Source organism: Bremerella cremea, from assembly GCF_003335505.1.
In the GTDB taxonomy this organism is placed as follows: domain Bacteria; phylum Planctomycetota; class Planctomycetia; order Pirellulales; family Pirellulaceae; genus Bremerella; species Bremerella cremea_A.
The window spans coordinates 115,343-163,513 of the sequence record NZ_QPEX01000033.1; the positions used below are offsets into that span (position 1 = coordinate 115,343).

A 48,171-nucleotide genomic window follows, 5' to 3' on the forward strand; every position below is an offset into this window, starting at 1 on the left:
AGGCATCATAAATGTAACTAGCGGCATTGTTTATGCGAACGAAATCCGCCACTCCATAAAAGTTCAATGGATTGACGGTACACCTGGCTTGCTATCCCTAAATTCATTCTGGCTTTTTGGTCAGAGGGAGAATGAAACGCTTGTCACCCTTTATCGCGACCACCGATTTTAGCGAACTTTGGGCGTTCTTCCCCAATCTCTTCCCAACGAATGAATCTCCACCACTGTAGCATGAGGATAACGAATTTCGCGACGGCTCGTTTATCATTCGGTTCGACTTCCTTCACTCCCTTTATCCGCACAACCAAACAAACGGAGCCTACGTTTATCCCGGCCACATCCCACGATGACCGAAACTGCGGGAAAGCCTGCTGAAGGTATCTCAGGCTTTGTCACCCCAATCCTAAGCAGGTCGCGCTTGCCGAGACCTCGCCGGGATGCTCGATCATGATTCACACATTGTTGAATTTCCCCGACTCGGTTGAAAGTAATTTCCAATGCCTGAAAACACCATGTCACAACCAATTCTGCTTGTTGACGACGACTCGGTTTTCCGTCTCATGGTTAAACGATTTCTAGGCTCAGAATTTGATGTGCTGGAAGCAGACTGCCTAGAGGAGGCACGGCACTTATTGGCTCGGCAATCCTTCAGCTGCGTCCTGCTCGACTACCGCCTGCCTGATGGAAATGGTCTGCAAATACTTCCCGAATTGGTCTTGATGGACCTACCGGTTGTGATGCTAACAGGCATGGGCAATGAAAAACTAGCACTTCAGGCGATTCAACATGGCTGCCAAGCCTACTTGATAAAAGACGACCTCACACGAGACACCCTCATTGATAGCTTTTCCCGCGTTCCTCAAGAAGCTTCGGAGAAACGCCAAGCCCTTCGGGAACAGATCGTCTTTCCTCAGATCGTCCAAACCGCCTCTCGCCAATGCCGTGAGACAACTGCCGCACTTCGTCAGTTACTTCGAATTGAAAACCTTGTCGCGAATGAAAACGTCCAGCACCTCAACCGACTCAGCCACCTCATGCAAGGAGTTTTGACCTACGCCCGGATTCTTTCAACGGGTTGGCTGCCGGAACCGATGTCACTGACAAGCACGATCGATCAAGCGCTTGAGGGAATCGACCGAAGCACTATTCCTGTCGAGCTTAAACGAATATCGCAGCCGTTACCCGCTCTACAATCTGACGCCGATGCCGTGAAAGCGATTGTCCAGAATCTCCTAGAATTCGCAGTCCAACAGCCGCCCGTCAAGCAAGGCGCATCCATCACGATGCAAATCATGGCCCTGAACTTGGAAGCTTGTGTGCAAATCACAATCTCAGGGCTAACGACCGAATCTTCAGCAGAAAGCCCCAAGTCCTCGCCCGATTTAATTCATCCAGAATTTGAAGTAAGTCGACTTCTGGTCGAAAAACTTCGCGGACGGCTGTGGCTCGATAAAACAGCAGAGCTTTTCCGAATTTGCTTTGCCCTGCCCTATCAAGAAGACTTCGCATTGCTTGCGATTGAAGAAAACTAAGCCTTCTCTATCGAGGAAGCCTTCTCTTGGCTTATCACCAAGAGAAAACGAGAAGCAACCCAACTACTCGTCTTTTGTCTTCTCGAAAAACATCATGTGCTGCCACGGCAAGCCGTCAAACTCTTTTGCCAATTGAAAACCGTTGGCCTTGTATTCTTTGAGCATCTGTTCTTTGCTCATTTTATGGAGTGTTTTGATCGGGACATTGGGGTCTTCCATACGAAACTCCAACAGCACGATCATTCCCTCTGGCTTAAGCGCCTTACGCATTCCGGCTAGCATCTCTGTGGGATGCGAGAACTCGTGATAGACGTCGACACACATAATCAGGTCGACCTCTCCCTCAGGTAATTTCGGGTCGTCGATATCCCCCAGAATGAGTTCGATATTTTCAATCTTCTTTCGTGCCGCTCTTGCTTTAAGCAGACGCAGCATTTGCGGTTGAATATCAACGGCTAGAATCTTTCCGTCCTTACCTACCATTTCTGCCAGTTTAAGGCTGTAAAATCCGTTGCCACAGCCCATATCACAGATGGTCATTCCTGGCGTTGCTCCCAGGTTTTCGAGCATCTTCTCGCAATCTTCCTCCCGCTGTCGGCTTTCGCGGATCAGCCAAGGCGCACCCTTGTAGTGCATCGTCTGGGCAATCTCGCGGCCCTGATAGAAGGGCAAACCATTTTGAAGAACGACACCTTCCTGTGCCCTAGCAGAGCCAGACAGGCAGACAATCAACAGCAAAGTGGAGAAGCAAATGCGGTACATAAGATCCTGGCAGAGCGGCCAGGCGTACATTGGCCTATGCCGCTTCCGTAGAGGTAGCTAAGTCGGCGAGACAATCTTCTTTCATCGCGAGGATCGTCAAACGATGCCTCTTAGCAAATTCTAACACGGCTGGCTCGTCTAAGAGAATGGTTTTTTCCGCTTCGATGACAAGTGTACTTGCCCCAGCATCCACCATGGTTTGCAAAGTTCCGACACCAATGGTCGGGACATCAAACCGCATGTCCTGCTGCGGTTTAGCCACTTTTACAATGGTAAATCCTCCGGCTTTGCAAAGCTTCCCGGCCCGCTCGATACATGCGTCGGTACCTTCAATGGCTTCCAAGGCCAGCACGGCTTGGTTTTTGACCGCAACGCTTTGGCCGATATCAAGCCGCCCAAGTTCCTTGGCCATTTTCCAGCCGAACTCGATATCGCGTAATAACTTTCCTCGTGGCTCGGCGCCAGCGATCATTCCAAATTTCACGAGCAACTCCGGTGCAAAGTCGGTTGCAGGCAAGAAGGTAATGCCTTGACGGGCGAATCCTCGGACGATCGCCATTAACAACGTGTCGTCCTTGCGGTCACCACTTCCCCAAATCATTTGCGGGGCGAATGTTCGGATACAAAACCAATCAGGGCGATGCTTCCACATTGCCCCTCGATCGAACAGCCGGACCTTATGAATCTTGCCTGCCATGGTCGCCTGACTGGCACGATGCTTCAGAAAGTGATGCTTTACCCTGCCAAGTTGCCCCAAGCCAACCCAGATGGTTTCATTGCATATTTCTTCCAGCACCGGATCGGCATGATCTTTGACCGCCGCGCATACCACCGGACGGCCACTACGTTTAATCGCATTGGCCACCACAATCGGTAGATTGCCCCAGCCAGCCAAGAGGGCAACCGGATTCGACTCAGCATGGTCCATCGTAAGATCTCTACGATGCCTTACGGATCGCCGGTTGGCTTACCGCTTCGGCTTCTCTCTCTAATTGTTCAATTCGTTTGGCGAGCGATTTGATGGTCTTACGCATGTCCGGCAAACGCTTGATCGCCATATGTTCGGCCATGATTTCTTTAATGGGGCCTGCCGGAATACCGAGCGATTGCTGCCCTTCCGGTATATCGGAACCAACACCTGCCTTCGCCCCGACGGCTGCCCCGGTGCCGATATGCACGTGATCGCGAACGCCGACCTGGCCTGCCATAACCACATAATCACCGGTCGAAACACTGCCGGCGATGCCAACTTGCGAACAAATCAGGTTGTGCTTACCCAGACGACAGTTGTGGCCAATCATCACCATATTGTCGATTTTGGTTCCTTCGCCGATCAACGTGGTCCCGTAGGTGCCTCGATCGATGGTTGTGCCAGCGCCAATTTCGACGTCGGCTTCCAGCACCACGTTGCCCAGTTGAGCGGAGAGAATATGCTTGCCGGTCGACGAATCATAGCCAAAGCCATAAGCACCGAGCACTGCCGAGGCATGAATGATGCAGCGATCTCCCACTTCGGTTCGGTCGTACAGAACGACCCCGGGGAAAATCGTTACGTCATTACCGATTCGGCACCCTGCTTGGATATGAACACCACTATGGACGGTCGTATTCTTACCGACGACCACGCCATCGCTAATGATCGCTCCGGCACCAATCGTGGCCGTGGGATCCACCACAGCGGCTAACGAAACAATCGCCGAGCGATGAATACCACTGGCCGGCTTTTGTTCCCATGGCAGAAAGAAACGGATTACCTTGCCGAAGGCTTCGTGAACGTTGGCCACCACGATGCCATCAATGGTTAGCTTTTCCGAGGCCTGCGAAACGAGAACCGCCGAGGCCTGACATTTCTCCATCAGAAGTTGAACCTGGTCTGGCTTGTCCATCAGGGTGATCTCGCCGGCCACCGCATCGCGGATAATGTTGGCCCCGGTAATAACGAGATCGGGGTTTCCGAACACCGTTCCATCGACGAGTTCGGCCAGTTGTGCCAGCGTGGTTCCCATGGAGGAATCCTTTCCAAAGTGGGATATTTCGATACGGATCGCCTTAATGTACCTCGTACCCCCGTAGCCGACCAACATCAATTACCCAGTATTCCGATCAGGCAATAGCGTGCGAACCACATCTAGTAATTCAGGAAAAACAGGGGAATTAGTATCCCCTCTCGGCTTTCCATCTCGGCACAAATAGGCGGTCTGCCAACCAAACGTTTGTGGGGCTGAGACGTCATTTTCCCAGTCGTCTCCGATCAGAAATATTTGATCAATCGGAACCTCGAGCCGCCGCGTTACTTCGGCATAGAACGCTTCAGCCGGCTTAACCCATCCGATCTCGGAAGAGATGAAAAGCTCAAGAGGAAAATCACCAAGATATTTCTGAATGATCGGGCGTAACCGCTGATCGAAGTTCGAGGCCAGCCCAAGTCGATAGCCGCTTCCTCCAAGCTGCTCAAGCGTGGGAATCACATCGTCAAACAGCCGCCAATTCTCTGGCCGGGAAAAGTGATCCCACAGCTTCCGAAATACGGCCTGCTTTTGCGTGGGACTTGGCTGCAATACATGCTCAACAATAGCTTGCCAGCGTAAAGATTCGCACGGTTCGTCGGTACGTAACGGATCGACAGCACCACGCATTTGCTGAAAAGAAGAAACGCTGTAGCGACCAAGCGCCTCGCGAAATCGAGCTCTAATCGTCGATTCGTCGAGTTCAATACCATAAAGCCTACCAGCATCCTGATAGGCAACCGCCACAGAAGGATTCGGCTGAATTACCGTCCCCACCGCGTCCAGAAGTATTACCTGCGGACGCGGTTCAATTTTTTTACCCTTGGCCAGAGGACTACCCCCAAGGGAAGAAGCGATGAATATCGAGACCAATCACGGTCACCATCATCGTAAGCACCATTGCCAAGCCCACGTAGGTAAGCCGCAGCATCCACTTCTCGTTAATTGGTTTACCACGAATGCCTTCGTAAAGCAGGAACATCATGTGGCCACCATCGAGGACAGGAATCGGCAGGAAGTTCACCACTGCTAGGTTCGCGCTAATTAACGTTAGGAAGGTCAGCAGACGGGCCAAGCCATGCGACGATTCTGCTGTCGCGGCGTAAAGAATTGTGCCTGGTCCACCCAAGCCACTGATTTGCATCTCACCGGTGGCGATCTTTCGGAGAACCATCACCACCTGCGTCATCCCTTCACCAACTTCTCGGACGCCTAATGCCAACGAATCGGCGAAACTGTCCGCGTACTGAACCGCTTGCAAAGGCGCGAAGCGGAGATAGCGAGTTTGCAACATTTCCGTTTCAGAAGCGGTTGCCGTCACTGCCACGTTCTTGGAGATTTCCGCTCCCTTCTTTTGCACCGTTAATATCAGCGAAGTGTCAGGGGCAGCGATTTGCAAAGCCATCTGCACGGCTTGCCAGGCGATTCCTTCGGACTGAATCTTGAAATCCTTCGTGCCAATGGCCATCGAATCGTTGTACTCTTTCGCCTTTTCCGAATTCGACTGGAAACCTACCACCAAGATCTCGTCGCCAGCTTTGATGCCTTCCTTTTCGGCAGAACTACCTGGCAGCACTTCGGCAACGGTCGTCCCCAAGTTGTAGCTCACACCTAACGTTTGCAGGCCCATTTGGTAGCCGGGGTAATACTGCTCAGCAAACCCCTCTGGCACGGCAGTTTCGACGGAAAACGTCTTTTCCTCTTCTCCCCGTTTGACCACCACATCGACCGTTTTGCCAGCCCATTTGGTTTCTCGGCTAGGCAGGGTAAATCCGTCACCAACCGGTTCACCATCGATTGAGACGATCTTATCGTCAACTTGAATTCCCACCTTATCAGCAGGGCCACCCTTGCGGATCGCGATGACAGGAGACATTTCCATCACCAGACCCGTACTGCGATAAGGGATTGTCGGCAAATCGATTTCAACCTGCTCAGTTTTCTCCTTATCACCTTCCGACTCGACCTTGCGGTCGAACTTCATTTTCAGCACATCGTAGGGGTGATTCGCTACATACTTTTGGTATTCGAGATAGCTCTCGATCGGCGTGTCATTAATGGCGATCAACTGGTCGCCAGGTTTCATCTCGTCTGCGATTTTTTTCCCGTAGATGCCTTCCATCAATTTCGGAGCAACCATCATTTTGGTTGTGCTCATCGACAGCACACCAATGGTCGGCGGAAACGAATCGCCAAAGCCTGGGCGAGGCTGGATCATCAAGACTTCTTGCGTCCCGTCGGGGCGTTTCACCACGAACGGCATCGGCTTCTTCGATCCGTTAAACGCGATCTGCAGCGACATATCTTTACGGTAGCGAAGATCCTTGCGATCTTTCCCTTCCGCATTGAGACCCACGATCTGGTCACCTGGCCGCATACCGGCTTGCCAAGCAGGTGAGCCAGGCTGAACCCAACTGATTTTTGCTGGCGTGTAAGAAACACCCAGGTTGTAAGCAATCGCGGCGAAAATCACCCCGAAGATCAAGTTAAAAACCACCCCAGCGGAAATGATCGCCATCCGCTGCGGAACGCTCTTGGCGGTGTAGCTGCGTGGATTGACGACCGTTTGTTTGTTTCCTTGATCGTCAACCGTTTCGATCATCGTGCTGACCGATTCTTCTTCCGAGTTGCCAGGGTTGTCGTCCTGGCCAAGCATCTTCACGTATCCCCCCAGCGGGATCGTACCGATACCGTATTCGGTCTCGCCCCATTGCTTTTTCCATAAAGACGAGATCGTCCATGGACCAATGGTAATGGGCACATCAAAACCGACATAGAACTTATCGCAACGCACGCCACAAGCTTTGGCCACTAAAAAGTGCCCCAGCTCGTGAACAAAAATCACGAGTCCAAGTCCCATAACTCCCAGCAAAATCGACCCAGCGGTTCCTAAGTATTGGAACAGGCTTGATCCTTCGCTTGCTGCAAACAACAAGTGATCCACTTGTCTGACTCCTCTCGGGCCCAAGCATCAAGCTCGAGCAAACGGTTTAAATCGGGGGATAGTTCAAACGGGTGTTCGTCGAGAATAGCTCGACATACCCGGTAAATGTCAACAAATCGAATTTTACCTTCTAAAAACCGTTGTACGGCCACTTCATTGGCAGCATTCAAAACGGCTCCCGTGGTCCCACCACGTTGCACCACCTCTTTCCCTAGCTTAAGGGCGGGAAATCTCTCGTAATCTGGTGGCTCGAACTCTAAGGAAAAGGCCTGGGTCATGTCCAAGGCCTTCGCCGGACACTCGGTTCGTTGGGGATAAGTCATCGCCAACTGGATTGGCATTCGCATGTCTGGCGGGCTCATCTGAGCCACCACCGAGCCATCGACAAACTCAACCAAAGAATGAACGATCGACTGCGGATGGACAACCACCTCGATCTGTTCGACGGAAAGATCAAAAAGCCACTTGGCCTCGATGATCTCTAAGGCCTTGTTCATCATCGTGGCCGAATCCACGGTAATCTTCGGCCCCATCTTCCAGGTCGGGTGGTCCAATGCCTCTTCGGCAGTCACTTTTAAGAGCTGCTCTGGCGAGAATTTACGAAACGGCCCCCCTGAGGCTGTTAGGATAACGCGTTTCACATCCGAGTTTCGGCCTGACTTTAAGGCCTGGAAAATCGCGCTATGTTCGCTGTCGACCGGCAGAATCTCGGCTCCCGACTCTGCGGCCATTTGAGTGGCTAAATGCCCGGCCACGACCAGGGTCTCTTTGTTCGCCAGGGCCACTCTTTTGCCAGCAGCAATGGCCGCAAACGTACCTTCCAGCCCAGCTCGACCGACAATCGCAGAAACCACAATATCAGCCTCTTGATGCGAAGAGACCTCTTGTAGTCCGCTTGTCCCGGTAAGCAATTTCGTCTCCGCCGGAAGCTGCGACCAGTCGAACTTCGCAGCGAGCGCCTCATCGCTGGCAACAATGTAGCGGGGACGATACTGGATCGCGGCTGCTAATAACTCCTCAAGTCGCCCATGCGCCGAGAGTGCAAAGGGAACAAATGCCCCATCGCTTGCACGAATAACATCAAGCGTGCTACGTCCGATGCTGCCAGTGGCACCCAAGACGACGACACTCTGGCGGGATGTAGGGGAGGACGAGCTTGGCATAGACCGGTTCTAAACGAGGATGGCGACTTAAGTAGCGATTGTTCCAGAATTTGCCGTTTCGCGAAAGATTACTGTGGAAAAGCGTTCAATTAGGAAGCTTAGGTAATTCAGAACCGAGTTGGGTGACCTGTCGAAGCCCCGTGAGCTACCTGATATAAACGGTATTACAAAAACCGCGCATTACTTTGCCCTAGCACCATATAACGTTTTTCGCATGATCGTCACCATCGACGGCCCGGCTGGGGCCGGTAAGAGCAGCATCTCCCGTCAACTGGCGGAAGCCTTGGGATTTGCCTTCCTTGATACTGGCGCCATGTATCGCGCGGTTGCCCTGCTGGGACTGCGGGCCGAGATTGACTGGGCCGATACCGACCGCTTGGTCGAGCTGACGCAAACAGCCACAATCAACCTAACTGGTTCTGCGGTGTTTTTGAATGGCGAAGATGTGACGCAAGATATTCGCACCCAGCGAGTTACCCAGGCAACACGTTATGCCGCCAACAACGTCGGAGTGCGGGAGCAACTGGTCAAAATGCAGCGAGCGATTGCCGCAGGGCAAGATATCGTCACCGAAGGACGCGACCAAGGAACGCTCGTATTTCCGAAGGCGGAGTGCAAGATCTACCTGACAGCCTCCCCAGAAGAACGTGCCAGGCGACGCGTAAGCGACTTGGCCGCCCGTGGCGAATCGGTTGAATTTCAGCAAATCCTCGAGCAACAATCGACCCGCGACGAAGAAGACCAACGGCGAGAAGTAGGCCCCCTACGCAAAGCAGCAAACGCAATTGAAGTTCTGACCGATGGCATGACCCCTGAGGAAGTGCTGCAGAAACTTATCAAGATTGTTGGACGGTGCCAGCATGCGTAAAGAGAAACCAGCCTACACGCGATCTTGGCCGCAACAAGTTTTTTACAGTTTCCTAAGAATCACGGCACGTTTAGTCGCGGTTTCGCTGTATCGGATTCGGGTTTTTGGTCGCGAAAACTGGCCCACTGACGGCGGTGCTTTGGTATGCGCGAACCATCAAGGCCTCTTCGACCCGGTCTTGGTGGGGCTGTGTTGCGAACGCCAATTAAGCTTCCTGGCCAAACAATCTCTCTTTAAATTCCCACTTAAGCCGCTTATTGAAACGCTAAATGCCATCCCCGTGAATCGGGCCGGATCTGGGCTCGATGGGCTTAAAGAAACGCTTAAACGCTTACGTGCTGGTGACTTTGTGCTGATCTTCCCAGAAGGGACGCGAAGCGAAAACGGCCATATTGGCAATTTGAAACCAGGCTTCATTGCTGTGGCCCGGAAAGGCAAAGCCCCCATTGTGCCGGTTGTCTTTGATGGCTCTTTCCAAGCTTGGCCCAAGTGGCAATTACTGCCGTCGATGGGGATTGTGCATGTAAAAATCGGCCAGCCCATCACCCCAGAAGAAATGGCCGAGCTATCCGATGAGCAGTTGCTTGCCAAATTACAGGATCGGATGCACGCGATGTTCGAGGAAGTGCAGTATTCACGGGCCAGATCGCTGAACCCGCGACTGCATACCGCAGATAAGACGCAATTTGCCTAACCCAACCTTTTCCAGGCAATAAATCCCTGTTCTCCCCCCTTCCACCCCACTATCTGTGGTTGAAGCCTAATAGGGGATTTGATACTTTTACGGGTTCTCCCTGAACCGACCGTCATGAAGGGTATAGTGGTTTACCCTGCGCAGGTTCAATATTCCTGGCATTTTTGCACTCGACAAGCCGTTCCTCCGAGCATTCCCAGTCGCCCAAGTCAAACGCTTGCTCATGACCGGGCCTAACTTGCGAACGATGTCGAGCCCCCTTGGTTCTAAATCTAAAAGCATGGTCAACCGTAATCTCATTCGCAATCTCGAAAATGACGACACTCTCTTAGCGCAAATCGACGAGCTGGCAGCCGGTACCGATGAAAACTGGCTTGAAGGCACGATCGAGATGGAAGAATCCATCGAAATCAACAAAATCGTCGAAGGGCGAATTCTTCGGATGGACGAAGAATTCGTGCTTATCGACATCGGCGGCAAGAGCGAAGGCAGCGTTCCCCTTGACGAATGGGATGAGGATGAAGACCCGCCGGAAGTTGGCCAGACGGTCCGCGTGCTTGTCGAGGACGTTGAAGACGAATTCGGCCGCACCGACGATCCGCACGGCATGGTTGCCCTCTCGAAGCGCAAGGCCCGCAAGATCGACGATTGGGAACGGACGATGGAATCCATCGCCGAAGGCCAGGTCGTCAAGGGCGAAGTCACCCGCAAAATCAAGGGTGGTCTGCTTGTCGATATCGGCGTCAACGTGTTCCTGCCGGCCAGCCAGGTCGATATCCGTCGGCCGCACGACATTGCCGACTACATTGGCCGCGAAGTTGAGTGCGAAGTGCTCAAGATCGACGCCGAACGTCGCAATATCGTTGTCAGCCGCCGTTCGCTCATCGAACGCAAACGCAAGTCCGACCGCGAAACACTGCTCAAAGAACTGCAAGTCGGTCAAGTCCGCAAGGGCGTGGTCAAGAACATCGCCGACTTCGGTGCGTTCGTCGACCTGGGTGGCATCGATGGTCTGTTGCACATCACCGACATGAGCTGGGGCCGTATCGGTCACCCAACCGAAATGGTGAACATCGACGACGAAATCGAAGTTCAAATCCTGAACATCGACCACGAACGCGAAAAGATCGCGTTGGGTCTGAAGCAGCTGACCCCAAGCCCATGGGATGGCGTCGAAGAGAAGTACCCGGTTGGCTCGAAGGTCAAGGGCTCGGTCGTCAACGTCATGAGCTACGGTGCATTCGTCAAGCTCGAAGAAGGCATCGAAGGTCTGGTTCACATCTCCGAAATGTCGTGGACCAAGCGTATCAGCCACCCCAGCGAAATCGTCAACATCAACGACGAAATCGAAGTGGTTATCCTGGGCATCAACAAGGAGAAGCAAGAGATCTCCTTGGGCATGAAGCAAACCCAGGCCAACCCATGGGAAAACATCAAAGACCGTTACCCGGTCGAATCGGTGGTCAATGGTCGCGTCCGCAACCTCACCAACTACGGTGCGTTTGTTGAACTAGAAGAAGGCATCGACGGCCTGCTTCACGTTTCCGATATGTCGTGGACTCGCAAGATCGGTCACCCGAGCGAAATGCTCGAAAAGGGCCAAGAGGTCCAGTGCAAGGTGCTCAGCATCGACGAAGAACGTCGTCGTATCGCTTTGGGCCTGAAGCAATTGGAATCGGATCCGTGGGCGACCACCATTCCAGAAAAGTACCAGCCCAACCAATTGGTCAAAGGCAAAGTCACCAAGATCACCAACTTCGGTGTCTTCGTTGGCCTGGAAGATGGCCTGGAAGGTCTGCTGCACATCAGCGAACTTTCGGACGACAAAGTCGAGAATCCCGAGAACGTCGTCAAAGTTGGCGAAGAAATCGAAGTCAAGATTTTGCGAGTCGACACCGACGATCGCAAGATTGGCCTGTCTCGCAAACGTGTCCAATGGGCCGAAGACGAGAACCCGGAAGCCAACGAAGAAGGTCGCTCTGGTTCGCCAGCACCATCCGAACTCAAGGGTGGCCTGGGCAGCAGCGGTCCGCTGTTCAACATGCCGAGCGAAGGCGAAGAAGAAGAAGGCTAGTTCTCTCTTGCTTCTTCCTGAATTCACGAAAAGCCCCGAGCGTACGCTCGGGGCTTTTTTTGTTTCAACAGCGGTTTGCCGATCATAGCTTTGTCTTGTTTTCGGCCTCGGCTTGTTTCTTTTGCAGATGTCGAAGATAGGTCGGTGATGATGTCATATCGATTACCGGAGAATTGGCATCTCTCGTTTTATCGACAGGCGGTGGCGGGACGGAAGTAATCCACGCCATAACCCCTAGTCCCTCTTCAGGCGGTGGCACTTTGCGATTCCGGTTACGTTGGTCGTCGATCGGCACCGATTTGTCCAAACGGTAATGCAACAAGACAACCTTCTTATCGCTTGCAAATTTCCGAGTTTGGTTTGGATGCGTCCCCACGCCGCGGTACGCAATAGCCTCCCCGATTCTTTCGATACCAGGTTGTGGCTTAACGTAATCGAGGTCGCTTAGCTTGCCATGGCCGTAGTCTGCGATTAGCCGTAACTGCCAAGTCCCATCACTTGCAGGCCGAATGGCCACATGAACGGTATAAACGCGACCACCACCCAGCCCACCGGTACTTAAAATATGGTTATCCGGAAAGCCTGTTCGGGGAACCGAAACAAAATTAGCCTGAATCGCATAATTTCCCGGAGGCAAGTAAACTTTCCACTGCCAGGACTGGAGCACAAAAGTCTCTTCGCCAAAGACAACGATTTTCAATTCATCGTCGATCTGCAGCCCCTGCTCTTTTTGGAATCGCTGCTGCAGATCAAAAAGACGCCACGAGGTCAGCCAGTGCGACCACGCAAGCACGCCAATAACCATGATGACGAACATCGATAGTAGAGAAAATCGAAACCCGCGTTGACGCGTTGTCCTGTTGCCTTCGCTGAAGTAACTCATAGGTAGCGAATGTACCACGCCAGCTATCTGTAAGCGATGTTTTCCTGCCCGATATTCAGCGGCGGTCGTTCTCCGGTTCTTCTTCGCTCCGCTGAAGCCAAATCATCATTCCATCACTTGGATTTTTCGCTTCAGTAGGGTTCCCTTTCTCGTCATAGTCGAGCACGCGCTGCTCGAAAAGGACAACAGGTTTATCAGACGGAAAGCTGATCTGCTCAACGTCGAAGACTCCCTTGTTCTTAAAATAGAAGACGCGGTCACCGAATTGATTGGGGTGCTTAAATAGTTCGCCACGTGGTGCCAGAGGAAACTGCACGCGATCGTATTGCATCCACCAAGCGTCTTCGTCGGGAATTGGCAATGATCGGTTTCGACGAAAAGCGAAGCCCATCTCATGAATCAAGGTTCCGACAATGGTCGTTTCCCACTTCTGTTCGCCCGCGTGCTGCAAGCGAACGGTCACCAAAAATTCTTCCCCGCCTGGTAGGCTTACGCAATTCTGAGCCTGGGAAGGAAAGCCCTGTTGTGGCATACTGCCCACTTGGCAAGCAACTTCGTACGAATCTCCTGCGGGAAGCGCGATACGCCATTGCCACTCTCCCGCGAGGTTCGTTTCTTGAAGCAAGACCTGAATCTTCGCGGGGTCTGCGGGTGCCAACAAATGATGCGTTCGCCGCAGCTGGGCCACCTCTTCTTTCGCTTCAATGAGCTTCTGGCTGATTTGCCAATTAGAAATCGCCAAACCGACAACTGCCAAGAGCAACATCAACGAGAGAATCGAAAAACGAAGCCTCCACCTGGCCGGCGATACCGGAGCAATTTCATTCTCGTGCCGCTTCGTCTGCGTACTTTGACTCATGGCCAGCAGTCTACCGCAGGCCCGTTGCTGCGTCACTACAATTTAGGAATAGGCACTTCCATGTTCCCAGGCTTGCGATTCCGCACATCAAAATAATACGGCACTATTGCCGAACCAAACCCGCGTTTGATTTCCCAAGAAGCGCGGGTTGCCCAAGGCGTTCCCTTGTACTCTTCTGCCACTTTCGTCAAAAGCTCTTTGGCTCGCTCGGCATCGGACGAGGTTTTATCACCAGCGACTAGTTCTTTCCGCGTACGAAGTTCCCAGCCGCGGAATTCAAGATATTCGGCCCGTTTCGGATCTGGCGGAATCGGGTTCTGCAAGAACATCTCGGAACTGACGCCATACTCGTAAGCCCGGCAACGATAGGCATACAACTGCCCCAACATCAAATCAAAGTTGGCTTGCCAACGCAACGAAGTTGAATCGTTCCGCAGCTTCATGCTTTTCTCTAGGGTTGCAATCGCAGCATCCAGATATTGCCCATACGGCATAATTTGCGTCTGCTCGATCCGAATTTGCTTTGCGATTTCTGTTGGCTCTTTGCTATACCAGCGCCGAATGGTTAAGACATCCTTTCGATCCTCTTGGAATGGATTGAGGTCGTAAACCACTTTCGTAACCAAAGCCTTCAGCGGATCTCTCTTAATATCGGCAACTTGATCTTCACGGGGTCGCATGTCAGGGCGATAGAGATTCATCGTCGCTGGCTCATACTTCCGATCGGTGACGTAATGAATTTTGTCTTCCTGACCGGGCAGCATAAAGAAGCGACCACCAGTTTCCTTCGCCATACGGACTTGCTCGTATGGACCGAAACCGCTGGTCATCGCATCCCAGCGTTGGCCGTATCCATCGGTTTGAAGCTGCTCGACAAAGGCGGTCTCGGGGCCACGATCGATCTTCAAAAGGTGTAACTCGCCATCGTACGGATGCCGCCATTCGTAGTGGGCATATGGATAACCAAACATGGCCTCTCGCCCCATAATAAACAAACGGCAATCCATTTTCTTAGCAAAAGCAATGGTCGCTTCCAGTTGAGCCTGATTGTTCGCCGTGTTGCCACTTTCGTCGGTGACCACGATCAAAGCCACTTTGCGTTCTGCCGTTTGGGCATACTTCTTGTGCAGCGTCATCGCCTCTAGCATTGCTGCACAGCTCATTTCTTCGCCCGAACGGTCTACTTGAATCGCGTCGATCGCCGCTTGAATTTCTTTGAGATTGGACGTGGGGGCCTTAGTTAGCAGTTGAAAGCCTTGGCCGTAACTAGCCACGGATGTCGTCAGCATATCCCCCTGACCTTCGGTTGTTAGGCCAAGCTCAGCGTAGACCCTTCCGATGCGCTCGCGGATGCGTTTCTGGTCGTCGACCATGCTTTCCGACTGATCGAACAGCCAAATCGCGAGTACCTTATTCTTGGACAACATCCACACCAACTCTTGCGTGATCTGATCCATCGCTTCTTGATAATCGGAAACGACTTCCTGAGCCGAGCCTATCGTCGTACCGGAAGGAATCTCGCGAATGAGCGAGTCCGTGTCTTTAGAAATCATCGCAACGGCATCGTATTCGACTTTGATATGCTCGGTGGGATCGATGGCTTCCTGTTCAAGAACCGGCGCCGACATCGATGCTTCAACCGCACCGCCCATGCCGAGTTCCGAAGCAGGCAAGCTGGCCGTCGCCATTTCGGTCGAAACGATTTCCATTTCATCTAAATCGATCTCGAACGTCTCCAACTCTTCTTTGGCCATGTCAGGCTCGATAACCGTCAGAAGTTGTCGCTCCTTATCCATCCCGGTCAGCGCAAACATACCTAAGGCAAACAGCAGCACGAAATGAAAGAGAAACGACGTCAAGAACGCGGTCGAGCGATAAGCCGCCCGCGCAGCCGTATGGAGCAATCCCCGACGTGGTTCAGCAGAGGTTTCGATCTTAGGAAGAGTATTGGCAGCAACCGTGGCGTGAGGAGAAATCGGGGCAGAAGCATCCGACATGAATCAGACCTATCTCGCTATGAAGGAAGGGCAAAGCCACGAAGCGGGAATACCAAGTGCAAAATACATTCCAATGTATCTATATTGTAGTTTTTCGAGCCCAAAATCAAAGGTTTTTGATTAAAAACGATTTCGCCATGTCATGCTGAGCGACTTGCATGACATACAAAGCGACACAGGAAGTTTTGGCCTTAGGGAAGTGCTGCGCACGCACCCTCTTTTCCTGTCGCCAATCAGTCGTGAAACGGGCATTTACGAGCAAACGCTACGATTTTGATTTGACTCTCCCGAATTGCTTCGTGCTGCCAAGCAAGTTACGATAAATTTCTCTTCTATCTCCCTTCCTGCCTCGATGATTTCTTTCCCCCAACACCGGAGTTGCCCCCTCATGCGAAGTTCCTTATGCGCCGCAGGCCTGCTTGTTTGCTTAACCCTGATCCGTCCGGTTTTCGCGGATGACGTGATTAAGACGATTGGCGAAATTGAACGGATTGAGCCTGCCTTTGATGCGATGGTCCCGCAAGACGCGAAGATTGAGGTTCTCGCGGATGGATTTGCCTGGTCAGAAGGCCCCGTCTGGGTACCGGAGAAGGAATACCTTCTTTTCAGCGACATCCCCAACAACCGCATCGTCAAGTGGAAGCCCGGCACAGGAACCGATGTTTTCATGCAGCCTTCCGGCTACACCGGCGCCCAAAAGTTCGACGGCAAGGAGCCTGGCACCAATGGCCTAGCAATCTCTCCGGAAGGGCATTTAACCATGTGCTGCCACGGCGATCGCAACATCACTCAGATTGTTGATGGCGAACGCCGTGTGTTGGTCTCGCACTACGATGGGAAACGCTTCAATAGCCCGAACGATTTAGTTTATGACACCGCAGGCAATCTCTATTTCACCGACCCTCCATACGGCCTGCCAGGCGGGTTGAATGGACCGGAAGCGGAACTCGATTTCTGTGGCGTGTATCGCCTCTCCAAAGATGGCACACTGACTCTCCTCACGAAAGAATGTCCACGCCCGAACGGCATTGCTATTTCGCCTGACCAAAAGACCCTCTACGTGGCGGACTCCCAAGAATGCCACTGGAAGGCATTTCCGCTAAAGGAAGATGGCACCGTTGGTGCCAGCAAAATGTTTTACGATGCGGGCAACTGGCGAGGCAAACGTCCAGGGGGAAGTGACGGCTTGAAAGTCGATACCGCAGGCAACCTTTGGGCAACCGGTCCTGGCGGTGTGTTGGTCTTGAGTCCAGAAGGCAATCTATTGGGACGCATCAGCACCGGCGAACGAACCGCGAATTGTGCTTTCGGACCAGACGGCACGCTCTACATGACCGCTGACAGGTACTTATGCCGCGTAAAAACCAACGCCCAAGGGCTTATAAACTCGAAGGAGTAACTGCCGAGAGCAGGGGCGACTGGGCGGATCGCATATGGATTGGTAGTCTATAGCGTTTGCCCTAGCTACACTTCAGATCGATAAGCGGCCTCAATGCTATGCCTGCCAAAAGACAAACCACTGGTATCCCGAAGCTTGATGAACATCTGGGTGGCGGTCTCATTCCCGGGACCCTCACCCTGGTTATTGGGGCTACCGGAATTGGCAAGACGCAACTCGGCGTGCAATTTAATCACGCCGGGCAGGCAGCCGATGGGCACAAAGGGATTTTCTTCGATATGAGTACCCGTGGCGACTCGCAAAGCCACGTTGAGTACGCCGAACGAATGTTCGCCTGGAAGCCATCTATCGCCGATGCAAGCAAGCTTCCTGACCTCGAAAACTTTTACGATGCCAGCGTTTCCTATGGCGAGATGCTGCATGTATTCGACTATCAGGGCAAGCGGGTTTCTCGCCGTGAAATGGACTGGGACGAACTAGGGCACTGGCAGAAGCAGATCAACGAAAAGCTGGCCACCACGATTGGATTTCTCTACGGCAACTTTACGCGAGGCTGCCGTCGTGTGGTGATCGATGGCTTGGAACCCGTAGATGTTCCTGCAGAATCAATGCAGATCGAACTCTTCGAGTACGTCTATCACCAAGTCCTGCGCAAAGATCCTCTCTGGGTGGCGCGTGACCTGTTTCGCCAACTCTATCGCAAGAACAGCGAAGCGGCTGAAAAGCACAACTACGCCAGTGAAGAAATTGGCTGCATGATGCTGCAAACTTCAAAAGAAGCGATGCTCGAGCATCTTATCTCTCGGAACCTGGACGAAGGTGACCTTCTCTCTGGTGCTAACACGGTGATCTATATGGGTAAGATTCTCGACGGCACCAAAATCCGTCGGGCCCTCTATATCAGTAAGCACCGAGGCAGCGCCGCGACCGACGAGATTATCCCGTACCACATCGACGACGCTGGAATTCAAATTGACAGCTAGGTAGCAATGACGTGCGAAACTACATTCCACTCTGGTTCATGCTAGCGTGATGCTTGGCCTGTTCGGCTTTCTCGATATACATCGGATCGCGCGTCGCCTCGAAGGCCTTCTGGTAGGTCACACTCAGAGCAACAAAGTTGAACGAGTCGTTGGGTTCCAGCTGACAGGCCGTTTCCGCGTGTTGACAGGCTTCTGCAAATTGGCCAAGGTTGCTGTAGGTTGCGGCCAAGGCCATGTGCGAGAGGACATGGTCTGGTTTCGCAGCTAAGACAGCTTGGAATTTCTCGACCGCCTCGGCGTATTTCCCTTCGTCTCGCAGTTTTTCGCCTTCGTTATAGAGAGCAGACGTTTCAGACATGGGCTCACAATCGTTCTAATGAGGTCGGGGTTGGGTTGAGGGAACGTTCCTCGATTATAGGGCAAACTCCCCAATTTGACACGGGCCGCTAGCGTTGACTTGCTTTCAATGGCGCTGACAGCATTGGCTAAATCAGAGGAAGTCGTGGGCAATTTATTGGTTTCGATCGATCGGGCTGGACAGTTTTTACCGATAAGCGTATCTAAGACGGTTAAGCGCAAGTCGCGAAGGCCAGGATGGCCGCTCAGCTTGTGGTTGCCTCTCGATTTTTTTGTCTTCGACCTTCAGCAAAAGGATTTGCTGTGACTCAGATCCACCCTTCCGCAATCGTTCACCCTACCGCGGAAATTGGCCAGGACGTGACGATTGGACCGTTCTGTGTGGTCGAAGAAAATGCAAAAATTGGAGATCGGTGCGAGCTGAACTCCTTTGTCACGATCAAAAAAGGGACGCAGCTCGGCCCTGAGAACAAAGTTCACGAGCATGCCGTCATCGGCGGTCCCCCGCAACATCTACGTGCTGGAATGGAACTAGGGGAAGTTATCCTTGGTACGGGGAATGTCATCCGAGAGTTCGTGACCATTCACCGAGGTTTAGCTCCGGGCAAGAATACCGTCATCGGCAACAATAACCTGCTGATGGTTCAATCGCATGTCGGCCACGACACGATCATTGGCAACAACACCATCATCACGAACAACGTAATGCTTGGTGGCCACGTTGTGATCGAAGATCGGGCCTACGTTAGCGGTGCCGTTGCGGTACACCAGTTCTGCCGCGTTGGCCGTAACGCCATGGTTGGCGGTCAGGCTCACGTCGTTCAGGATGTCGCACCTTACGTAACCGTCGATGGCTGCAGCAGCTTGGTGGTCGGCCTCAACCTGATCGGCCTAAAAAGAAACGGCTTCTCGCCGGAACAAGTTTCCGATCTCAAACGAGCTTATCGAATTATCTTTCGATCGAACCTCACCAATCGCGAAGCTCTGGAACGTGTCCGACGCGAGTTCCCGCAAAGCCCTGCCCTGCACTTCGCAGACTTTCTGGCAGAAAGCGAGCGAGGCTTCATTCAGGCTCGCACACGGGGCCGTGGCGTCGATGTCAGTCGCCCACAACTTCGCGTGCTCTCGGACGGCAAAGAGTCGACTTCCGATGCCAATCGCCGAGCTGGTTAGAAGAACTTCAGCTCTACGCAAAAAGAACGAGAGACTGCCAATTACGGGATCAATCTCTCAATAACAAACCGGTTCCTAGAACTATTTTTCACGGCCACCGAGGCTCGCTGCAGCGGATCTCTTTCTGCAGGCGAGCACACAGCAACTCTACAAACAATCAGAACGATTAACGGCTGCGTTCAACCTCAAAGTTAATCGTGTTCTCCTCTGCTTTTACCTCTGCTTTCAGCGGGGTTTGCCCCTGCTCGCCAAAGCGAGTAGCGATTGCAGACTTTTCTCCATATTCGCTATTACCGACAATGGTCACTTTGTACTTGCCGATCGGAGCACCATCTGCTTCGTCAAAGGTGCCTAAGGTATAAGTACCGTCCTCTTTGATATAGCCAACCGAGCTGGAGTTTTCCACCAAATCGGAGAAGACGATCATGCCCCCAGAAACGGTTGATCCATCTTTGAACGTGACCTTACCGGTTACCTTCTCAGTTGGTCCGCCGCTGCCTCCACAGCCAGAAGCAGTAAGCAAAAAAGTCGCTACGAGCAAAAGACAAAATGAAACATGGGATGTTTTCATGGGGGTATTGTTCCTAATGGGGCACAGGAGTTCAGCCGCTTCTCAATAAAAAAACCTGCAGCCTAAGCACAATCAAGGCCACAGGTTAAGATGAACGCAAAGACAAAACGCTATTGATCGTAGTTATTAACACGACCATCGCGTCGATCGGCCATTAATAATGTGAACTCAGAGTTCACATTGGTGGGCACGTTCTTGACACTTCCGTCGGCCATCAGAAATTGGCAGATACCAGGATGATAACTTCCTAACTTCTTTTGGTAATCTTGATTCTTATCATTGCTCCCTCGTGCCAGTGGAAACTTCGAGTTGCGAATGATCATCCATGTCTTCCAATCGCTAACGTACCAGTAGTAAAGCGTGCCGTCGCCGTCTCGGGCATGCTTGTTGATGGAACTAGTTGGCACGTGCTTTTCGGCCAAAACCGAAGTATTGGAAAGGCCATCGGTAATGCTGGCAAAGTTGGTTTGCGACTTCCAATTGGTCAACACGCCGTTGCTGTCGATATTGCCATTCTTGGCAAGGATAAGCGCGCTATAGTGCCGAGCGGGAGTTGCGTTATCCAAATCCAGCCGGTCACACTCATTGGTGCTCTCTCGGTTGCCGGTGATTACATAATCGGTTGCTGCCCCGAGTTCAGAAATCTGGGTACCGCTGCGACGGCTGGGGCAAAGCACCATCGGGACTGCCGAGGCATCCGACTTAATAAAAGTATCGTTGGCTCCCGTCGTCATCTTCCGGGTTAGGTCAATCTGCTCGACCGTGTTGCCCATTTCCAGATAGGGCATAATTAGCGGGTAAAAACTGGCATACTCATTGGCAAGCGCAGCCGGTGGCAAACTACCGAACGTATCGTGAAAGTTATGGAACGCGAGCCCCAACTGCTTGAGGTTATTACTACACTGCATACGCCGAGCAGCTTCGCGAGCCTGCTGAACGGCAGGAAGCAATAACGCGATCAAAACACCAATAATCGCAATCACAACCAGCAACTCTACTAGCGTGAAACCTGCTTCACGAAAACGTCGTATCCTCATGATCACCTCAGAAAAGAAAACAATTGTTGCTTTAACTGCCACATTATTTACAGATAAAATAAAGTGCCTGAGTTTTAATTGTATTAAGCCGTAGTTTATTGACAACACGCCACCCCCCTCAAAGAACTGCCGTTTCGCGAGAATTACGACACTAAAACAGAGCTCAAGGCATATCAACCTGCCATAATTTGCTTGAGAGTTGTTGCGCCAATAAGCCGCCGGCCAGAATGGGCTGGAAGAAAATTCTTTAAAAGGCCCGGCCAGACACAATTCCGGTCGGCAGGAGCCGCGAAAAGAAACTAAGGCAGGATGACGGAATTTAGCCGTTGATCTGAAAGATCTAGGCGATACATGATCGTGTTGTAGTCGTAACGAGGCGTGGGAGATTGGGTGCGCGAAAACTGTTTGGTATAAGTCCCGTCGAAGTAAATTAGCTTGCCACCTGCTTCGTCCAAAAAAACATGATGTACCGGATTGTAGAAGGTGTACTTATTGTGGGTAACAATGTTCTTCGCCTGCTCCCAACGACCAGGAATTGTCTGAGAGGTCAAAAAATAGACTTCACCGAGGTTCGAGCTTTCTCCTCCAATCTCGGTGGCAATCATTACCCATCGATTTAGATACGTGTTCCAACGGACAGATCCGCGATGCAAAACCACGCGTCTCCCGTGGTCGACATCACGAGTCTGAAGCCAACCTTCCCCAGGCTCGAGATGTCCGGCCTGCTCTAATTGTTGCTGCCTTTCGGCATCGACGACCGCAGTATCTTTCCGCCACGCATAATCGAGCTTTCCTGCGGTTGTACGTTCAAGGGCAGGCTGGCTTACCTCAAAATCGGATCCCTCTTTCAGACAAGTCCACGCCTCGTACTGCTTAGGATCGAAGATCGCATCCCAATTCGCCGGGACGCGTATTAATGGGTAAGGCGTAGCAAAGTAAATGTACTCTTGCCCACCCTCTTGATGCTGAAAAGCTTGGCCCCGCGGAAAGAGCTTAGTGGTTAGCGGAAATTGATTGACTTGCAGAAACCGCTCTTGTGTTTCATCGAAGACGGCAAGCCCACTAGCGGATTCCTTTCCTAGCCCTTCACGTACCGAGTAATGCGTTACCGCTTTCAACTGGCCATGCTTGTCCTTCAGGGTGAATAAGCCGTGCATCCACACGACCGTTCCTTTCAGATCGTTGTGGAACAGCGGCCTGCTGAAGCCTGCGTCGTCGCGGATGTACTGTTGGTCGATACCGACAGAGGGAGAAAGCCCACCTTTCTCCGGCAAACGGGACCAAGCCCCGGATGAACCGAAGTTGCCCAAAGGATAAGAAACACGATTTGTGTCTCCCCAAGTCCACAGTACCCGATCTCCCAACACGACCGCTTGGGTGGAATCTTGCCCCATGACTTGAGCATTCAGGTTGGCATACCTCCAGGGGCTGGGCATTTCTAAACGCTGCGAGTGATGAAACTGACCTTGTCCCGTGATTCGATAGAGTCGCTCGGCAATGTTGATGCGTTTTACTTTTAGTTGCGATGTCTGGCCTGCTTGGACTACTAAGGCGCGGCCATGCATTCCAAATCCATCCGGGGGAAACTCATAGCCGTGGCCTTCAACGGAGAAAAAGACTCTCTGGCCAACCAAACCTGGCTCGTCGAAAGCAATCCAGCCAGCGTTGTCGGTCACCAAGCAAATACCGTTTGTCGTGCGAAGCTCGATCAAGGGAACGCCACGGCCAGTCTCCGCATCGATTACCTGAATTCCAAATGGGCGGGGCGACTCGGTGTTTGCATTGGACAGGTCGTCTGCCGCAACCCAGGCGAAACAAAATAGAGGCAAAAAGAAAGCCACTCCGGCCAATATCCCTCGAATTAGAGGCTTAAACACGAAATAAGAACCTAACTGACAGCCCCAATGGGGGTGTTTGAGCGGCAAAATCGACTTCTTTAAAAAATACTGGTTTACCAACACTCCCCCCCCTGAATACAATCACTCCATGGTCAACTTACACATCAAGTATGTTAAGAAGACTGTATGGTGACAAATTCTCAATCGCTACCTTGTCACATCCACGCATCTATCCCCTAGATACGAAATTCCGGAACCGACAATCCTAATTTGCCATTCGGGGAGGGCAACTTAGCTTGTTATTCCGGCAGGAACGTCCTATTTACGGCAACTAGGGGACCTATCGGTTGCGATAATCGTTAGCCGAAACCAAGAAAGGGAATCTCGCGTGTTTGCGCTCGCGTATGCAAGTTACAGTACCGTCGACACCCCCAACCTCGACCTTGACGGAATAGCCACCCATGCTTCAGCAAAAAATGCTGCACTGGGGATCACGGGCTACCTGTGCTACGACCATGGTGTTTTTTTCCAGTATCTGGAAGGTGAACAAAAGTCTGTTTTGCATTTGATGGGGACGATTGAACAAGACCCCCGTCATGATGTCATTAACAAAGTCATGCTGGGCGAACATGAGCGTCGGGTTTTCCCCGATTGGAGTATGCGCCACCTGAACCGCAGCGACCTACGCCGGGTCGATCTCGAGAACGTTTTGGAACACTCTCTGTTCCATATGGACCCCAAGTTATACGGACACGAAAACATCGTTGCGTTGATCAAGGCTTTGGTCGCCAACATTGCCGCACGCCAAGCTCAGCTGAAAGCCGTTTGATTTCCCCTTAGCGGCACAATAGGGACGGTCGCAACGGATTTTCAGCCGAAATTGACTAGCGAACGAGCATTTTGGCCCAGGGGGTCCTTGAACAAACAAGGTTGGCGAGGCATAAATAGTTCTTTCCTGCTCACCACAAAAGCCGAAGTGGCGGAATTGGCAGACGCGCTAGGTTCAGGTCCTAGTGTCCTTTACGGACGTGGAGGTTCAAGTCCTCTCTTCGGCACTTCTTAAATAGCAAGGACTTGCGTAATCAGACGCAAGTCCTTTTTTGTTTCTTGCCAATTGCCTGACACTCGCCCATTAAAAAAGCCACGATACCGTTGGCATCGTGGCTTTTTTCTTTGTGAAATGGATATCGCAACCTATTTGGCGAACATTTCATTCTCGCGGTCACCACGCGAAAGCATGTAGGCCATGAGATCCTTGATTTCTTCTTCGGTGAAGTTATCAAGCAGACCTTCTGGCATCATCGATTGCTCAGACGGCACAATCTCTTCCAGGTGATTGCGATTGACGTTGGTGATCGCGTTGGGATCGAGCATGTTCGTGTTGATCGCGATGTTGTCGCCATTCAGGTTCACAATTCGCCCAACAACCACTTTGCCGTCATCGGTCAACGCTTTGATGGCCTGGTATTGGTCGCTTACCTGCTTACTGGGCAAGATCACCGATTCCAGGATGTCGCGCGGGCTAAAGCGGCCAGAGAGAGCTGTCAGGTCGGGACCAATCGCCCCACCTTGGCCGGCAAAACGATGGCAGGCAAAGCAACTTGCTTCGGCAAATAACTGTTGTCCCTTGTCGAAGTTGCGTTGTTTAAGGTTGCCTGGCTCGACGATACCAGCCAAGTCTTCCACCGTCCACTTCTTGACCAACGTACGTGGCTTGCCGCTAAAGCTCGGCGCGCTGGACTGAGGTTTGAACTCGAGGACCGAGGCCAATTCCTGCTTCCGTTTGTCGGAAAGGTTATCCACAGCTTCCTTCTTAATGTCCTGGACAAAAAGATCGAAGCTGGCACCACCACGGTAGCTGGCAGCCTTGTGGAACCATTTGAAATAGCGTTCTTGTAATTCGTCGGTCCAACCAGCTTTGAGCAAGCGAATGCTCTTGGCCAATTCGATTTGCTCTTCCTGAGTCGGCGAGGCTTCCAACAAGGCCACCAGTTTCGGGGCAGCAGTTGGCGACTGCAAGCGAACCAACAATTCGGCCAACATCCGGTTTTCTTCCGGAGATTCGGCGGGCAGCAACGGTTCAAGTCGCTTCAAGTAGCGATCTCGCACTTCTGCGTCGTCCCCCATTCGTATGAGCACGAGTTCATAAGCACGCAGCAAACCAAGTTTTTGCTGCTTGGTGGCAGAGGCGTAATCGATGGCATCGAGCTTATCCAGCAACTTATTACGTAGCGAATCGTCTCCGACGCGGGCCAATGCGATGGCTGTTTCGATCACGGAATAGGTGTCGTTCAGTTCCAGTGCTTTATCTTGCCACTGGGCAGGATTGTGGTGTTCCAAACCGATTCGTGCCGCTTGACGGAGGAATCGATCTTCGCTTCCCAAATTCTGCAATGCCAAGTCGAGACCGGCAGCATCCTGGGTAACATGCAGTTTTTCAAGTTCGCGGCGAAGTTTCTGCGCGTCGGTCAGGCCCGTCTCTGCGACGGCTTCTTGCGCTTTGTCACCGGTGTAGGTAACCCGATACAAACCTGATTGCGTTTTACGACCACCAACGGTGAAGTACATCGCTTTGTCGTGCGGGTTAACGACAATATCCGTCAGCGGCAACGGTGTCCCGGTAATGAACTCTTCAGGCGTACCTTTGTAAGTTGCTCCGTTGGGCTCAAGATGGACGGCGTAGAGCTTGCCGTAGCTCCAATCACACGCGTAAAAGGCGTCTTGATACTTCTGCGGGAAGTCGGCTCCATATCCAAACGTCACTCCGGTCGGAGAACCAGGACCAATATCCACCAAGCCTGGTGCGCTGTCCTCGTAGTATTCAGGCCACTTGCCCGAACCATTACGCCAGCCAAATTCAGCCCCGCTAACGACGTGACAAATACGCGTCGGTCGATACCAAGGGGTATTCAAATCCCATTCCATGTCGGCATCGTAGGTGAATAGCTCGCCATCACGGTTGAACGCGGCGTCGTATTCGTTGCGGAAACCGGTTGCCAATACTTCCCAATTCTTACCTTCTGGGTCGATCTTGCAGATATAACCCCCTGGGGCCATCTTGTCCCGCATGAAGCCACGTCCGAAGATGCGAGGCAACACGAGATCTTCGTCCCAAACTTGCGGCACTCGCGAGGAATCGATCTTGGTCAAGTCGGTCTGGTTACCGCAAACAATCACCAAGTTCTTTCCATCCGGGTGAACCATAATCGCATGTGGGCCGTGCTCTCCCCCACCGTTCAGCTTTCGCAGTTCGGTGACTTTGTCGAGCTTGCCGTCACCATTGCTATCGGTGACACGGTGCAAACCACTGGGAAATTGCCCACTGTTGACCACCACATACAAGCTGTCAAAAGCCCAGATCAAACCTTGGGCCCCACCAATCTGTACATCGATCGGCGTGACAACGACTTCCCCTTTTTCTCCTGGGGGTGGCACCTCGACCGAGTACAGTTTGCCGTACTGATCGCAGACAATCAGATTCTTATCTGGGCCGATACACATGCTGACCCAAGAGCCCTGTTGATCCTTAGGAACCGAGTACAGTAGCTCGACATTGAATCCGTCAGCAACCTTGAAATGAGAAGGGTCGGTCGCACCTGGCTCTTTGGCTGCGACGACATTAACCATACAGCTTGCCATCGCGAGCAAGCCTAAAAGAGAAAAGGTAGAATGTTTCGTCATTGGCGGATAACTCGCTTGGTGGGATGAAAAACTCTTGGGATTGGTAAATAATTCCGTTTTCGGAAGACTTCCCAATCTAATCATAGCAGTAATGGATGTACACTGCCCCCATAAAAACCCCTAGGAGGGGACAGAAGACACCACAAAAAAGCTCGCCCAAAATGGTGTTAGCGACCTTTCATTAGCATGGAGCCCTGAAAATTAAGGGGCAAGATCGTAGCACATCAACTTGTCTTGTTCGCGAAGATACAACTTGCCGTTCGCGACGACGGGATGCGACCAGCTCTCGCGTTCTTGGTATTCTGGCTTGAACGAGCCTTTCAACACATACTCTTTTGGGTTGGCCTCAATCAGCGCTAACGTGCCGTCCTGGTAGCGGAAAATTAAGTTGCCATCCGCATAAGTAACGGCCGCCGAGCCACTTCCTACGGGACGAATGTCGCCTCCCCACTGAATTTCGCCCGTCTTCATCTCTACGCAAGTCGGAAAACCCTTGTTGTGTTTCGTCCCTGCGTAGATGTAGTCGCCGACTTGAATCATGCCGCCATGGTGGTTTTGAAACTCGTTAGCATTCAAAAAATAAACCTCTTCGGCGTTGATTTCGCCGCCGTTATTCGTCAGATGCAACAAGGCAGCCCCCGTTCCGTAGCCCGTGGAAGTGAAGATGTAATCTCCTGAGATAATCGGGTCAGGAATATTTGCCGTGTCGTTTGCGACCGGGTTATACGACCAAAGCAATTTCCCATTGGCAGCATCGACTCCGATCACCCCACGTCCAATCAGCTTGACGTATTGCTTCTTACCGGCAGCATTGCAAACCAAGGTCGAAGAGTAACCGGCTTCATCTTTACCTTTGCCGCCTAAATCCGCTTCGGCGCCAGGCGTGCTCCAGATTTCTTTGCCCGACTTCTTGGCTAAGCAAACCAACAACGCCTTGGCCGAACCGGCACCGCAAATTAGTCGGTCTCCATCGATGAGTGGTGACTCGGCAAATCCCCATTGCGGTTTCGAGGCACCATACTCCTCCATTAGGTTTTTCTTCCAATAAACCTTACCGTTCATCCGGTTTAGCCGCGCAATGGTGCCATCTGACATTTCAACATACAGATCGTTTCCATCCACCGTTGGTGTACAGCGTGAACCACTGTAGCCGTGCTCAGGCACCTGCGAGGTTAGGAACTGCTTCCAGGCGACTTTTTTCCGCTTCAGATCAAAACAGACCACTGCTTGGCCATCGTCAAAGTTACCGGTCGTGTATAGATTATCCCCGACAATTGACACACTGGCATACCCTTGGCCGAGTCCTTCTCCCATCCAAAGCAGTTCCGGCTGCTTTTCTTCCCAACTAGCCAAGAGTCCCGTTTCGGTCGACTTTCCATCCCGATCAGGGCCTCGCCATTGAGGCCAATTGGCGTCTTTCTCAGCAGCGAAGCTTGGTATGGCCCAACCGATACAGACCAGCACAATCGTCAGGACACGGGTACGCATAAACATGAAGAGATCCAATTTCAAGGGAAATAGCCAGAAGCCGGATAATGGCAGCACGACACTCCAACGGCTAGAATAAAGGTAACAGATCTGCCGGGAGGACGACTGTTTGAAAGTTTAAACTCACGAAATTTTCCTTGCAACGGTTGGCCAAATTCAATAACTCTTGATAAAGATAGAGAAGTTTCAACTTCACCGCTTATTGCCAAACGCTGCCGGATATCGTTCTCCCGAAGAAACTACTCCTCAATTCACCTTGTCTTTTGTCGTTGTTGAAATGGAATGGACTGGGATGCCGACGTCCTCTTCTAGTTCGACTCAATCTGAACTGCGCTGGTACTACGCAGTTGATGATGCCCATGTCGGCCCGGTGTCGGCAACGAAGTTTTGGCAACTGGCGGAAGAAAGAGTGATCAAAGCCGATACGTTAGTCTGGTGTACCGGATACACAGACTGGGTCCCAGCCCAAACGATAGATGGCCTCTTTCAAACGCGCAAGAACCGCGGTAGTGATCCTGGTTTTGTGTCGAGCTCGCCTCAGCACGCGGCACCGACTCCGATGAAAGCTCCACCGCCTGAGATTCCCTCGGATATCGATCGCGGTTTGCTGATGCAGATCGCGAAGTCAGGCATTTTATTCGGCTTGGTCTGTATCGTTTTCACACGTGGATGCGATCGGATTGATAAAGCACGTATCGAAGGCATTACTGGCGAACGAGCGATTTCCGAACAAGAGTTTAACGAACGCGAAAAATCGCAACTCCTTCCGCTGCAACAACGCCTCGATCAGTTACAGGCGATCGACTACGTCTCTGCCGAAGAAAAGAAGCAATTACAAGAAGCGACCGAATCGCTGCGAGCCGAAAAGATGGTGTTCACCTTGGAACGCAAAAAAATGGAAGCGGAAATCTGGAGCCCGCTCCGAGCCCGAGAGGCACGCGTGGGGGCGGAATACCAACAGATGCAAATGTTCCGTCGAATTGCCTCTTTGTTCGGTACGACGCTCACCTTGATTGGTATTGGGATCGCTCTATTTTACGCCCCTTCCGAGCAGCAACTGGGTATCTGGATCGTGCTGGGCGTGGTGATCGCAGCAGCCTATTTAGGTTGATTTGCCTCCGCTACTGCTCCAAGCTACCAGCAAAAATTCGCTACGGACGTTTCATTTTTTGATTGGCGTCTCCCCCCTTTGTCTTTTAAATTGAGCTTTCCCCCTCCCCTTCTTCTCTTGCGAATCCCTCCCATTTGAAATTTATTTAATCATGTCGCTTGGCCAAAATTCTCTTGGATTGGTTTCTCTTTTCGTTTTGCTTTGTGCATTGCCAACCGTTGCTGTGTCGGCTGAAAAAGAGGCTCCGTTCATTCCGCGTAAACAACAAAGCATCCCCGGGCCACCTCTTTCTCCGCCAGAGGCGATCCAAAAGATGGATGTCCCGGCAGGGTTTTCCGTAGAACTCGTTGCCTCGGAACCGGACATTCTCAATCCGGTGGCCATGACCTTCGACGAGCAAGGAAGAATCTGGGTGACCGAGAGTTTCGAGTATCCTCGTCACGAACCAGGACCAGGCCGCGATCGAATCAAAGTATTGGAAGACACCGACCAAGATGGAGCGATCGACAAGGTCACCATCTTCGCTGAAGGGCTCAATATTCCTTCCGGAATTGCCGTTGGGTACGGGGGGGTCTGGGTGGCGAATGCCCCTGATATTTTGTTTCTGCAAGACACCGATGGCGATCTAAAAGCAGACAAGACGGAAGTCGTCGTCACTGGCTTCGGCCGCACAGACACGCATGAACTTCCCAACTCGTTGACTTGGGGGCCCGATGGCTACCTTTACGGGCTCAACGGTGTTTTCAATCACAGTCATGTGAAACATCGTGGGAAAGATTACATCTTCACATGCGCACTATTTCGTATCGATCCCCGCACGCGTGACTTTGAATTGTTCTGCGAAGGCACGAGCAACCCGTGGGGCATTGCGTTCGATCCGAACGGTCAAGCATTCGTTAGTGCTTGTGTCATCGATCATCTCTGGCATCTCACCGAAAGTGGTTACTACCACCGCCAAGGTGGCCCCTATCCACCGCATACTTGGAAGATTGAATCGATCGTCCAACACAAGCATCAAATGGCCGCCTATTGCGGAATCGAGTACTTCGATAGCGATGCCTACCCTGAACCGTATCGCGATTGCCTGTACATGGGCAATATCCATGGTGGCTGCGTGAATGTCGATGTTCTTCAGCGTGACGGCAGCACCTACTTCGCCAAACCACGTCCCGACTTTTTCACGGCGAACGACGTTTGGCACATGCCAGTCGACCAAAAGACGGGCCCCGACGGTTGCCTTTATATCCTCGACTGGTACGACCGGTACCACTGTTACCAAGATGCGATGGCCCGGCCAGGTGATGTCGATCGCTTGAAGGGACGGCTGTATCGCGTTCGTTATCAAGACACGCCCCGGGCCAAGCCATTCGATCTGTCTCGTGAATCGGACGAGCAATTGATCGCCCGGCTCCATTCCGGCAATCGGTTTTATCGCGACATGGCCCAGCGAGTCTTGAGTGAGCGTGCCAGTACAGCAGCGATCCCCCCACTTCAATCGTTGGTGCTTGATTCTTCCGCGTCACTTAAAACGCGGTTGCATGCGTTATGGTCACTTATTGGGGCAAGACAAGTGAGTGATGCATTCACTCTGGAATTATTGGCAAGTGATCAACCGCAGCTACGTCGCTGGGCGGTACGCTACCAAGGAAATTCCTCCTCAACGAACCCCGAGATTGCAAAGCAGATACAACAACTCACTAACGATTCGTCTGCAGATGTGCGACTGGAAGTTGCGATTCAGGCTCCCAAATTAAACAACCTACCGACCATCCCTACTCTCCTAGAAGTCCTCCACAACTCCCCTCAAGACAAACTCATTCCCCAAATCGTCTGGCAAAACCTGCACCCGCTGTTGGCCACCAAGACACCTGAATATCTCGCATTGATGACCCAAGATCGTTTCGCAAATAGTGAAACGACTTTGGCACTGCTTCCGCGAGCCGCCGACCGCATCCTGGCCACGCCGGGTCTCTCGGTCGAGCACGTAGCAACCCTCGTAAAATTACTAGCGGCTCACCCAGGTCAGCAAGAGAAACTCGCCACCTGTTTGCAGCGGATCGCCGAGCAAGCACAATCGCGAGAACTGACCGGCGAACGACTAACGCAATTGAAAACCGAACTCGCCAATTCTCTTTCTAAGATCCTCGAGCAAGGCCCCAGTCATCCTGGCTACTATAACGCGGCCAACCTTGCCCTGGCCTGGCACGACCCTGCGGCAATGCAAATTGTTCCTCAGGTTTTCGCTTCCCCCCAACAGCCGGTCGCACGCCGTATCGCGGCTCTCGATTCGCTACTGACCACGGGGCACCCAGAATCGCTAGATTTAATCCGTCAATACTTCGAGACCGCTCAGCAAGACCAGGCCGAAGTCGGTCAAGTGATTCAAACGTTGGGCAAGTCCGATTCTGATGTCGTAGCCGATTTACTCTTGCCACGGCTCGACTCCCTCTCCTCACAAAACCGCCCTAAGGCGATCGAGGTTCTCCTCCAACGACCAACTTGGGCTTTGCAGCTGCTCAGCCTGATTGAAGATGGCAAACTCGATAAAGACACACTCAGCATCAATCAACTTCAGCGTCTGGCGAGCACTTCCAGCCCTACCGTCGCCAGCAAGATCAACGAGATCTATGGGACCGTTCGCAGTGGCCGAGATCCTTCCAGAACTTTTGTTGTCTCTCAAATGCGTAGGCTGGTTACGTCTCAGCCAGGCAATCCGCATAAAGGAGTGGAAGTTTACAACAAGCTGTGCGGACAATGCCACAAACTACATGGGAAAGGGCAAGAGGTTGGTCCTGAAATCACTGTTAATGGTCGGGGCAACTTAGATCAATTGCTTTCGAACGTCTTCGATCCCAGTCTAGTGATCGGCAAAGACTATCAGGCCGTCAACGTATTGACACTTGACGGACGCGTGCTCTCGGGGCTGCTCATAGAAGACAGCGATGCTCGCGTTGTCTTGAAGATGCAAGGTGGCAAGCAAGAAACGATTGCTCGTGACGATGTCGATCTCATGAAGACGTCCGATACGTCATTAATGCCAGAAGGGATAGAAAAACAGCTTCAGCCGGAGGAGATCGTCGACCTGTTCGCCTATCTCACCCTCACCAAACCGCCAGAAGATCCCACAACCGAATTGATCTCAGGAGCGGGGCTCGTCTCTCCCGAAAAGATCGTGCTGTCAGAAGATGCTCAGAACCTTCTTTCGACAGCCCAGATTAGCACCAATGTCGATCACTTCGCTGCAGGCAAACGAGGTCAACCAAGCGACCTGATTTATCTCCCAGAGTCTCAGAAATTCCTTTCAAACTCGCAGTGGCACGAGATTGGCGTCGGTGGCGGGGCAGACCTCGGCGTTCTCACCCAAGAGAACGGAGTCACTTGGACGGCAACCTGGCAACAACCAGTCTCGGTGAACTTCATTACCCTCTCTGGCACTTATCCCAATCAACCACAGCCAAAGACCGCTTGGGCGATTGAAGCCAAAGTCGACGGTAAGTGGCAAACGCTCGAACAGGGTGAAGGAGACTGGTACAACAGTGGCCGTTACGTTTGGGGGTGGCCTGGTGCGGTAAGCATTTCCATGGAAGCGTTTCGGGTACGCATTTTCAGTCCCGACGAAAAAACCCCTCTACGCAGCATTCATTTTCGCGGCGAAGAGGGGTTCTCGTGGTTCGTTGGCAATCTACCGCCCGAGGTAAACATCGTCAGGCAATAGCAACCGTTGCAATGGTACTAGCCCGCCTTGCGATTGGCGACGGTCACCGAACCTTCCTTGTGAGCGTGGAATACGCCAGGGTCGTCCGTTCCGTTGCCGTCCCAGTCGCCTACCGTGGGAACGTCGTCCCATTCCCCAAGCTGGAACACCTTATCGGTGGAGTCTTCGACACCGTTCCCGTTGTCGTCGACAATCCAGTGTCCTTCTCGGAAGACACCAATCTCGTCGACTCCGTCACCATTCCAGTCTCCGACAACCGGAATATCCCCGGCTTGCCCGAAATCGAACGCTGCGTCAACTTCCGGGTTCCAGCGACCATCGCCATCACTATCGATGTGCCAGGTTCCGTTCCGGAAAACGGCAATGGTGCTGATGCCGTCCCCATTCCAATCTCCGGCGAGAGCAAAGTCTCCCCCCACACCAAAGTGGAATGTATGATCAATCAGATCCTGCCGGAACTTGCCATACTGAGCAACTTTCAGCACGCGAGTACCCAGCGGGGCATGCTCGATCTTGGGAGGAATGTTCTTCGGCTTTTCGAGCGAAACAATCCGATTGGTCGCTTCCGGTAGGCCGGGGTCTTCCTTCACGGCACGAGGGTCGTTCGGCCAGGCCTTGCCAAAGATACCGATGTCGTCTTTGCCGTCACCGTCCCAATCACCAACGACCGGCTGGTCTCCATCATGCCCCAGCTTGGCATACATATCTTCATCGTCCCATTGGCCGTTGCCGTTCAAATCGATGAACCAGTGACCATCGATGAAGACGCCAAGTTCGCTAACTCCGTCACCATTGAAGTCACCTGCGACGGGGATGGCATTCTTCGATCCAAATAGGCGACTGAGAAGCTCTGCTTCCTCGCCGTCCTCCCCTTCGAGTTGTAGTGTCCAGCGTGCTTCGCTTAGGTTCTCGGTATTCCAAGGGTTTAAATCCCCATTGGCCGACGTTAACCAGTATGGGGCGTCCGAAGAAGCAACCGGCTCTTTACCACGCGGATCGCCAGCATTGACGACACTCAGGTGCCAAGTGAACCCGTTGGCTCCTCCACCATACGGTAAGACCTCGTAAGGCAATGCCAATAAAGGCGCCGGAGGTAGCAACTCAGGCGAAGGTGGAGGCGTAACAACCGGAGGAGGTGTTACCGGAGGAATTCCAGGCGGAATTTCCGGAGGTGGAATGAAAGGAATCACGCGTACTTCGCTGAAGTTGTTTTCCCGCGATTCGGTCCCTCCCACAACAAAGATACGAATGATCGCATCATTGCCAGGGCTAACCGCCAACGAGGAAATCTCAGCGGACGAAGTCCCTGGGTTAACGGCTAACCCGCCGGTAGTACCGACCGTATCGATGCTGTCGACGAATCCTTCTGGCTGCAACTGATAAACAGCGTAGAACCCCGTTTTCAAGCCAATAAACTTGTAATAGCCGTTGGCATCGGTCGTTATCCGGATGGGCCCGTCACCATAGATGCCTTGCAACACCGAATCGCTGTTGCCCATGATCGGCAAACCTGAGAAACCGTCGCGCAGCTCTAAAACAACATTCCCTAGCGGTGTATCGTCAGGTGTCCGCAGACCGTCGCGAATAGACGAGATATCTTCTGGCAATTCACCAGTTGCACTTGAGATAACATTGCCATCTTGAAAGACATACCCCGAGAGTGCTGCCGGTGGAATCTCGCAGAAGTTGTGTTCGTCGAGATGCTCCCCAGAATGCGTCACGATGCGTGAGATTCGATCGGTTTCCGTAGCGTCAGCCAAGCCGTTGCGATCGATCTGTCCACCTTGAAAGTAGCCATCCGGTTGTGTCTCGACCACGGTGTATGTTCCCGGAGGCAAACCGGTAAACGTATAGTGACCGTTGGCGTCGGTAGTCGTGGTTGCAATTACATTGCCGTTTCCGTCGAGCAGCGTAATCGTGACCCCAACAATCGGATCTTCATCCGGATCAAATACACAATCCTGGTTCGGATCGACGTGAACAAAACCACCGATCGACGTGGGTAGCACTTCACCAAAATTGTATTCGATCCCAGACTGGCCGAACTTCAATTCAATCGTATGAATCACATCGCCCGGATTCGTAGCCGAACCGACTGCTGCGCCGGCGATTGTCCCTGCCGTGTCTAAGCCGTCGAGATAACTCGTCGGTTGTAGTTCGACTATGCGGTATTCACCTTTAGACAATCCGGTGAAGTGATAGAAACCATCGGCATTGGTAACCAGTGTGTCGACCAGATTGCCGTTTTTGTCAAACAGCTGAACCGTCGTTCCGCCAATGCCTTCTTCGCCAGAATCACGAACCCCATCGTTGTCTCGGTCGTGATAGACATAGCCAGACAGGTCGGCAGGTTCACTCTCGCAGAAATCGTACTCTTCCCCATGCTGGCCTGCCGTCAGTGTGATCGACTCGATGACATCGTTTCCACCGAAGGAGCCGACATGAATCCCGTTGATTGTACCAATGTGATCCCCCCCATCGATTAAACCAGGAGGAGTGATCTCAATTACCGTGTACGTGCCTGGCAGCAATTCTCCGAAGAAGTATTCACCGCTGGTGTCAGTCGTAGTCGTTTTCAGCAAATTACCATCCGCATCGAACAACTGAATGGTGACCCCAGCAAGAGGACGCGATGTCTCCGATTCGTGATCGCAGTTGCCATCGGCATCGGTTAGATAGACACTTCCCGAGATCGAAGCATACAGGTACTCACCAAAATTGTAGTTGACACCGTGCTCGTCACTACCGATCGAAATGCTGTTGATTTCATCGCCAGGATTTACGGCCAAGCCTCGAATCGAACCGTTGATCGTCCCTGCGGAATCGAGCCCGTCTTGATATTCGATTGGCTGTGTTTCAATGAGGCGATAGTTGCCTGGCACGAGATCGTTGAACTCGTAGTAACCGTTGGCGTCAGTGATCGTCACTAACGTTTCATTCGTATCGGTATTGATCAGCGTCACGGTGACGCTTGGAATTCCTTCCTCGCCGCCATCTTTGAAACCATTAATGTTCTGATCGTGATAAACGTATCCGCTAATCGAGCCGAGCTTGATTTCGCCGAAGTTGTACTCGATACCTTCGTCACCCCATTTGACATCAATCGTGTTGATTTCGTCACCTGGGTTTACGGCAGATCCCACAGTGGTGCCAAAAATGGTTCCTGCTGTGTCCAAACCGTCGACATATTCAAACGGTTGTAGCTCGACGATATGGTACTGCCCCTTGGACAAACCAACGAACTCGTAGAAGCCATTCGCATCGGTGATCGCCAGACCTGCTTGGATCCCATTCTCGTCGAAAAGCTGAACGAGCGTTCCTTCAATTCCTTCTTCGCCTGCCTCGCGAATACCGTTGTTGTTCCGGTCGTGATACACGTACCCGGACAAACTAGCGGGGAGGTGTTCGCAGAAATCGTAGTGAACGCCAGAATCGCCCGACAGAAGTTCGATGCCCGCGACCCGATCGTTACCATCAAGTTGACCGACCTTTATGCCGTCGATCGTCCCCACATGATCGCCACCATCAATCAAACCGGGTGGCGTGATTTCCTCGATGGTGTACGTCCCGGGAAGCAAGTTACCAAAGAAGTACTCGCCATTGGCATCGGTTGTGGTCGTAGCGATGAGCGTGCCGTTGCTATCGTACAAGTTGATAACCGCACCCTCTACCGGAGCCGTCTCGATCCCATCGCCGTAGCAATTCCCATCTGGATCGGTTAGCTGAACCCGGCCACGAATTTCAGCTGGTCGGATTTCGCCGAAGTTATAGTTAACCCCCGACTCTCCTCCTTTGAGCGAGATGGCAGAGATTTTATCTCCGGGATTACTAGGCGATCCTTTGGTGGCTCCGTTGACGGTACCTGCGGTGTCTTTACCATCCTGATAAGGGGGCGGCTGCACGACTTCCAGCACTTCGTACACACCCGGAGGCATATTGGTCACTTTGTAGTAACCGTTGGCGTCGGTTGTTACAGTAAACGACTGAGGGTTGCCAAGCACGTCGACACCTTGCACGCGGATCTGCACGCCTGCGATCCCCTCTTCGCCGGCTTCCTTGATCCCATCGTTATCGCGGTCATGATACACGTAGCCGTCAATCATGGCCGGGGTTGCTTCGGCAAAGTCGTAGTCAACCGCTGACGTGCCACCCAGGGGAATACTGATTTCCGTCAATACATCCGGATCGCCGGAAACCGTGGATCCGGTCGAAGCCCCCTCCACCGTTCCCGGAACCGCGCCCACGCTGAAGTAGCCAGTCGGTTGTGTTTCGCGAACCTGGTAAGTGCCCGGCTTCAGTCCGAGTTCTTCACCAAAGACGTAATTGCCGTTGGCGTCGGTCGTAACCGTATGCCCAGTGTTCACAAAAACGCCGTCTTCTTTCTTCCACAGCGTTAACGATACGTCAGCGATCCCAGCTTCTCCGGCATCTTGCGTGAGGCTTAGGTTCGGGTCGTGGTAGACGGTACCGCTGATACTAATAGGCAACGGGTCCTGGACGACAGAACCAAAAGCACCGTCGGTTCGATCGCGGTGCCCCGTCGAATCGTCCGCTGGCAAATCCAAACCAGAAGCGATCAATTTGGCGTCGTATTGGTCGTAAAACTTCGTGTTAACCGTGGCATCTTTGTAGTGCTGGGCGGAAAACTCCCCGGTCATCAAAGTCCCATGGAACTCGGCCCCAGATGCGATCGGATCGATCAGCGTTTCTGCTGGGTTGCTAGGATCGTAGATGATAACTTCGTCAACGTCGATCGAGAACCGAAGTTCTTCCCCGGCATCGAAGCCTTCAAATTCCAGGATCAGCAGGCTTCCACCATCCGAGACGATCGCCTTTACCGAATCGATTCCATCGGCGGAAATTATTTTGAAAGGGAATGACGCATCAGCCCCTAGCCCGCCCGGCGTGATATCGAAGATCATATCCCCAGAGCTTAACCCCGGCAGGTTGCCAAAGTTCTCGATCTGATCGCCATCGATGATCAAGCGAGTCAGTTGCGTGCCAGCGGCGCCACCATCAAAGGTAACGATGAACGTATCGCCGTGTTCGTCACCACCGGCTCCGTCCTCTTCATGATAAACGGCACCCAACTGAATCGTATCAGCCGCCATAACACGGCGTGCTTCTAGCATTTCGAGACCGCGACTGCGGACAGGACGATTGAGGGCTACGTTTTTGCCACCACCAAAGAAATTACGAAAACGACGCAATGCGTCTTGATAATGGAAACCCATCAGGCGACTCCTCTGCCTTACTTTCGCATCCGTGCGAAAATGGTGACCGAACTAGTTCGAGAAACGGCTGACCGGAACCGTTAACACGGGGGGGGGATTATGCTGACCACCCAAATCCCACACGCGGATTGTCGTATCGAATCCGCTTGAGATCATTGTTTGCCCATGGGTAGTCAAAGCTGCGACAGTGCCGTTGTGGCCTGCCAAGTGATCGACTTCTTTGAGTGTTTCCAGATTCCACATCCGAACCTGGTTATCGCTTCCACCGGTGGCAACCTTGTCTGATTGCACAAGCGCAACCGAAAAGACCTTGGCATCCCCAGTCGAGATCGCGGCGAGTTGCTTGCCGGTTTGCGTCATGAACGTTTTCAGCTGGCGATCTTCTCCACCGCTCACGATTTTTTCGCCATCTTCAGAGAAGGCTAGTGCATAAATACGATCGTCGTGAGCACGAATATCTTGGACATGTTCACCGGTTGCAGCATTCCAAATACGAATGACGCCGGTGCGTCCTGCCGCTGCCACAAGCTTTCCATCTGGCGAAAAACGAACGGTACGCAAATCATTACCGTCCGCTTCAAGCGATTTAATTAGCTTGCCGGTCTGGGCATCATAGATCGCGATCGACTTGTCAAAGCCCGCCAGGGCCAGTTGGGTGCCATCGTGATTGAAATCTAAGTCGTTGACGACCGAAGGAAATGTACTTCGACTGCGTAGCTGAATGTTCTCTTGAACATCCCACAAGAGAAGTTGATGATCTTTGCCGGCGGTTGCCAAGGTTTTTCCATCAGGCGAAAACTGGAGGGCACAAACCCAATCGGCATGATCACGGAGCGTTAAGATCAGACGGCCCGTCGAGACTTCCATGATTCGGACATAGTGATCATCACCGGCGACCGCCATCATCTTACCGGCCGGGTGAACTTCGACATCGGTCACCACAGGAGGGTGCAAGCGGTCAACACCGGCCTTTAGCTGGATGGTATGCGACAGCTTAACGAGAGGCATCTGGGCCGACGCGATCGTCGGGGCGACCATCGTCGTGACTGCGGCAGTTGCGCCGAGAATGTACTTATACATTGTGAAGTTGCATCTCCCTCGCTGAACCGAATCCCCAGACTTTCCGTAGACTGAGGGCGTACGAGGGTATTTATCGACACAACCTCACGAACATCCGTAAGAGAAGACCGAAAGTTCGCGGATTTAGGTAAACTTTTCCGGATACGCTGACGCTATCGCAGCAGTTATCAGAAAAAATCGCCGCCACGGCTCAAGTTACCGGCTCCGAGCGCGGACACGAAGATGTCCGCGCCATGTAAGAAGTGATAGCAAGTCTAGCGTCTATCGTTTTTCGATCGGGACAAACTCCCGTTTCTGTTGACCAGTGTAAACCTGGCGAGGTCGGCAAATCCGTTTAGTCGGCGAGCCGTGCATTTCTCTCCAGTGAGCAATCCACCCTGGCAGACGTCCCATCGCAAACAACACCGTGAACATCTGAACCGGAATTCCGATGGCTCGATAGATCACGCCGGAATAGAAGTCGACGTTGGGATAGAGCTTACGTTCGACAAAGTATTCATCGTTTAACGCCGCGTATTCCAGCTTTTGCGCCACCTCGAACAAGGGATCCTTGATATCCAACTTGTCGAGCAGCCGATCGCAAGCTTTTTTGATGATCGTCGCTCGCGGATCGAAGTTCTTATAAACACGATGTCCAAAGCCCATTAAGCGGACTTTGCTCTTCTTATCCTTGGCTAGTTCGACATACTTATCGACGTCGCCACCATTTTCGATGATTTCTTCCAGCATGTTCACCACAGCTTCGTTGGCACCGCCATGCAGCGGTCCCCACAAAGCACTGATCCCTGCTGAGATCGATGCAAATAAGTTCGCATCGGCCGATCCCACCATTCGCACAGTGGAAGTGCTGCAGTTCTGTTCGTGATCGGCATGCACAATCAACAGCAGGTTGAGGGCATCGACAAAGTCCGGATCAACATGAAATGGTTCGCTTGGCACAGCGAACATCATCTGCAAGAAGTTCTCGCAGTAAGATAGATCGTTCTGAGGATAAATGAACGGCTGACCGAAAGACTTCTTGTAGCTATAGGCCGCAATCGTCGGTAGTTTGGCCAACAACCGATGGATCGAAACTTCCACTTGCTCTGGGTCGTGTGGGTCGAGCGAATCTTGATAGAACGTCGACAAAGCGCTCACCACGCTCGACAAAATCGCCATCGGATGAGCATCGCGTGGAAAGCCATCGTAAAACGACCGCATATCCTCGTGCAGCATCGTGTGGCGACGAATCGAATTGCGGAAGTTGGTGATTTGCTCTTCAGTGGGAAGCTCGCCGTAAATCAGCAAGAACATCACTTCCACGAAGTCGCAATTGGCGGCCAAATCTTCGATGGGATAGCCACGGTAACGTAAAATCCCAACTTCACCATCTAAATAGGTGATTGCGCTGGTGGTTGACCCAGTGTTGACGTAACCTTCGTCCAAGGTGATGAAGTTGGTCGAGGCTCGCAACTTCGAGATGTCGACCGCCTTCTCATGCTCGGTTCCTTCAACAACCGGCAGTTCGATCTCATTACCTTCGATGATAAGCTTGGCATTCTCGGACATGCAGACTTCCTCACAGGGGCGTGCGCAGTTTATCCCGACAGGCTTGCCGGGCAGCATTTCCGCGGAGATGGACGCATCGGCAGAAGGTCGATGCTGCGAGTAGTCGGCGCGGAAGTAAACTCTGAATGTTATCTTTTGACCGCTACTTTACTCGATTGTAGAGGCCAACAAAATAGGCGGTACTCCGGAATCATACCGCATAAGTACCACTTATCTTAGCCGTGCTACCGAAAATCGGTATGCTCGCTAAATTCTTCGCGGCTAAGCCCTGCCAGAAAACTAGAATCTTGGGGGGAAGCGTGGCAAAATCTGATAATTACAGCATCTTTTCATGCCGCCATACCAGCTACCTGGGTGGTGTGTTCTGATTCTCTTCGTCGAAAATGGTCCAAACCTGTGCCTTCGCTTTCACTTCCTGAATGTACGCTTCGGTGGCTTTTTGTTTCCGCTGCTTCTTAATTTGCTCTTTGATTTCGACCTGAGCTTCGGTGAAGGGGACCATTCCTTCCTCTTCTCGCTCGACCACGCGAACAATATGAAAGCCCTCTTGGGATTCAATAATTGGGCTCAACTCGCCTACCGGCAGCGTAAAGATTGCTTGATCGACCGTTTCATTCTTAAGGCTCCCTTTACTAGTCCAATCGTATTGGCCACCCCGAGAAGCACGAATTCCTTGCGATTCACGTTTAGCCACCGCATCTAGCGGAGCCCCGCGTAACACGCGGTTTCCCATCGCGGCCATTGCTTCCCAGGCAGCTTGCCGATTTGGAAACTCTGAGAACTTCACCATTAACTGCTCCCACTTGGCCCGGGCAGGCTTCTCGTAGTCGCTGGAATGCTCGCTGTAAAAGTCAAGCATTTGCTGATGGGTGACTTCTTCGTCGCTCCGGACGTGCCGCTGAATCTGTTGATAGGCCACGACTTGTTCAACGTAACGTTGCTTCTTCTTTTCTAACGAGCTTCCCGTTTCCCGCAGTTTCATATCGAATTCGGCCCGGGACTGTACTCCAGCTTCCTTTAGGTCCGATTCCAGCTGATGCTCGTAGTAGTTCTTGTCCAGCATCTGCTGCATGTCGGCACGACGATCTTGCGGCACATTACGGAGAAATTCGAGGTAGACAATCTTGACATCGATCATGCCAGGCAACATTTGCTTGAGGGCTTGCTCTTTAAATTTCTCGATGTCATCTTCGCGCACGCTGGCCAACTGTTCTTCTGTCAGCGACTCCAACTTTTGCTTAATTATTTGATTCACAGGGCCAAGCACGTCACCAGCCAGGATAGGCTCGCCATTCACGATGGCAACAATTCGTGCCGGTTTAAATAGATCGTTCTCGTCGACAGCGGGCGTTTGCTGCGGAAGATTCGCGACATGGGCAACTTCAGCTGGTGCTGAATAACCTGGCGAAACCATTTGTGTGTTTGGATAGCTGGCCGGCATCGCAGGCGCATCATTAGCCGCTGGCATTTGATTTTGCGGAGCAGAATAGCCTGAAAACTGCCCTGCAGCTGGTTCGTACCCGTAGGCTGAATTGTTCCCCGTCGAGGGATAGACCCCGGTCGCAGGGTAGCTGTTCGTTTGAGCCGGATAAGTAGCCCCTTGGGATACAGCGGCAGGATAGGCTGCTGGATAGCCAGCCCCGGCAGGAGGTGCCATTCCCATGTTCGATCCCATCGTGCCTTGACCGTAGGCTTGCGAATTAGGTGGCGAATAGCCAGTCGGTTGCGTTTGCGTCGGTCTCGCTGGCACATTGGCCATGCGATACTGCGGCTGGCCAGCGCCACGTCGCTCTGCAAACGGATCGGGAGGCGTTGCTTCTGCAGTCGCCTCCTGTTTCCAAGGATTCCACCGAGAAGGCCAACCGAACTGTGCGTTTGCCGCAGATGGTAAGACCAAGCATGCTCCCACAACGAGGCCGGCAAGAACGATACGAGACCGGACCGATTTGTTTGTCAAATGCGTTGCTGAGATCACGTTGTTTGAAGTCCCATCCATGAGCAAACCTTCAGGCAGTGGCGTCCTGCCACATTTCGCGCGAGAAAAAAGCCGGCGGAGTATAGAAACGCAGTTAACTTGGCTGCAACATCAGTCTGGCAAAATCGAGCAACTTTGAGCCATCCATGCTGGAATCGGGCAGCGGAATGTATGCTTTTGAGTCATCCACAATGCGCAGCTTTTTCCCTCGCAGCTTTGCTAGCTGTTCGATACGCGACCTATTTGTATATACGAACACCAGAAAAGTTTGATCGACTTCCTCTTCGATATAAATCGAAGACACTTGCCAGAAAGCAGCATCTAACTTCAACGTAACGAGTCGCAACAACTCGTCCACAACTTCCGGCGGCGAACCAAAACGGTCGCGAAGTTCTTCTCGTATCTGATTTAGATCGTCATCGGACGCAATCCGCGTCATTCGTCGATACAAGTCAATTTTTTGCCGCATATCACTGACATAATCATCCGGCAGGTAGGCTTCCACCGGCAGATCGATGTCGACGTCAATCGATAATTTCGGAGGTAATTTTTGCAACCGCCGTACGGCACTTTCCAGCAGTTGGCAATAAAGCTCGTAACCAACGGTGGCAATATGTCCACTTTGCTGAGTGCCGAGAATGTTCCCCGCGCCCCGGATTTCCAGGTCTCGCATAGAAATCGCGAAGCCAGCCCCCATGTGGCTGAACTCTTCGATGGCATGCAAGCGTTTGCTAGCAATTGGCGTAAGATGCTTGGCTGGCTCTAAGAGCATGTAACAATAACCACGATGATGCGATCGCCCGACTCTGCCTCGCAGTTGATGCAAATCGGCCAAGCCATATCGGTCAGCCTCGTCAACAAAGATCGTATTCGCATTTGGAATATCGAGCCCGCTCTCGATGATCGTCGTCGCCAGCAGCAAGTCGAATTTCCCCTCAATAAAATCGACCATGACCTGTTCGAGCGCCCCTTCGGCCATCTGCCCGTGACCGATTCCGATTTTTGCTTCTGGTACGATATGCTGCAACTTGGCCGCAACGACTTGAATGTCCTGTACCCGGTTATGCACAAAGTAAACCTGCCCACCACGGTTCAACTCACGCAAGACCGCGTGGCGAATTAACTCGTCACTCCAGCGAGAAACTTTGGTTTCGACTGCAATGCGGTCCTTCGGAGCCGTTTCTAAATTGCTAATATCGCGGACACCCACTAACGACATATGAAGTGTCCGCGGGATGGGTGTGGCGGTCATCGTCAGGACATCAACGGTCGTACGCAACTGCTTCAAGCGTTCCTTAACTTCCACACCGAACCGCTGCTCTTCGTCGATGACCACCACACCTAGGTTTTGAAAGACGACATCTTTCGAGGCCAGGCGATGCGTCCCGATTACGACATCAACGGTTCCGTCCTTCAGGCCCTTAATCACTTCCCGTTGCTCTTTCGCAGTGCCAAAGCGGCTTAAACGCGCGATCGAAAAAGGAAACTCCGCCATCCGCTCGCGGAAGCTTTTATAGTGCTGCTCGGCCAAGATTGTCGTTGGCACGAGTACGGCCACCTGGTATCCGTTATCTACGGCTTTGAAAGCTGCCCGCATGGCAACCTCGGTCTTTCCAAAACCAACGTCACCGCATAACAGACGGTCCATTGGTCTCGGCTGCAGCATATCTTGCTTGATCGCTGAAATCGCCAAGAGCTGATCGTCCGTTTCCTGATAGGGAAACGAGGCGTCGAACTCATATTGCCAGTGGGTATCTTCCGCGAAAGCAATACCTGGGCGACTTTTCCGCTCTGCTTGAACATGTAGCAGGTCAGCCGCCAGATCTTTTACTGCCTTCTCGACGTTCTCCTTCTGCTTTTTCCAGACCACACCACCGATGCGGGCCAAGGGAGGACGCGTTTTACTTCCTCCGACGTACTTCTGGACCAGATCGATTTTCGAGGCCGGGACAAAGATCTTCGTTTCGCCATGAAACTCAAGGACCAAATGTTCTTCAGCACTCCCCTGCTTATCAATGAGCCGCAGCCCGCGATACCGTCCAATTCCATGCCCAAGGTGAACGACAAGGTCTCCCTTCTTCAAGTCGAGAAAACTATCGATCACCTTTCCTAGGCGTCGTGTCTTCGTCCGGTGTATGGCCCCCCGGTGAAAGATTTCGTCGCCACTAATCAGCACCAAGCGACCTTCGCGAAAACGAAACCCTTGGTGCAGCACCCCAAGCACATAATGCAGCCGCCCCGACTTGGCGACCTCGGTGGCATCCAAAATTTCGCGCAGCCGTTCGACTTCGGCCTCCATGCGGCAGACAATGATGACATCTAAGCTTTGGCTTACGACATCAAGTTCACCACGCACCCGCTCGATATCGCCACTGAACTGCTCAACCGACTCGAAGTTCAGATTCGCCGTTACGTTAAAAGAACCACTGGAGATTCCCGCCAACGATACTTTGCGAAATGCGTTTAGCCGAGCGATCGTTTCTGCGAACTCAAACGCATCACGCACATCGTCAACACGTTTGAGATAGTCGTCTGCAGTTTGCTTCATCTGATCAGGTTCGATCAGCAAAAAGACCGTGTCCGCTGGCAAGTAATCGACAAAACTGCCTTGATAATCTCGCGAGTGCCGCAGCGCCGTTATGTCGATTTGCTTTAATGCTTCGACACTACGCTGTGTTTCTATGTCGATTTCACGAATCGATTCGATCTCATCCCCAAACAGCTCGACGCGAACCGGACCATTCCAATCAGGGGCGAAAACATCCAAAATTCCGCCGCGGAGCGAAAACTCACCAGGTAATTCGACCGCGCTAGTCGAATGATATTTATGCGTCAGCAACCATTTCGCTAGTTCTTCAGGTTCCAGCCGTTGCCCGATCTCTAAACGACGACTGTTGGCACGAATGTTCTCTTGACCGGGAACCGGCTGAATCAAACTCTCGATCGAAGTAACCAGTAACGCTGGACATTGGTCGTAGACCAGTTGCTTTAAGATCCGCAGTCTCGCTGCGTAAATCTCGTCGTGCAATCTGCGTTCGTCCGGCGACGATTCCCAAGCCGGAAAAGAGGCAACCTCGGTATCGGTGAACAGCGGCAAAGCATCGGCCAGCTTGTCGATTTCACTCAAATGAGGAGCGATCAACACAATCGGGGACGTGACTTCCGCACGAATCGCAGCAGCCACTAGCGCGCACGCTGACCCCCAGACTCCTTCCAGCGAGACATCATTCCCTTGGTTCAGGGCTTGAAGTACCTGCTGAAACGACTCGTTCTGCTCAAAACATTGCGGCAGGCTTTTGAGCATCGCCGCCGCTTGCTGGGATGTCGCAAGGCTCATCATGAATAGCTGTGAATTTTAGGGGGGATGTTAGAATCGGGCCAAGATGACCTGCGGTAGTTTTGTGTTCTTTTTGTATTTCAGAAGGAGTCCCTTCATGCACCTGCGCTTCATGCTGAGTCTGACAATCTGCAGCCTCTTTGCCTCACTCCTCATCGCTGAGGATATCCCAGGCTGGGGGACCTTCGTCGATCCGGTAGGCAATTGTCCGGTCGATATCACCAAATCGGGCATCACCATGGAAGTGCCTGCGGGCATACACGACATGAACCCTTACTTACGCCAAACGAATGCTCCCCGTATCTGGCAGGAAGTTACTGGTGATTTTCTGTTTGAGGCCCGAATGCTTGATTTTCCCCGGCCCCAGGCAAACACCGGAGCCAATGGGCATCAAAGCTACATCGCTAGCGGACTGCTTGTGTGGCAGGACGAAGGCAATCTATTGCGTTGGACACGTTCGGCCAGTGGCGAGGCCAATCAGATCTATTTGAGTTGCGAGCAATACAAAAACAACGCCATCGTTGGCGGTGGCAACTTTCCCCTTGAAGACAAACCTGTTTCCCTGCGAGTTGAACGAAGAGGAGACCGGATACGTATGTGGGCTACGTACGACACAAACGGCTGGAAAAAACTCTTAGACCGACAATGCGACTACTCCAAGAGCCTGCACGTTGGCGTTTTTGGTCTCAACGTGACTGATAGGGATGTCGAATTCCGTTTTGAAGATGCCTATCTGCTGACCGAAAAACGCCAGGAACAAGGCGAATAGCAACCAACAACCAACGTTTATCCCCTTACACAGACAGCACTTAAGACGCATAAGACGACATGCACATATACTGCCGCACAAAATCCAGCCTAGTCATGCCACTTCTCCTCGCGTTCTTTTGCAGCCCCTTGGCCGCCCAGGAATTCCCTGGCTGGGGAGAGCTGGTAGATCCGGTCGGCGACTGTCCAGTCGACCCTCTGCCAGATGGAATCCAGCTAACCATCCCCGCTGGCATTCATCAACTGAACCCCACCATGGATACCGTGAATGCACCTCGGGTTTGGCAATCTGTGGAAGCTGACTTCCTCTATGAAGTCCGCGTAAAGGACTTCCCACGCCCTGAAGCGGACAGTGGAGCCAATGGAAATCGCAGTTATGTCGCCGCAGGAATCGTGATTTGGCACGACGAAAACAACTTCCTGCGCTGGACACGTTCGGCAAGTGCTGAAAAGAACGCCGTTTACCTAAGTTGCGAACAGTTTGAAAACGGAAAACATGTCGGAGGTGGGTACTTCCGCATGAAAGACGAACCAATTTGGATTCGCGTCGAACGAAGAGGAAACACACTTCGCATGTCTGCCTCCGACGACGGGAAGAAGTGGCAACAAGCAATTGAGCGTGATTGCACCTTTCCAACAGCGCTCAAAGCGGGCGTATTTGGACTGAACGTGACGGAAAAGGAGTTCCAGTTCCGATTCAGCGATGGATACCTACTCAAATAACAGTGAGCAACTAGCAGAAAAGACCGCTCCGCTATTGTCCTCAAGCAAGTTCCCGAGACATTCCCGAAAGTTTTTCATCGCCCTAACACATTACCAGGCACCACGTTACAGATCATTTTGATTTTTGCCGCTCAATTTCCCGCCACCCCCGTTTGACAACAGGGCCCCGGCGGTGATACATTGCGTCCTTCCAGTTGAGGGTAAGACCTTGACAGGGAAAACTCACTTCCCAAACGAAGTGCGATTTGATCTTTGACAATTTGGTTGGTAGATGGCATTTTGTGTGACGAAGTGCTGTTTGATTGAGTTGCTTGTCGCTTGACGAGTAACGCAACGAACAAAGCTTTGTCGCCTAAAAACGATGCAATTTC

Annotated in this window: 33 protein-coding genes and 1 tRNA gene; 13 read left to right on the forward strand and 21 right to left on the reverse strand. The window is 52.3% G+C overall.

Annotated features, from left to right (window positions below; genetic code table 11):
* Positions 1–512 precede the first annotated feature (512 nt).
* On the forward strand, positions 513–1,532 hold the full coding sequence (locus tag DTL42_RS16665; RefSeq protein WP_158545428.1) for a response regulator: 1,020 nt from the start codon (positions 513–515) through the stop codon (positions 1,530–1,532).
* Between the two features lie 63 nt (positions 1,533–1,595).
* Here DTL42_RS16665 and DTL42_RS16670 read toward each other — a convergent pair whose 3' ends face one another.
* The 6 genes from DTL42_RS16670 to DTL42_RS16695 form a co-directional block, all read right to left on the reverse strand.
* Complete coding sequence (locus DTL42_RS16670) at positions 1,596–2,294, reverse strand: class I SAM-dependent methyltransferase (protein ID WP_114370064.1); 699 nt, start codon at positions 2,292–2,294, stop codon at positions 1,596–1,598.
* Between the two features lie 34 nt (positions 2,295–2,328).
* Positions 2,329–3,222, reverse strand: a complete 894-nt coding sequence (locus DTL42_RS16675) for an LpxI family protein (RefSeq protein ID WP_114369990.1) — start codon at positions 3,220–3,222, stop codon at positions 2,329–2,331.
* Between the two features lie 10 nt (positions 3,223–3,232).
* Positions 3,233–4,300 (reverse strand): UDP-3-O-(3-hydroxymyristoyl)glucosamine N-acyltransferase, encoded by a 1,068-nt coding sequence (gene lpxD, locus DTL42_RS16680; protein WP_114369991.1) that lies wholly within the window; start codon positions 4,298–4,300, stop codon positions 3,233–3,235.
* A gap of 81 nt (positions 4,301–4,381) precedes the next feature.
* The gene (locus tag DTL42_RS16685; protein WP_147274310.1) at positions 4,382–5,173 is read right to left on the reverse strand and encodes an HAD-IA family hydrolase; all 792 of its coding nucleotides are present in this window, start codon (positions 5,171–5,173) and stop codon (positions 4,382–4,384) included.
* Positions 5,136–7,160 (reverse strand): site-2 protease family protein, encoded by a 2,025-nt coding sequence (locus DTL42_RS16690; RefSeq protein ID WP_114369995.1) that lies wholly within the window; start codon positions 7,158–7,160, stop codon positions 5,136–5,138. The genes DTL42_RS16685 and DTL42_RS16690 overlap by 38 nt, the downstream gene beginning before the upstream one ends.
* 29 nt (positions 7,161–7,189) lie before the next feature.
* Positions 7,190–8,407 (reverse strand): 1-deoxy-D-xylulose-5-phosphate reductoisomerase, encoded by a 1,218-nt coding sequence (locus DTL42_RS16695; RefSeq protein WP_114369996.1) that lies wholly within the window; start codon positions 8,405–8,407, stop codon positions 7,190–7,192.
* 214 nt (positions 8,408–8,621) lie between these two features.
* Between DTL42_RS16695 and cmk the strand changes: the two genes are divergently transcribed.
* The 3 genes from cmk to DTL42_RS16710 all read left to right on the forward strand — a co-directional run bounded on the left by cmk (position 8,622) and on the right by DTL42_RS16710 (position 12,043).
* A complete protein-coding gene (gene cmk, locus DTL42_RS16700) occupies positions 8,622–9,275 on the forward strand; it encodes a (d)CMP kinase (protein ID WP_114369998.1) in 654 nt (217 codons plus the stop codon).
* The gene (locus tag DTL42_RS16705) at positions 9,268–9,969 is read left to right on the forward strand and encodes a lysophospholipid acyltransferase family protein (protein WP_114370000.1); all 702 of its coding nucleotides are present in this window, start codon (positions 9,268–9,270) and stop codon (positions 9,967–9,969) included. The genes cmk and DTL42_RS16705 overlap by 8 nt, the downstream gene beginning before the upstream one ends.
* Before the next feature lie 280 nt (positions 9,970–10,249).
* The gene (locus DTL42_RS16710; RefSeq protein WP_114370001.1) at positions 10,250–12,043 is read left to right on the forward strand and encodes a 30S ribosomal protein S1; all 1,794 of its coding nucleotides are present in this window, start codon (positions 10,250–10,252) and stop codon (positions 12,041–12,043) included.
* A gap of 82 nt (positions 12,044–12,125) precedes the next feature.
* On the opposite strand, the gene DTL42_RS16715 is transcribed toward DTL42_RS16710, so the two are convergent.
* Genes DTL42_RS16715 through DTL42_RS16725 form a run of 3 tightly spaced genes read right to left on the reverse strand, consistent with a single transcriptional unit; the run spans position 12,126 to position 15,782 of the window.
* Positions 12,126–12,926: a hypothetical protein gene (locus DTL42_RS16715; protein ID WP_147274311.1), complete on the reverse strand. Its 801-nt coding sequence runs from the start codon at positions 12,924–12,926 to the stop codon at positions 12,126–12,128.
* 55 nt (positions 12,927–12,981) lie between these two features.
* Positions 12,982–13,785 (reverse strand): hypothetical protein, encoded by an 804-nt coding sequence (locus DTL42_RS16720; protein WP_147274312.1) that lies wholly within the window; start codon positions 13,783–13,785, stop codon positions 12,982–12,984.
* 35 nt (positions 13,786–13,820) lie between these two features.
* Positions 13,821–15,782 carry a vWA domain-containing protein gene (locus DTL42_RS16725; RefSeq protein WP_114370007.1) on the reverse strand — a complete coding sequence of 654 codons (1,962 nt, stop codon included), beginning with the start codon at positions 15,780–15,782 and terminating at the stop codon, positions 13,821–13,823.
* Positions 15,783–16,170: 388 nt separating this feature from the next.
* Between DTL42_RS16725 and DTL42_RS16730 the strand changes: the two genes are divergently transcribed.
* Both DTL42_RS16730 and DTL42_RS16735 read left to right on the forward strand, forming a co-directional pair.
* Entirely contained in the window at positions 16,171–17,181 is a 1,011-nt protein-coding gene (locus DTL42_RS16730) for an SMP-30/gluconolactonase/LRE family protein (protein WP_114370009.1), read from the forward strand.
* Between the two features lie 98 nt (positions 17,182–17,279).
* Positions 17,280–18,164, forward strand: coding sequence for an RAD55 family ATPase (locus tag DTL42_RS16735; protein WP_114370011.1), 885 nt, complete (start codon positions 17,280–17,282; stop codon positions 18,162–18,164).
* Between the two features lie 19 nt (positions 18,165–18,183).
* Here the strand turns inward: DTL42_RS16735 and DTL42_RS16740 are convergent, their stop codons facing one another.
* Positions 18,184–18,522: a tetratricopeptide repeat protein gene (locus DTL42_RS16740; RefSeq protein WP_114370013.1), complete on the reverse strand. Its 339-nt coding sequence runs from the start codon at positions 18,520–18,522 to the stop codon at positions 18,184–18,186.
* 302 nt (positions 18,523–18,824) lie between these two features.
* On the opposite strand from DTL42_RS16740, the gene lpxA reads away from it, so the two are divergent.
* Positions 18,825–19,694, forward strand: a complete 870-nt coding sequence (lpxA, locus tag DTL42_RS16745) for an acyl-ACP--UDP-N-acetylglucosamine O-acyltransferase (protein WP_158545430.1) — start codon at positions 18,825–18,827, stop codon at positions 19,692–19,694.
* Positions 19,695–19,860: 166 nt separating this feature from the next.
* Here the strand turns inward: lpxA and DTL42_RS16750 are convergent, their stop codons facing one another.
* From DTL42_RS16750 to DTL42_RS16760, 3 genes are all read right to left on the reverse strand, one after another.
* On the reverse strand, positions 19,861–20,265 hold the full coding sequence (locus DTL42_RS16750) for a hypothetical protein (protein WP_114370017.1): 405 nt from the start codon (positions 20,263–20,265) through the stop codon (positions 19,861–19,863).
* A 110-nt stretch (positions 20,266–20,375) separates the two neighbouring features.
* A complete protein-coding gene (locus tag DTL42_RS16755; RefSeq protein ID WP_114370019.1) occupies positions 20,376–21,302 on the reverse strand; it encodes a DUF1559 domain-containing protein in 927 nt (308 codons plus the stop codon).
* A gap of 299 nt (positions 21,303–21,601) precedes the next feature.
* Positions 21,602–23,179: a hypothetical protein gene (locus tag DTL42_RS16760; protein WP_147274313.1), complete on the reverse strand. Its 1,578-nt coding sequence runs from the start codon at positions 23,177–23,179 to the stop codon at positions 21,602–21,604.
* A gap of 349 nt (positions 23,180–23,528) precedes the next feature.
* Here DTL42_RS16760 and DTL42_RS16765 point away from each other — a divergent pair, with 349 nt between their 5' ends.
* Both DTL42_RS16765 and DTL42_RS16770 read left to right on the forward strand, forming a co-directional pair.
* Positions 23,529–23,969, forward strand: coding sequence for a BLUF domain-containing protein (locus DTL42_RS16765; protein WP_158545431.1), 441 nt, complete (start codon positions 23,529–23,531; stop codon positions 23,967–23,969).
* A 141-nt stretch (positions 23,970–24,110) separates the two neighbouring features.
* A tRNA-Leu gene (locus DTL42_RS16770) sits at positions 24,111–24,195 on the forward strand.
* Positions 24,196–24,334: 139 nt separating this feature from the next.
* On the opposite strand, the gene DTL42_RS16775 is transcribed toward DTL42_RS16770, so the two are convergent.
* Both DTL42_RS16775 and DTL42_RS16780 read right to left on the reverse strand, forming a co-directional pair.
* Positions 24,335–26,779 (reverse strand): c-type cytochrome, encoded by a 2,445-nt coding sequence (locus tag DTL42_RS16775; protein WP_199590161.1) that lies wholly within the window; start codon positions 26,777–26,779, stop codon positions 24,335–24,337.
* A gap of 243 nt (positions 26,780–27,022) precedes the next feature.
* Complete coding sequence (locus tag DTL42_RS16780; protein WP_114370027.1) at positions 27,023–28,315, reverse strand: PQQ-binding-like beta-propeller repeat protein; 1,293 nt, start codon at positions 28,313–28,315, stop codon at positions 27,023–27,025.
* Positions 28,316–28,601: 286 nt separating this feature from the next.
* Here DTL42_RS16780 and DTL42_RS16785 point away from each other — a divergent pair, with 286 nt between their 5' ends.
* Complete coding sequence (locus tag DTL42_RS16785) at positions 28,602–29,420, forward strand: DUF4339 domain-containing protein (RefSeq protein ID WP_158545432.1); 819 nt, start codon at positions 28,602–28,604, stop codon at positions 29,418–29,420.
* Positions 29,421–29,571: 151 nt separating this feature from the next.
* Positions 29,572–33,135, forward strand: coding sequence for a PVC-type heme-binding CxxCH protein (locus DTL42_RS16790; RefSeq protein ID WP_114370032.1), 3,564 nt, complete (start codon positions 29,572–29,574; stop codon positions 33,133–33,135).
* A 17-nt stretch (positions 33,136–33,152) separates the two neighbouring features.
* Here DTL42_RS16790 and DTL42_RS16795 read toward each other — a convergent pair whose 3' ends face one another.
* The 5 genes from DTL42_RS16795 to mfd form a co-directional block, all read right to left on the reverse strand.
* Positions 33,153–38,369, reverse strand: coding sequence for an SdrD B-like domain-containing protein (locus tag DTL42_RS16795; RefSeq protein WP_114370034.1), 5,217 nt, complete (start codon positions 38,367–38,369; stop codon positions 33,153–33,155).
* 51 nt (positions 38,370–38,420) lie between these two features.
* Positions 38,421–39,449: a WD40 repeat domain-containing protein gene (locus DTL42_RS16800; RefSeq protein WP_114370037.1), complete on the reverse strand. Its 1,029-nt coding sequence runs from the start codon at positions 39,447–39,449 to the stop codon at positions 38,421–38,423.
* A gap of 261 nt (positions 39,450–39,710) precedes the next feature.
* Positions 39,711–40,997, reverse strand: a complete 1,287-nt coding sequence (locus tag DTL42_RS16805; protein ID WP_114370039.1) for a citrate synthase — start codon at positions 40,995–40,997, stop codon at positions 39,711–39,713.
* A 346-nt stretch (positions 40,998–41,343) separates the two neighbouring features.
* Positions 41,344–42,894: a peptidylprolyl isomerase gene (locus DTL42_RS16810; protein ID WP_158545433.1), complete on the reverse strand. Its 1,551-nt coding sequence runs from the start codon at positions 42,892–42,894 to the stop codon at positions 41,344–41,346.
* A 172-nt stretch (positions 42,895–43,066) separates the two neighbouring features.
* Positions 43,067–46,312 (reverse strand): transcription-repair coupling factor, encoded by a 3,246-nt coding sequence (gene mfd / locus DTL42_RS16815; protein WP_234824241.1) that lies wholly within the window; start codon positions 46,310–46,312, stop codon positions 43,067–43,069.
* Between the two features lie 94 nt (positions 46,313–46,406).
* Here mfd and DTL42_RS16820 point away from each other — a divergent pair, with 94 nt between their 5' ends.
* Positions 46,407–47,078 carry a hypothetical protein gene (locus DTL42_RS16820; RefSeq protein WP_114370043.1) on the forward strand — a complete coding sequence of 224 codons (672 nt, stop codon included), beginning with the start codon at positions 46,407–46,409 and terminating at the stop codon, positions 47,076–47,078.
* A 95-nt stretch (positions 47,079–47,173) separates the two neighbouring features.
* Positions 47,174–47,800, forward strand: a complete 627-nt coding sequence (locus DTL42_RS16825; protein WP_158545434.1) for a DUF1349 domain-containing protein — start codon at positions 47,174–47,176, stop codon at positions 47,798–47,800.
* A gap of 131 nt (positions 47,801–47,931) precedes the next feature.
* Here DTL42_RS16825 and DTL42_RS26635 read toward each other — a convergent pair.
* Positions 47,932–48,171, reverse strand: a 240-nt coding sequence (locus DTL42_RS26635; RefSeq protein WP_214608590.1) for a hypothetical protein, incomplete at its 5' end; no start/stop codon positions are given.

Excerpts from the sequence above, each read along its gene's own strand:
- DTL42_RS16740 (WP_114370013.1), bottom strand. The coding sequence starts at position 18,522 with ATGTCTGAAACGTCTGCTCTCTATAACGAAGGCGAAAAACTGCGAGAC.
- DTL42_RS16715 (WP_147274311.1), bottom strand. The coding sequence starts at position 12,926 with ATGAGTTACTTCAGCGAAGGCAACAGGACAACGCGTCAACGCGGGTTT.
- DTL42_RS16690 (WP_114369995.1), bottom strand. The coding sequence starts at position 7,160 with ATGGGACTTGGACTCGTGATTTTTGTTCACGAGCTGGGGCACTTTTTA.
- DTL42_RS16795 (WP_114370034.1), bottom strand. The coding sequence starts at position 38,369 with ATGGGTTTCCATTATCAAGACGCATTGCGTCGTTTTCGTAATTTCTTT.
- DTL42_RS16820 (WP_114370043.1), top strand. The coding sequence starts at position 46,407 with ATGCACCTGCGCTTCATGCTGAGTCTGACAATCTGCAGCCTCTTTGCC.
- DTL42_RS16800 (WP_114370037.1), bottom strand. The coding sequence starts at position 39,449 with ATGTATAAGTACATTCTCGGCGCAACTGCCGCAGTCACGACGATGGTC.
- DTL42_RS16780 (WP_114370027.1), bottom strand. The coding sequence starts at position 28,315 with ATGTTTATGCGTACCCGTGTCCTGACGATTGTGCTGGTCTGTATCGGT.
- DTL42_RS16750 (WP_114370017.1), bottom strand. The coding sequence starts at position 20,265 with ATGAAAACATCCCATGTTTCATTTTGTCTTTTGCTCGTAGCGACTTTT.
- DTL42_RS16710 (WP_114370001.1), top strand. The coding sequence starts at position 10,250 with ATGGTCAACCGTAATCTCATTCGCAATCTCGAAAATGACGACACTCTC.
- lpxD (WP_114369991.1), bottom strand. The coding sequence starts at position 4,300 with ATGGGAACCACGCTGGCACAACTGGCCGAACTCGTCGATGGAACGGTG.
- DTL42_RS16755 (WP_114370019.1), bottom strand. The coding sequence starts at position 21,302 with ATGAGGATACGACGTTTTCGTGAAGCAGGTTTCACGCTAGTAGAGTTG.
- mfd (WP_234824241.1), bottom strand. The coding sequence starts at position 46,312 with ATGATGAGCCTTGCGACATCCCAGCAAGCGGCGGCGATGCTCAAAAGC.
- DTL42_RS16785 (WP_158545432.1), top strand. The coding sequence starts at position 28,602 with ATGCCGACGTCCTCTTCTAGTTCGACTCAATCTGAACTGCGCTGGTAC.
- DTL42_RS16720 (WP_147274312.1), bottom strand. The coding sequence starts at position 13,785 with ATGAGTCAAAGTACGCAGACGAAGCGGCACGAGAATGAAATTGCTCCG.
- DTL42_RS16725 (WP_114370007.1), bottom strand. The coding sequence starts at position 15,782 with ATGTCGGATGCTTCTGCCCCGATTTCTCCTCACGCCACGGTTGCTGCC.
- DTL42_RS16675 (WP_114369990.1), bottom strand. The coding sequence starts at position 3,222 with ATGGACCATGCTGAGTCGAATCCGGTTGCCCTCTTGGCTGGCTGGGGC.
- DTL42_RS16695 (WP_114369996.1), bottom strand. The coding sequence starts at position 8,407 with ATGCCAAGCTCGTCCTCCCCTACATCCCGCCAGAGTGTCGTCGTCTTG.
- DTL42_RS16790 (WP_114370032.1), top strand. The coding sequence starts at position 29,572 with ATGTCGCTTGGCCAAAATTCTCTTGGATTGGTTTCTCTTTTCGTTTTG.
- DTL42_RS16805 (WP_114370039.1), bottom strand. The coding sequence starts at position 40,997 with ATGTCCGAGAATGCCAAGCTTATCATCGAAGGTAATGAGATCGAACTG.
- DTL42_RS16665 (WP_158545428.1), top strand. The coding sequence starts at position 513 with ATGTCACAACCAATTCTGCTTGTTGACGACGACTCGGTTTTCCGTCTC.
- DTL42_RS16775 (WP_199590161.1), bottom strand. The coding sequence starts at position 26,779 with ATGGCAAGCTGTATGGTTAATGTCGTCGCAGCCAAAGAGCCAGGTGCG.
- cmk (WP_114369998.1), top strand. The coding sequence starts at position 8,622 with ATGATCGTCACCATCGACGGCCCGGCTGGGGCCGGTAAGAGCAGCATC.
- DTL42_RS16735 (WP_114370011.1), top strand. The coding sequence starts at position 17,280 with ATGCCTGCCAAAAGACAAACCACTGGTATCCCGAAGCTTGATGAACAT.
- DTL42_RS16730 (WP_114370009.1), top strand. The coding sequence starts at position 16,171 with ATGCGAAGTTCCTTATGCGCCGCAGGCCTGCTTGTTTGCTTAACCCTG.
- DTL42_RS16825 (WP_158545434.1), top strand. The coding sequence starts at position 47,174 with ATGCCACTTCTCCTCGCGTTCTTTTGCAGCCCCTTGGCCGCCCAGGAA.
- DTL42_RS16670 (WP_114370064.1), bottom strand. The coding sequence starts at position 2,294 with ATGTACCGCATTTGCTTCTCCACTTTGCTGTTGATTGTCTGCCTGTCT.
- DTL42_RS16705 (WP_114370000.1), top strand. The coding sequence starts at position 9,268 with ATGCGTAAAGAGAAACCAGCCTACACGCGATCTTGGCCGCAACAAGTT.